This is a genomic window from Collinsella sp. CLA-AA-H302 (genome assembly GCF_040093305.1).
GTDB lineage: Bacteria > Actinomycetota > Coriobacteriia > Coriobacteriales > Coriobacteriaceae > Collinsella.
The window spans coordinates 1-57,671 of the sequence record NZ_JBBNJW010000007.1 but is presented as its reverse complement, the minus strand read 5'-3'; the positions used below and the strand labels follow the sequence as shown (position 1 = coordinate 57,671).

General features: G+C 60.3%; 46 protein-coding genes and 2 tRNA genes (1 of these 48 running past the window's edge). 9 read left to right on the top strand and 39 right to left on the bottom strand.

What is annotated here, in order from left to right:
* From AAAV21_RS06535 to AAAV21_RS06440, 20 genes are all read right to left on the bottom strand, one after another.
* Positions 1-877, bottom strand: partial view of an ABC transporter ATP-binding protein gene (locus tag AAAV21_RS06535; RefSeq protein ID WP_349108269.1) — the 5' end (the start) only. It extends 926 nt beyond the left edge of the window; only the first 877 of its 1,803 coding nucleotides appear in the window; it begins with the start codon at positions 875-877; the stop codon falls past the left edge of the window.
* Positions 878-1,002: 125 nt separating this feature from the next.
* Positions 1,003-2,358, bottom strand: coding sequence for a DNA recombination protein RmuC (rmuC, locus tag AAAV21_RS06530; RefSeq protein WP_349108268.1), 1,356 nt, complete (start codon positions 2,356-2,358; stop codon positions 1,003-1,005).
* Between the two features lie 52 nt (positions 2,359-2,410).
* A complete protein-coding gene (locus AAAV21_RS06525; protein ID WP_349108266.1) occupies positions 2,411-2,974 on the bottom strand; it encodes a hypothetical protein in 564 nt (187 codons plus the stop codon).
* Positions 2,971-3,501, bottom strand: coding sequence for a DUF6036 family nucleotidyltransferase (locus tag AAAV21_RS06520; protein ID WP_349108264.1), 531 nt, complete (start codon positions 3,499-3,501; stop codon positions 2,971-2,973). The genes AAAV21_RS06525 and AAAV21_RS06520 overlap by 4 nt, the downstream gene beginning before the upstream one ends.
* A gap of 123 nt (positions 3,502-3,624) precedes the next feature.
* On the bottom strand, positions 3,625-4,047 hold the full coding sequence (locus AAAV21_RS06515; protein ID WP_349108263.1) for a hypothetical protein: 423 nt from the start codon (positions 4,045-4,047) through the stop codon (positions 3,625-3,627).
* A 466-nt stretch (positions 4,048-4,513) separates the two neighbouring features.
* Positions 4,514-5,146, bottom strand: a complete 633-nt coding sequence (locus AAAV21_RS06510; protein ID WP_349108260.1) for a hypothetical protein — start codon at positions 5,144-5,146, stop codon at positions 4,514-4,516.
* Between the two features lie 287 nt (positions 5,147-5,433).
* Positions 5,434-5,973, bottom strand: coding sequence for a rubrerythrin (gene rbr / locus AAAV21_RS06505; RefSeq protein ID WP_349108258.1), 540 nt, complete (start codon positions 5,971-5,973; stop codon positions 5,434-5,436).
* 99 nt (positions 5,974-6,072) lie between these two features.
* Entirely contained in the window at positions 6,073-6,978 is a 906-nt protein-coding gene (locus AAAV21_RS06500; RefSeq protein ID WP_349108256.1) for an adenine glycosylase, read from the bottom strand.
* Positions 6,979-6,999: 21 nt separating this feature from the next.
* The gene (locus tag AAAV21_RS06495) at positions 7,000-7,485 is read right to left on the bottom strand and encodes an Rrf2 family transcriptional regulator (protein WP_117629049.1); all 486 of its coding nucleotides are present in this window, start codon (positions 7,483-7,485) and stop codon (positions 7,000-7,002) included.
* Positions 7,486-7,844: 359 nt separating this feature from the next.
* Positions 7,845-7,922: transfer RNA gene (locus AAAV21_RS06490), tRNA-Asp, on the bottom strand.
* A gap of 410 nt (positions 7,923-8,332) precedes the next feature.
* Complete coding sequence (locus tag AAAV21_RS06485; protein WP_055252090.1) at positions 8,333-8,800, bottom strand: YfcE family phosphodiesterase; 468 nt, start codon at positions 8,798-8,800, stop codon at positions 8,333-8,335.
* A 96-nt stretch (positions 8,801-8,896) separates the two neighbouring features.
* Positions 8,897-9,613 carry a response regulator gene (locus tag AAAV21_RS06480; RefSeq protein WP_006235156.1) on the bottom strand — a complete coding sequence of 239 codons (717 nt, stop codon included), beginning with the start codon at positions 9,611-9,613 and terminating at the stop codon, positions 8,897-8,899.
* A 72-nt stretch (positions 9,614-9,685) separates the two neighbouring features.
* Entirely contained in the window at positions 9,686-11,029 is a 1,344-nt protein-coding gene (locus tag AAAV21_RS06475) for a histidine kinase (protein WP_349108253.1), read from the bottom strand.
* Positions 11,026-12,213 (bottom strand): glycosyltransferase, encoded by a 1,188-nt coding sequence (locus AAAV21_RS06470; RefSeq protein WP_117743936.1) that lies wholly within the window; start codon positions 12,211-12,213, stop codon positions 11,026-11,028. Before AAAV21_RS06470 ends, AAAV21_RS06475 begins: the two co-directional genes overlap by 4 nt.
* 171 nt (positions 12,214-12,384) lie before the next feature.
* Positions 12,385-13,644 (bottom strand): MFS transporter, encoded by a 1,260-nt coding sequence (locus tag AAAV21_RS06465; protein ID WP_349108249.1) that lies wholly within the window; start codon positions 13,642-13,644, stop codon positions 12,385-12,387.
* Between the two features lie 219 nt (positions 13,645-13,863).
* Positions 13,864-14,808 (bottom strand): zinc dependent phospholipase C family protein, encoded by a 945-nt coding sequence (locus AAAV21_RS06460; protein WP_349108247.1) that lies wholly within the window; start codon positions 14,806-14,808, stop codon positions 13,864-13,866.
* Between the two features lie 92 nt (positions 14,809-14,900).
* A complete protein-coding gene (locus AAAV21_RS06455; protein WP_349099968.1) occupies positions 14,901-15,635 on the bottom strand; it encodes a response regulator in 735 nt (244 codons plus the stop codon).
* Between the two features lie 38 nt (positions 15,636-15,673).
* On the bottom strand, positions 15,674-17,059 hold the full coding sequence (locus tag AAAV21_RS06450; RefSeq protein ID WP_349108245.1) for a histidine kinase: 1,386 nt from the start codon (positions 17,057-17,059) through the stop codon (positions 15,674-15,676).
* 117 nt (positions 17,060-17,176) lie between these two features.
* The gene (locus AAAV21_RS06445; protein ID WP_117655955.1) at positions 17,177-18,454 is read right to left on the bottom strand and encodes an amidohydrolase family protein; all 1,278 of its coding nucleotides are present in this window, start codon (positions 18,452-18,454) and stop codon (positions 17,177-17,179) included.
* Positions 18,455-18,585: 131 nt separating this feature from the next.
* The gene (locus AAAV21_RS06440) at positions 18,586-20,037 is read right to left on the bottom strand and encodes an APC family permease (RefSeq protein ID WP_349108243.1); all 1,452 of its coding nucleotides are present in this window, start codon (positions 20,035-20,037) and stop codon (positions 18,586-18,588) included.
* 356 nt (positions 20,038-20,393) lie between these two features.
* Between AAAV21_RS06440 and AAAV21_RS06435 the strand changes: the two genes are divergently transcribed.
* The gene (locus AAAV21_RS06435; protein WP_349108241.1) at positions 20,394-21,353 is read left to right on the top strand and encodes a C39 family peptidase; all 960 of its coding nucleotides are present in this window, start codon (positions 20,394-20,396) and stop codon (positions 21,351-21,353) included.
* Between the two features lie 239 nt (positions 21,354-21,592).
* Here AAAV21_RS06435 and arcC read toward each other — a convergent pair whose 3' ends face one another.
* The 8 genes from arcC to AAAV21_RS06395 all read right to left on the bottom strand — a co-directional run bounded on the left by arcC (position 21,593) and on the right by AAAV21_RS06395 (position 33,574).
* The gene (gene arcC, locus AAAV21_RS06430; RefSeq protein ID WP_006235166.1) at positions 21,593-22,555 is read right to left on the bottom strand and encodes a carbamate kinase; all 963 of its coding nucleotides are present in this window, start codon (positions 22,553-22,555) and stop codon (positions 21,593-21,595) included.
* Positions 22,556-23,240: 685 nt separating this feature from the next.
* The gene (nifJ, locus tag AAAV21_RS06425; protein ID WP_349108239.1) at positions 23,241-26,780 is read right to left on the bottom strand and encodes a pyruvate:ferredoxin (flavodoxin) oxidoreductase; all 3,540 of its coding nucleotides are present in this window, start codon (positions 26,778-26,780) and stop codon (positions 23,241-23,243) included.
* 402 nt (positions 26,781-27,182) lie between these two features.
* A complete protein-coding gene (locus tag AAAV21_RS06420) occupies positions 27,183-28,121 on the bottom strand; it encodes an FHA domain-containing protein (protein WP_349108237.1) in 939 nt (312 codons plus the stop codon).
* A 3-nt stretch (positions 28,122-28,124) separates the two neighbouring features.
* A complete protein-coding gene (locus AAAV21_RS06415) occupies positions 28,125-29,969 on the bottom strand; it encodes a hypothetical protein (protein ID WP_349108234.1) in 1,845 nt (614 codons plus the stop codon).
* Complete coding sequence (locus tag AAAV21_RS06410; RefSeq protein ID WP_117778769.1) at positions 29,966-30,871, bottom strand: hypothetical protein; 906 nt, start codon at positions 30,869-30,871, stop codon at positions 29,966-29,968. Before AAAV21_RS06410 ends, AAAV21_RS06415 begins: the two co-directional genes overlap by 4 nt.
* A gap of 245 nt (positions 30,872-31,116) precedes the next feature.
* Entirely contained in the window at positions 31,117-31,713 is a 597-nt protein-coding gene (gene recR / locus AAAV21_RS06405) for a recombination mediator RecR (RefSeq protein ID WP_089573257.1), read from the bottom strand.
* A gap of 13 nt (positions 31,714-31,726) precedes the next feature.
* Positions 31,727-32,047, bottom strand: coding sequence for a YbaB/EbfC family nucleoid-associated protein (locus AAAV21_RS06400; protein WP_006235174.1), 321 nt, complete (start codon positions 32,045-32,047; stop codon positions 31,727-31,729).
* 120 nt (positions 32,048-32,167) lie between these two features.
* Positions 32,168-33,574, bottom strand: a complete 1,407-nt coding sequence (locus AAAV21_RS06395) for an ATP-binding protein (RefSeq protein WP_349108231.1) — start codon at positions 33,572-33,574, stop codon at positions 32,168-32,170.
* A gap of 192 nt (positions 33,575-33,766) precedes the next feature.
* On the opposite strand from AAAV21_RS06395, the gene AAAV21_RS06390 reads away from it, so the two are divergent.
* A complete protein-coding gene (locus AAAV21_RS06390) occupies positions 33,767-34,240 on the top strand; it encodes a hypothetical protein (protein ID WP_349108230.1) in 474 nt (157 codons plus the stop codon).
* Positions 34,241-34,261: 21 nt separating this feature from the next.
* Here the strand turns inward: AAAV21_RS06390 and dnaX are convergent, their stop codons facing one another.
* Complete coding sequence (gene dnaX, locus AAAV21_RS06385) at positions 34,262-36,688, bottom strand: DNA polymerase III subunit gamma/tau (protein WP_349108228.1); 2,427 nt, start codon at positions 36,686-36,688, stop codon at positions 34,262-34,264.
* A gap of 115 nt (positions 36,689-36,803) precedes the next feature.
* Between dnaX and AAAV21_RS06380 the strand changes: the two genes are divergently transcribed.
* The gene (locus tag AAAV21_RS06380) at positions 36,804-37,529 is read left to right on the top strand and encodes a hypothetical protein (RefSeq protein ID WP_349108225.1); all 726 of its coding nucleotides are present in this window, start codon (positions 36,804-36,806) and stop codon (positions 37,527-37,529) included.
* A gap of 74 nt (positions 37,530-37,603) precedes the next feature.
* Here AAAV21_RS06380 and AAAV21_RS06375 read toward each other — a convergent pair whose 3' ends face one another.
* The 5 genes from AAAV21_RS06375 to AAAV21_RS06355 all read right to left on the bottom strand — a co-directional run bounded on the left by AAAV21_RS06375 (position 37,604) and on the right by AAAV21_RS06355 (position 42,915).
* Entirely contained in the window at positions 37,604-38,263 is a 660-nt protein-coding gene (locus AAAV21_RS06375; protein ID WP_349108223.1) for a DUF5028 domain-containing protein, read from the bottom strand.
* A gap of 5 nt (positions 38,264-38,268) precedes the next feature.
* Entirely contained in the window at positions 38,269-38,913 is a 645-nt protein-coding gene (locus AAAV21_RS06370; RefSeq protein WP_349108220.1) for an ATP-binding cassette domain-containing protein, read from the bottom strand.
* Positions 38,910-39,707, bottom strand: a complete 798-nt coding sequence (locus tag AAAV21_RS06365) for a hypothetical protein (protein ID WP_349108218.1) — start codon at positions 39,705-39,707, stop codon at positions 38,910-38,912. Before AAAV21_RS06365 ends, AAAV21_RS06370 begins: the two co-directional genes overlap by 4 nt.
* A 38-nt stretch (positions 39,708-39,745) precedes the next feature.
* Positions 39,746-40,537 (bottom strand): hypothetical protein, encoded by a 792-nt coding sequence (locus AAAV21_RS06360; protein WP_349108217.1) that lies wholly within the window; start codon positions 40,535-40,537, stop codon positions 39,746-39,748.
* Positions 40,538-40,779: 242 nt separating this feature from the next.
* Entirely contained in the window at positions 40,780-42,915 is a 2,136-nt protein-coding gene (locus tag AAAV21_RS06355; RefSeq protein ID WP_349108215.1) for a helix-turn-helix transcriptional regulator, read from the bottom strand.
* Positions 42,916-43,353: 438 nt separating this feature from the next.
* Between AAAV21_RS06355 and AAAV21_RS06350 the strand changes: the two genes are divergently transcribed.
* From AAAV21_RS06350 to pknB, 6 genes are all read left to right on the top strand, one after another.
* Positions 43,354-45,207, top strand: a complete 1,854-nt coding sequence (locus tag AAAV21_RS06350; protein ID WP_349108213.1) for a serine/threonine-protein kinase — start codon at positions 43,354-43,356, stop codon at positions 45,205-45,207.
* Positions 45,204-46,214: an FhaA domain-containing protein gene (locus tag AAAV21_RS06345; protein WP_349108211.1), complete on the top strand. Its 1,011-nt coding sequence runs from the start codon at positions 45,204-45,206 to the stop codon at positions 46,212-46,214. The genes AAAV21_RS06350 and AAAV21_RS06345 overlap by 4 nt, the downstream gene beginning before the upstream one ends.
* Before the next feature lie 6 nt (positions 46,215-46,220).
* On the top strand, positions 46,221-46,637 hold the full coding sequence (locus AAAV21_RS06340) for an FHA domain-containing protein (protein ID WP_006235180.1): 417 nt from the start codon (positions 46,221-46,223) through the stop codon (positions 46,635-46,637).
* Positions 46,634-48,568, top strand: a complete 1,935-nt coding sequence (locus AAAV21_RS06335; RefSeq protein WP_349108209.1) for a Stp1/IreP family PP2C-type Ser/Thr phosphatase — start codon at positions 46,634-46,636, stop codon at positions 48,566-48,568. Before AAAV21_RS06340 ends, AAAV21_RS06335 begins: the two co-directional genes overlap by 4 nt.
* 16 nt (positions 48,569-48,584) lie before the next feature.
* Positions 48,585-51,455: an FtsW/RodA/SpoVE family cell cycle protein gene (locus AAAV21_RS06330; RefSeq protein ID WP_349108206.1), complete on the top strand. Its 2,871-nt coding sequence runs from the start codon at positions 48,585-48,587 to the stop codon at positions 51,453-51,455.
* Between the two features lie 132 nt (positions 51,456-51,587).
* Positions 51,588-53,549 (top strand): Stk1 family PASTA domain-containing Ser/Thr kinase, encoded by a 1,962-nt coding sequence (pknB, locus tag AAAV21_RS06325; protein ID WP_349108204.1) that lies wholly within the window; start codon positions 51,588-51,590, stop codon positions 53,547-53,549.
* A 280-nt stretch (positions 53,550-53,829) separates the two neighbouring features.
* On the opposite strand, the gene AAAV21_RS06320 is transcribed toward pknB, so the two are convergent.
* The 5 genes from AAAV21_RS06320 to AAAV21_RS06300 form a co-directional block, all read right to left on the bottom strand.
* A tRNA-Arg gene (locus AAAV21_RS06320) sits at positions 53,830-53,905 on the bottom strand.
* A 112-nt stretch (positions 53,906-54,017) separates the two neighbouring features.
* Complete coding sequence (locus AAAV21_RS06315) at positions 54,018-54,416, bottom strand: DUF956 family protein (RefSeq protein ID WP_349108201.1); 399 nt, start codon at positions 54,414-54,416, stop codon at positions 54,018-54,020.
* 120 nt (positions 54,417-54,536) lie between these two features.
* Complete coding sequence (locus AAAV21_RS06310) at positions 54,537-55,457, bottom strand: PTS system mannose/fructose/sorbose family transporter subunit IID (RefSeq protein WP_349108199.1); 921 nt, start codon at positions 55,455-55,457, stop codon at positions 54,537-54,539.
* Between the two features lie 16 nt (positions 55,458-55,473).
* Positions 55,474-56,292: a PTS mannose/fructose/sorbose transporter subunit IIC gene (locus AAAV21_RS06305; RefSeq protein WP_022094171.1), complete on the bottom strand. Its 819-nt coding sequence runs from the start codon at positions 56,290-56,292 to the stop codon at positions 55,474-55,476.
* A gap of 18 nt (positions 56,293-56,310) precedes the next feature.
* On the bottom strand, positions 56,311-57,300 hold the full coding sequence (locus tag AAAV21_RS06300; RefSeq protein WP_349108196.1) for a PTS sugar transporter subunit IIB: 990 nt from the start codon (positions 57,298-57,300) through the stop codon (positions 56,311-56,313).
* Positions 57,301-57,671: the final 371 nt, after the last annotated feature.

Genomic DNA, 57,671 nt, shown 5'->3' with positions numbered 1-57,671 from the left:
CGGCCGAAATGCCAAACCACGCGTTGCCGCCCGCGACGAACACACTCACCACGGCCATGGTGATGACGATAAGGCCCGAGGTCGTAAAGTTGCGTTGCATCATGGCGTGCATCGAAACCGTTTCGGCGTCGCGCGCGGCGCGGTCGGCGGTATCGAACAGGTCGCGCTCAAAGTCCTCGCGCCCGCAGGTCTTGACGGCCAGGATGTTCGTGACCGCGTCGGAAAGCACGCCCGACAGCTTGTTCTGCGCGGCGGACGTCGCGGCCGAAAGCGGCATGATGCGCTTGTACATAAGCCAGACAAACGCAATGTAGATGACCATGATGCCCACCAGGATCACGGTAAATGTGGGCACCACCGGGGCGAGCGCCGCCACCGTGCAGACAACCGAGGTGATAGTGGGGATGAGCGAATACACCGTCACGTCCACCAGGCCCGTGTAGCCACTCATGAAACGGCTCGTCTGACTCACAAGCGATCCGCCAAATCGGCTGGTGTGGAATGTCATGGACTGGTTGGAGAGCGTGTCAAAGCACAAGCGTGCCAGGTGATAGTTGCCCGCAATCTCGAGCTTGTAGACGGTGTAGTCTTGCAATTTGGAGAGGATCTGGCCTACCAGATTAACGAGCACAAGCGCCAGAATGTAAGGACCAAAGACCTCGAATACTTGTTCGCCCGCCACGGGGCCGGCCTGGACGCGGTCGACGATGAGGGCCATCACGTAGGTGTTGGCAAACGTAAGCAAAAAGATATAGCCCGCCGACGAGAATACCGAAAGAAAGACGATCAACGGCTGCGTGCGCGTGACGTCCCAAAAACGCTGCAACGTGCGGCGCACGGTGGAGCGCTTGAGCGGGCTGGTGCTTCTCTGAGACATGGGCTTCCTTTCGCGTCTGATAGGGCGAGACGCCATTGTTGCACACTAAAGCGCGCTTCAGGCAAGCACGATGCGAAAAGCACCCGCGCCCCGCGCTTGCGCCGACACCCCGCCGTCAGGCACGGCTAGTCCTTGTCTTCTTGGTCTGTGAGCAGGCCCGCGGACTCCAAGCCCAAAATCGCGTCGGCCTCCCGCGCGTCTTCCAGCGCGTCGATGTCCTTGAGCTTGCGCTCCATAACGTTGGTGCGCGTGGTGATAATGCCCTCGACCGTCTTGCCCGCGGTCTCGATCTGCTGCTGCGCGCGACGCAGCGCCGCCTGATAGCGCGGCAGCTCGGCCTTGACGGCGGAAAGCACGCGTAGCACGTCGTCGGTGCGCTTTTGCAACTTAAACGTCTGGTAGCTCATCTGCAGGCTGTTGAGGATGGCGGCCATGGTACTGGGGCCGGCAACGTTGACGTGATAGTCGCGGCCCAGGGCCTCGATAAGCCCAGGGCGACTGACGACCTCGGCGTACAGGCCCTCAAACGGCACGAACAGAATGCCAAAGTTGGTCGTCGCGGGCACGCTCAGGTACTTCTTGCAAATGTCCTTGGCCTCGCGTTTCACCATCATATCGAGCGTCTTGCGCGCTGCGGCGACGGCCTCAGCGTCACCCGACTCCTGGGCGTCGAGCAGATGCTCGTACGCATCGCCCGGGAATTTGGAGTCGATTGGCAGCAGCACGGGATCGCCCTCGTCTACCGGCAGCTTGACGGCAAACTCAACACGTTCCGAGGCGCCAGGCTTGGTGGCAACGTTTTCCAGATACTGGTCGGGCGTAAGGATGTCCGCAAGGATCGCACCCAGCTGCACCTCACCCAAAATGCCACGCGCTTTGACGTTGCCCAGCACGCGCTTAAGATCGCCCACGCCGGTGGCGATGGATTGCATATCGCCCAGGCCCTTGTACACGGCCTCGAGCTGGTCGCTCACCTGCTTAAACGATGTAGACAGGCGATCGTTGAGCGTACGGGAAAGTTTTTCGTCCACTGTCGCGCGCATCTGATCGAGCTGCACATTGTTGTCCTTGCGGATGGCGCCCAGCTGGGCATCGACCGTCTCACGCACCTTGTCCAGGCGCTGCTCGATTCCCTCGCGGTTGGCGCCGAGCTGTTGGGTCGTCTCGCGGCGCAGGTCGTCCATACGGTCGCCGGCCTGCGAGAATTCGCGCGCGATGGTCAGGTAGCGTTGCTGCTCTACGGCGGCGTCGGTCGTCTGCTGCTGCGCGATGGCGTTTGCCGTGCGTCGGGTTTCTGCCAGCGCGACGTTGAGGGCATCGAGCGTACTGTTGGCCTGCTCGAGCGCAGCCAGCATCTCCGCGCTACTGTCGCCACGCTCCCGCAACTCGGAACGCAGGCTCTTGAGCTGGAGGGCGCAAGCCACAGCAACCCCCACCGCCACCAAGGCAATCACAACAAGCGCAATATCAATAACAGACATAGACTTCAGCCCAACAAACCCAATCGAGCACCAATCAAAACCTCGATTAATCTTACCCCGCCACACGCACCGGGTGCCCGGCCCCTTCTTGGGTGCTTCTCTCCTCCGCATATTCCATAATGCGACGCGCTGTCTTTCTGCTCACCTTCGAGTCATCACCGGCTAAGTATGCGTACACGTTTCCCTTATTCAGATTCAAATCGCGGCAGAGACCGTAGCGCGTTACACCCGATTCCTCCAATGCTTTAAGTGTTCTCTTTCTCATCAGGGCGTTCACCCTTCTGTCGGCCGCTGGCTTTTCTTTCACCCCTCTATACGCACGCCAAACGTTGGCGTAACGATTGGGGAGCTTATCCTCGGAGCATAGAGATGCCAGGCTACTCGCTTGGCCATACAGAGACAAAACACCTCGATAGCCCTCTTCCATCCACGAGCCCTCGGATAAACCCAGAACGTATTCGGCCTTACCCTGCGCCAAAGCGAGCAAAAACAGAGGCTCCGCCACACGCGGCTCAACCGTTGTTGCCTGCTTTACAAGCTTCCTAAAACTCAGCGACTGCTGTCCGGACAGCTCTCGGCAATAGCCTTTCAAAAATCCCTCAAAAGTCAGATTCAACCGAGCACCTCTTTTTTGTATTGCCTGTATGCGCAGACCATCTCTTGATAACTCCGCTCTGAAGGCGACGAGGCCAACGCCTCTCCTTCATCGAATATAAGCCGCTCGAGCAGACCCCAATCAAGTCGGTCGATAAATGTTCGACTATGGAGGTCGACGATGTCGTTCGGACGATAGGCATAAAGCTTCATCACCGCCAGATCCTCCAAAGATGGCGTAAAGTACCTGATAAAATGCGCCCCAATCTCCAATGGAATCAGTCGATCTTCGTAATTGAATGGCATCTGGTTGCAATATGCCACTGCCATGCCATTCACCTCGGGGTATCGAGCTATGATCTCGCGGAGGCACCTGTCTGCCTCAAACACATCAATGTCATGTGTAACCGACCGATTCGTCACATCGTTTAGCATGAAGGCGCTTCCTCCCACCAATACAACGCTCGGCCTATCGTCTCTTGGACCTATTTCCAGCTCCGCCTCTTCGTCAATATCCAAAAGAGTCTGCTCTAAATCCTGCTTATACATAGCAAATCCTATTATTATTCATCTTCAATAATACTATTCAGTCGCACGACAGGACCCACAGGATGCAAGAATCCTACTCGTGGCGAGAATCCCTACACCCTAGAAGTCCTGATGTGGCAAACGCTAGCTCTCCCAGCCGGCGCGGATGGTTGTTATGACATCGCCTAGGCGCTGGCCGAGGGCTGACAGATGCTGGAGCACTTCACTGGGCGAGGCACCGTTGAGAATGCAGGTGAGCGCATACGAGACCAGGAAAATCGCCGCAAGTCCTAACGGAATGAGCACGATCATCGCTAACGTGCGCAGGCGCTGGCCCACGCGGCGGTGGCGCGTGCGGCGTTTGTCAAACGCAAGCTCCTGCGCATACGAATCTTGTTGTACGGAATAGTTCTCTGGCACCGATCCACCCGCAAGCGAAACCGCGGGCGCGGCATTTTGCGCAGGAGGCTGGGCGGCTACCCCTTGCATTTGCATCTCCATAAGCCGTTGCTGTTGGCGCAACATGCGCTCGGCTTGTTGCTGCGGGGTCTCAAGAAACAGATCCATGCTGGCCTCCAAAATCGGAGCATTCGACGCTTGCGCCCAGCATCCCGCATCACCATGACCGCGACAACACAATCGCCGGCAATAGCCACAAAGTTTCTTTTGCCCAAAAGCTGTCGAAAAGCTCAACAACTCCCCTACCAGCACTTTCTTTGAGCTTTTTCCGATAACAATCTTTTGGCCCTCCACCACCAAGCCAACTAACCAAAAGCTGACCAAAAGCTTGACGAAAAATGTGAAGACAGGGACCCCACATAAACAAACGTGCCGCCCCAAAAGGGCGACACACAAACTAATCTATGAGCCAAAACTCGTTGGCAAGCCCGCGCCGTCAGACCCGCGGTGCATGCCTTTGCCTCGCGCGACTCTGCGAAGCCGTGAGCGAGAGGGAAAGGGATGCGCCGCGGGCCTGACGTCCGGAGCGGCGAAGCCAGCAGTTGCCCCGCGCTCCGCAATCAGCGAAGGCAGGCTACATGCCCGCAAGGCCCCGAGAGGCGGTGGCACATATAAACGCCAGGGCCAGAATCACAAGCGAGCCGGCAATGTCTGCCAATACGCCAGCAACGCGGCGCTCAAACAGCCAGCTCTCGAAGTGCGGAGCGACATTGCGCCAGACACGCCACAACAAGATGCCTATACCGATGACGCCGGGAATATTGAGCAGCAAAATCTCGGAGCACAAGAGGCCGATCAGGTTGCCGGCGGCAAAGCCCGCATCGCCCTCGCAGTATTTGCGATAGATCATGTACAGCATGTACGCCACAAACGGCTGCAGGCACGCAGAGATAAACGCAACCACCATCGAGGGGTCCTGAGAAAAGACATCGGTGAGCTTATCCACACTCGTGGCATCCTTAGAGGCCAAAAACAGACCGATGACCACCACAGGCACCACGCCCAAGATGACCTCGACCATCGTAAACAGCTTGGCAGTCAGGTCTTCGCTCGCCGTATTCAAATGAGGCGCCCACTCAGGATGAGCATGCGCCCCAACCTTTTTCTCCTTACCGGCACGGGCAATCTTACCGCCCTCATCAACCACGCGATTAGGATCACGACGAGTCCCAGCAGCGGCCATCCGAGCCCGAGACTTCTTACCCATAAAGCACCCCACATCAGGCAGTAAATAAACAAAAACACTACCCAGTTTACCCCTAAGCGATGGTGCGGCCCCAACTGGCCCCCACACAAAAACGTGCCGCCCCAAAAAGGGGCGGCACACAAACTTTAATATCAGCTTTTCTGTAGCGAGCACGCGACGACCCGAAGCCGGGGCGCAGGGCGGGAGGCCGGATCGCCTTCCCTCAACGCGACCCTGCGGAGCCGTGAGCGGGGAGGGAAGGCGATCCGGCCTCCCGCCCTGCGCCCCGCAGCAGCCAGCGCCAAGCGCTAGTAGTTCACCACCTGCTCCTCAAAGTACGCCTTCGGGTGGTTGCACACCGGGCACACTTCAGGCGCCTCGGCACCAACGTGCAGGTGCCCGCAGTTCAGGCACTTCCACACCTTTACGCCCTCGCGCTCAAACACCTCGCCCGACTCGATGCGCTCGACGAGTTTGTTGTAGCGCTCCTCATGGGCCTTCTCGACAGCACCGACGCCACGGAACTTTGCGGCGATCTCGGCAAAGCCCTCCTCCTCGGCGGTCTTGGCGAACTCGTCGTACATCGTGGTCCACTCGTAGTTCTCGCCCGCAGCGGCATCGCGCAGGTTATCCAGCGTGCCGGGAACGGCGCCATTGTGCAGATACTTAAACCACAGCTTGGCGTGCTCGGACTCGTTGCCAGCCGTCTCGGCAAAGATATTCGAGATCTGAACGTAACCATCCTTCTTGGCCTTAGATGCGTAGTAGCGATACTTGGTATGTGCCTGAGACTCGCCGGCAAAAGCGGTCTCGAGGTTCTTCTTGGTTTGAGAGTTCTCAAAATCCATAGGTGTACTTCCCTTCAATACATGCCGCCCATAGGCTTTGAGCGGCTTTGCCTTCAGGATACCCCCTGTCGAAAATCTAAACCGTAAAATTTGAGCAATCTATACACTCAGCCAACGATCGCCCTCGGAGCGGCAGAAGCCCTCTCGCTCCAAGTCGGCCAAAATGCCCGCGGCAAGATCGTGATCGACTGGCTCGCGGCCTGCCGCCGCCTCCATCTCGTTAACGCCCGCCACGGCATCAGCAAGCGTAATCCCCGCCGGTTGGCCATCGCGCGCTGCCAGCAACATGCGCACGATATGCGCGCGCTTTTGGCGACGTGAGCCCTCAAACTTGGACTGACGACTATAACCCGCCGATCGCCTAGACGGATTGGGCAGCGTCTTCTTAAGATACGCGCCATAATCCAGCAGCGCGTAATACCACGCGCGCGGTGTGTCGGCATTGTCCTGAGGCACGGCAAAGGGGGCAATCTCGTCCGTCACCGCACCGGGAGCCGCTGGGCAGGCCGCCTGAATCAGCGGCACCAGTTCGCGATCGGGAACAGCCGGCACGTCGGGAAAGAAATGATGCAGAAAGACCGTGCGCACGTTGGTCTCCAGATACACGCCCGGAAGATCGAACGCAAACGACCGAATGCCCTGCGCCGTCGCCGGACCAATACCAGGCAGAGCGACCAAGTCACGCGTCTCGTGCGGAAACTCCCCACCCCAATCCTCTACGACCCGTTGAGCGGCCCCGTGAAGCGCCAGGGCGCGTCGGTTGTAGCCCATCCCCTGCCAAGCGTCCAAAACATCGGAAGGCGCGGCCTGGGCAAGCGCCTGCACGGTCGGAAAGCGATCGAGCCACGCCGGCATACGCGTCTCCACGCGTGGCACCTGTGTTTGCTGCAACATGACCTCGGAAAGCCAAATGATGTACGGATCGCGCGTGCGGCGCCACGGAAGGTCGCGATAACGCAGGACCCCTTCCGAACGAATCATCGAACGAAAGGGGTCCTGAATCATATCTATGCTCCTTATGCGGCGCTATTCCTCCCGGCAAGCACACGCACAGGTGGCGTACTCGGGAAACGCTTCGCGGTCGGCGAACTTGGGATCGACGGCCGGGAACTGGCGGTGAGCGACGATGTCTCCGAGCGAAACGGAATCGAGGTAGTCGCGCATCAACGCCTGAGCTCCGGCCCACAGGGGATGATAGCAGCACGTGCCCATGCGTGCACAGTCGCCATCGGGTGCGGTGCAATCATTCATAACCATAGGGCCCTGAACGGCCTCGACGACCTGACGGATAGTGACATCGTCCGGACTGACCTTGAGACGCATGCCACCGTGGACGCCACGCAGGCTCTCCACAATACCGGCCTGGACCAAACCGTGCTGAATCGAGCGGGCAAACGAATACGGAACATTGACCTCTTCGGCAGCGGTGCGAACAGAAAGCAAACGCTCCGGATCCTCGGCAAGCATCGCCAGCATACGAAGGGCGTAATCAGTCTTCCTCGATATGTCCATTTTTCCCCTTTCAAGGAATACGAACAGCTCGAACGAGCTCCGGGGCCGAGCTTGTGTCGAGACGCTAAATGACCGCTAGGACATCCAAATGGTAAATCGGATATCCACTGAGTGCCGCGCTTGGAGCGAAATGCATCAGATGCGGCCTACAGTGCAATTTAGTATAACCTAACCCCCTGTCTCGTTGAACAGGTGTTGCGCAACAAAGCTGTTGTTCAGACAGATATACTTATTAGATTTTACTTGCGTTCCCGAAGGCGCGGGGATTCTGGGCGAAGATGCACCAAGGCAATCGTTCTATCGAAACAAAGTGCATCAAACGCAAAAAGCCACGTCCGAAGACGTGGCTTTAATTGCGTTGGCGGGAAGTACGGGGCTCGAACCCGCGACCTCCGACGTGACAGGCCGGCGCTCTAACCAAACTGAGCTAACTCCCCAGGCAGACGTTCGCGTTTGTTTCCGCTCGCGTGCGCTGCGGGGATTAGTATACACAGAAGTCTGTCCGGCGCGCAACAACTTTTTTGAAAAAATTTTTGGGGCCATCCGGGAGGGTCTCCGGGGCTGGGGGCGGGGGTTAAGTTTGCTGCTCTACAGTCCTGCGCAAGACGGAAAGCACATTAAGTGCTTTCCTTTGCGTGCGGAACTCGCGACAAACTTAACCCCCGCCCCCAGCCCCGGAGACCCTCCCTGCCGTCACTTTGTTCGAGTCGTTGTTGCTCCTCGCCGCTTCCGCGGCTCGAGGTCCCCGTTCTCCTCGGCGGGGTTGTCTAAGGTTGTCGCCGAAGCTCTGCCTTTTGCTGAAAGAAAAACGGGAGATGCGATCTGCGCCCCCCCGTTTTTGTTGCGGTTAGTCCAAGTCAATAAACTTAGTGGTCAGTATCTTGCCGTCTTTGACGAGCATTCTGGCCATGGTGGGGCCTCGGGTGCCTCTGGGGTAGCTGGCGCTGCCCGGGTTGAGGACTAAGCAGCGGCCCACCTGGGCTTCTTTGGTTACGTGGGTGTGGCCGTTGATGGCTACGTCTACGGATCCCACCGGAAGGTCTTCGCGGTAGTGGGCTACGGCGAATTTAAGGCCTTCGTAGGTAAAGAGCGCCAGGCGATCTACATCGGGGCCGTAGTCGCGGTAGTAATCGTTGTTCCCCAATACGGCCCGCACAGGGGCGATGGTGCACAGGTGCTCGTAGTCCATCTCTGACGTGAGGTCGCCGGCGTGGATGATCAGGTCTGCGCCCTCAAGCTCATCCAAGAGCGCAGGCGATAAATAGCCGTGGGTGTCCGAGATGATGTCGATACGCTTGGCGCTTGCACTGTTCATGGGATCCCTTCCGCAAAAAACGATTCGGCAGATACATACAAAAAAGGCCCCACGGCTCCGCAGACGATGGGTCTACAGGGCTGCGGGGCCAGTGTGCTAGAGACTCAGAGCCTTCTTGAGCGGCACGACGCGGCGGCGCGAAACCGGCACGCGCTCGTCGACGCCCGTAATGCCCAGCTGGATGGCGCCCGAGGGCACCGTCTCAACGTCCGTGACGCACGCTAGGTTGACGATATAGCGGCGGTGAACACGGAAGAAGCCAAAGTCGCAGAGCTTGGCCTCAAACTGCGCCAGCGAGGTCGTCGACAAAAAGCGATCATCGACGGTATAGATGCAGGAGTAATCGTCCTTTGCCATGATAAAGCGGATGTCATCCACGGGAATGAGCACCTTGCGGCCGCCCTTTTCCACCGGGATACGCTCGATGGTCACTTTGCTGTCCGTAACCGGCTTGGCGCGTTGCATGACCTTCTCGATCGCGCGATCCAAGCGAGCTTCCTCGACAGGCTTCATCAGATAATCGACGGCATCGACGTCGAATGCCTCGACCGCATGGTCGCTATACGCAGTCACAAACACGATCGCCGGCGGATTTTTGAGCTTATGCAGCGCCTCGGCAAGTTGCAGACCCGAGGCACCAGGCATCGAGATATCGAGAAACACGACATCCACGCGACTTTCCATAAGCATCTCGATGGCGGAGCGGACGCTCGACGCCTCCGTGATCGTGCCGATCTTGCCCGTTTGCTCGAGCAAGAAGCGAAGCTCCGAGCGAGCCGGCGCCTCATCATCCACAATCATCGCACGCAGCATAGGGATAAAACCTTTCGTCAACTAACTACGCCAGGCATCCGTCGCATGACGTTGAGCCCGTAGCCTTTTATTTTACTCTTGAATGTCAAAGATGCTCTCTGACAAATCAAGATGAAGGAGCACTTTGGTGCCCTTGCCCGGCGCCGATTCGACACGCGTATAGGAGTGCGGCCCAAAAAAGCGATGGATGCGCTCCGAAATATTGTGCATGGCCACACCGGCGCCGCCACCCTGGGGAGAGCTGGCGTCGGGACGGGCAGAGCGCTCGTCAAACAGTCTGGCGGCGGTACCCTCATCCATGCCCACGCCATTATCGGCCACGGCAATCAAGATTGCATCCTCGCCGTCTTGGTGAACGGTCACGTCGATCCTCAGGGCGCCGTCATCGCCCATACCATGACGCACGGCGTTCTCGACAATCGGCTGGATCACGAACGCCGGCACCAGCGTATCTTCCACGTCCTCGGACACATCGAACGTCGCAAGCACGCGGTCCTCGCCAAAGCGGGCCTTCTCAAAGGTAAGGTAGCGCTTGGTCTGTGCGACCTCGCGCGCGACCGGAATAAGCGATCCCGAGTTGTCGAGCGTGGCGCGATAGAACGATGAGAACTCACGAAGCAGTTCGCGGGCCCGCAGCGGGTCGGTGCGCGTAAACGATGCAATGGTGTTCAGCGTGTTGAACAGGAAGTGCGGGTTAATCTGCGCCTGCAGCGCACGCACCTCGGCGCGCGCCGTGAGCTCCTTTTGCACCTCGAGCTCGTGGATGGCGAGCTGTGTGGACAAGATCTCGGCAAAGCCCGAGGCAAGCGCGTACTGGGTACGGTCGACGGCGCGCGGGGTCTTGTAGTAGAACTTGAGCGTGCCGACGGTGCGGTCACCCACCTTGATGGGGGCGATAATGCCGGCGGGGACTTGGTTGTGCGAGCCGTCCGAGCCCACGACATCCACCATACGGTTGAACGACTGCACGATGCCATGTTCGATAACGTAGCGTGTGGCAAGCGTGTGGATGGGAGAATCTGGCAGTAGTTTTTCCTCGAACTCTCCCGCGCAGGCAAGCACGTTGCCCTCGTCGGTGATGGCCACCGTCATGGCGCGCGTCTCGGGCAAAATGCGCTGGCACACCAAACGCGCCGACTCCTGCGTCAGACCGCCCTTAATGTCCTCGAGCATGGCCGAGGCCACCGAGAGCGTCTCCTCGGTGTACTGGGAGCGCACCGAATCGGGATTGAGCGTCAAAAAGATAAAGATGCACAGAAAGATGCACAGCAGCGCGCAGGCAATCACCGTGGCGATCGGCTCGATACCGGTCACCAAGGCAAAAATAAAGTACACCAGCACGCAAATGGCGCAGGCAACGGCAATGATGCGAAAGATTGATATTGAACTATCGCGCTGGGCGCGGCGGTCGATCATTCGGCCCCCTCCAGGATACTGATCAGTTGTGCGTCACGCCAAAGCCCGTCCATGATCTTGGGCCAAAAGCTCTGAAAACGCAGATAGCTTGCAGCGTTTTGGCGCGCATAGGCCTTTGCCTCGTCGATACCATGGCGCCAGATGCGCAGGTAGCCCTCATGCTCGCGGGTAAACACGCTGCGGACCATAGCGGTCTTGCGCACGCGGTCGTCGAGCTCGCGCGAAATCCACGGGCCCGGGTAGGGCATGAGCGATGCCGCCGTAACGGGAATGAGCTCCTTTTGATGCGCGGCGAATGTCAGCTTGGCCCGTTCGTAGTACCAACGGTATACATCCTGCATAAAGCGCGGTGAGCGCTTTTCGGACTCCGGGGGCAGATGGCGCACGGTCCACTCGTTATCGAACCACACGTCGTAGCCAAACATGCGCATGTTAAAGAGGTAATCCAAGTCCTCGCCGCGGGTGATAAACGGGTCAAAGGCCACACGCGTAAAGGCGCGGGCGTGCAGGGCCATCAGGCCGCCGCACACGTAGTTGGAACGCGAGATGCGGGTGCCCGAGAGCGCCTTTTTCATCCAACGGTTGAACTCGATGCGCTTGGTCCACCAACGATGGCAGATGCCCGCCTTGTCCGTGGGAGCCAACGGCGAGCCGTCACGATCGTAGAAATAGCCGCTCTTGACCAAAATCGGCAAGCCCTGACGCGTCTGCTGCCCCAACGCATAGGTCGCGCGCTTCATAAAGTCGGCGTCGATGACAGTCTCATCGTCATCCAAAAAGATAACCGCGTCATGCCCCAGCACCGCAGCGCAGGCCAGCCCCATGTTGCGGATGGCACCGTAGCCTCGCAGGCTCACGCACTCGCCCGAACCCTTGGGCGCGATCTGAGCAACCCGGTCTGCGATGCGCGAGGCCTGGGTGTTGGTGACAACGGTGACCTTGAGCGTGGGATGCGCGTCGACAATCTCGTGCACGCGCAGCGACACATCGGCTGTGGCAGAAACGGGACAGACCACCAAAAGGATGATGCGCGGGATGTCGCGCACCTGTTCAAGCGAGGCCAGGCAGCGGTCGAGTTCAGGATTGTCGGCGTTGAGTCGTGTCGAATGGTCATAGGTGCCAGGGGCGTTTGCGCGAGCGTCATCGCCCGCCCAATACGTTGGAATCACGACCGTGGCGTTCATGCCTTACCCTCCCTGCAACACAAAAACGGGACGCCGCCAAACACAGGCGACGCCCCGCGACCTAGCTGATTCCATCATACCCACTTGGGCAAATCATTGCTCGCAAGTCGCAATGTTTATTGCGGATAACCCCAAAAGAGTATCGCGGCGGACGCAATTACCGGCAAGTTCTTATGCGGCCTGCTCTGCCGTCTGAGACATGCGGGACAGACGGACCAGCAGCACAAAGCCCACCACCAGCAGCACGCCGATGGACAGGACGCCCAGCGAGGGGTTGCCGGTCAGCGAGGTGACGACCGACACCAAGAAGGTGCCCATAACACTTGCATAGCGGCCAAAGATATCAAAGAAGCCGTAGTACTCGTTGGACTTTTCCTTGGGAATAATGCGGCCAAAGTAGCTGCGGCTGAGCGCCTGCACGCCGCCCTGGAACAGGCCGACCATAATGGCAAGCACCCAAAACTCAAAGGCGGTCTTGAGGAAGAACGCGGCGAACAGCACAATGCCCATATAGGCGGCGACGGCCACCAAGATCATATTGAGTGTGCCCACGCGGCCGGCGAGCCTGCCGTAGATGATGGCGGACGGGAAGGCCACAAACTGCGTAACGAGCAGAGCCAGCACCAGTTGAGTCGAGTCGATACCCAAAGCCGATCCGTAGCTGGTTGCCATGGAAATGACCGTGTGCACACCGTCGATGTAGAAGAAGAACGCGATCATGTAGACCAGCACGGTCTTGTTATGGGCGATCTCACGCATGGTGTGTCCGACCTCGGAGAACACGCCGCCCACGATGTGGCCGATGGTGTCCTCGGGGCCACGCTCGCGACCATACTTTTGCTTATAGGTGCGAATGAGCGGCAGGGTAAAGATGAGCCACCAGGCACCAGTGATGACAAACGACAGACGCGTTGCCAGCATGGTGGGGACACCAAGAGCGGGGCCACCCATGATAAGCGCCAGGCAGATGATGAACGGCACGGTGGAACCGATATAGCCCCAAGCATAGCCCGAGCTGGACACGGCGTCCATGCGCTCGTCGGTGGTAATGTCGGGCAGCATGGCGTCGTAGAACGTCATAGAAGAGTTAAGGCCGATGGTGCACAGCACGTACACGGTCAAAAATGCCATGGCGGACATTGGGATAGCCTGCGCCAGGCAAAGGACCAGGCCCGTGAGGAAGAAGCCCAAGAAGAACTTGATCTTGTTGCCGGCGTAATCGGCAAGCGCGCCCAGAATGGGCATGAGCATGGCAATGACCAGCGAGGCAATCGTCTGCGCGTTGCCCCAAGCGACCACCAGGTCTGCCGAGGAAGCACCGGTATTGATGGCGTTAAAGTAGATGGGCACCACCGAGGTATTGAGCAGCACGAGGGCCGAGTTTCCCACATCGTACATGACCCAGTTACGCTCGAGCTTGGTGTATTTCATGGACAGGGACCCTTCGTATTCTCCCGATATGCAGCTAGTTCATCGTACCCCAATTGCACAGAGGCACCGGTAAGGATTCGGCAAAGGGACAGAAGCGGTCATACGGACACGCAGGGCGAAACGCCATCCCATCAACGCAGTTGCGGTGAAATAGTTCCTGCTTAGCCCCCCGGGAGCTTCATTCAGGAACTATTCCACCGCAACTTATGAGTCGGCTTGTTATTCCTCGCGGTCGAACTCTTCGTCGGCGCCGAGCACGCGACCGCTGTAATTGACGTGGTTGGTCACGGCTTCCATATCGCCGGTCTCGATAAAGCGGGCAACCGTGCACTCGTAATCGAGCAGCGCGCGGTCAAAGACCTCGGGGAAGCTCTCGTTCGAGACCTCGTCGGTAAAGGGGTTCTTCCATGCCAAGTGGCCCAGGTTGCCGGTACGCTCTGGCAGCTCGGTCGTCACGCGGTGCGCAAGGCCGTCGAGCAGCGAATAATCGTGCACCAAGCCCTCGAGCAGGGCAATCGCGCGCGTCTTGGCCGAACCGGCCGGCTCGATAGTGCGGTAGAGCAGCTGCATGTCGGCTACGGCGCCGGCGTACTCCCCCGCCGGGATGTCGATACCGTACACGCGCCCGGCGACGTAGCTCATCAGCACGCCGGCAACACGATTGATGCGGTCGGTCGTGACGATCTCGCCCGCCGGCGGATAATCCTCGACCGTTGCCCCATCGCGCTTGAGCTGCAGCATCAGCACGTCCAAGTCGCTTTCGAGCACGGCGTGAACTTGACCGCCCGAAGCCTCGAGCTCGGGGTCGGACTCAACAATGCCAAACTGCTGCTCGTAGACAAAGGGGTGGGCATTGCGGTCGAGCACATAGTGCGACAGCAGGCCCAGCGCAAACGCGCGACCCAGATTGGCATCGCGCGGCTGCAGGTGCGACACGCCGTCGCGCAGGCACGAGAACTGACGCGACATGCGCGAGCGGTGCATAACCTGAGCAAGCAGCGTGCAGTCGGAGATGCGCGGCGTGAGCATGTGGAAGAAAAACGGGTCGGGACCTTGGTTTCCCAGGATAAAGGCGATGCGCTCCTCGTCGGACGTGATAACGCCCTGCGGAAGACGGTCGATGCTTTCCTCGCCAAACAGATGATGCGTAATGAGCGCGGGCATAATGATCCTTTCGATTTCATTCGATGTCACCCATTATGCCCACCGTGCGGTCATGCCAAACCTGCGGCGGTAAACGATGGTGTGCAGCCCGCCTACGCAAGCCCCAGGTGCGCCTTGACCTCGGCGGCGCGACGGCGGGACACGGGCACCGTCGAGCTCACGCGGTCGAGCCTGAGCTCCATCAGGCCCGTGGAGCCGATCTCGACATTATGTACGTCTTCCAAATTGACCAGATAACTGCGGTGGACACGAATAAAACCCTCGGAGGCCAAGCGCCGCTCGAGCGAGGAAATCGACTCATTGATCAGGTATGTTCCCTCGGCGCAAACGGCGTTACAAAAATCGGCACGCGCCTCAAAGTAGCAGACATCCGCCACGGGAATGAACACCTTTTTGCCCCCGCGATCCACCGTCAGGCGCAAAGGCTGGCGCGGAGCATGGACGACACGGCGAGCGCCCAGGGCAGTCTCGATCTTGTCGAGTGCCTTTGACAAGCGGGCATCCTCGACCGGTTTGACGATGTAATCGACAGCATCGAGGTTATAGGCATCGGCCGCGTACTCGGCAAATGCCGTCACAAACACCACGACCGGCGGCGTCTTTAGGTTCTGCAGCGTCTCGGCAAGCTCAATTCCCGAGCGGCCGGGCATGGTAATGTCTAAAAACAGCACGTCGGGCTTGTTCGACAGAATCGACTCCACGGCTTCGGTGACATTGCCCGCCTCGGCAATCTGACCCACACGCGTATCCTTTTCCAACAGATAGCGTAGCTCAGCCCTAATCGGAGGCTCGTCATCAACCACCAAGATGTTCCAGCCTTCGGACATATGCGCTTCCCCTCTTTTTCTCTCAATCCAACCGCGTACTACACCGTCAACGGCGCCGGCTCATGCGGCTCGCCGTTCAACTCAACGATGACCTGCGTTCCCACGCCCTCCTGGGACTTCACGCGCATGCCGGAATCTTCTCCGTAAAAGAAATGGATGCGCTGAAGCACGTTGAAGAGCGCCAGGCCGCAACCTCGCTTGACGGAGCCGTCGGCGGTAATGCTCTCGGGCTCCTCTCGGCGATGCTGCTCAAACAGATGCGCGCAGACTTCTTCGCTCATCCCGATGCCGTCATCTTCGACGATGATCTCCAAGCCGTCATCGGTCTCAAAAGCCCTAACACGAATAGAAAGCGGCTCGGTCTCGCGCTGCGCATGCTTGATGCAGTTTTCGAGCAGCGGCTGCAAGATAAACGGCGGTACCAGGCTGTCGCGCACCTCAAAGTCGATGTCGACCGAGACGCGCAGACGGCCGTCGCCATACCGGGCCTGCATAAGATTGATATAACGAGTGCCCTGTTCCACCTCGTGCTCGAGCGTGGTGAGCGTATCGGAGTCAGAAAGCGTCTGACGGTAATAATTGGAAAAATCGATCAGCAGCGATCGCGCCTTGTCGGGCTCGGTTCGAACGAGCGACACGATGGTGCTGATGGTATTGAATAGAAAATGCGGGTCGACCTGCGACTGCAGGGCGCGAAGCTCCACGCGGGCCGTGAGCTCGTCCTGGCGCTCGAGCTCAAAGCTGGCGAGCTGCGTGGAAATGAGATCGGCAAAGCCCGAGGCCAACGCCGTCTGGCGCATATCGATGCTGCTCAGGCGGGGGTAATACAGCTCGAGCGTGCCCACGTAATGCCCGCGCACGGTCAGCGGCGCGACAATGCCGGCGCGCAGACGGGGAAAATAGCCGCCCGTCTCATTGGAGGCGTCGCGCGAAAATACACTCTGTTCGCCGGACTCGATCACGTTGAGCGTGGTCTTGAGCACGACCGGGGTGCCGGCAGGGCACTTTGCCGAGTCCTCGCCCCAGCTTGCCAGCACCTGTTTGCCATCGGTAAAGCAGATGGCAGAGGCGATGGTCTCGGACAGGATGATTTTAGAGGCGCCCAGGGCCGCTTCGGGCGTAAGGCCGCGCGACGTGTAGGCGAATATTTTTGATGCGATGGCGAGCGTACGGTCGGTTGCGCTCGATGTGAGGTCGTCGGGGACCACAAAGACATACGAGAAAAAGAAGCACAGCATGACCAGGCCGGCAATAACGACAACGCCCGGAACGGGATTGGGATTATCGGTTAAATCCCAGATAAGCAGCAGGATAAGCACCGGAACGACAATACCGAGCAGGATGGCCTGAACCACATGCTGGGCCGTACGAAAGACCTTGGTAGAGTTGTAGCTCTTGCCCAGAATCAGCCTGTTTAAATCCACCGTCATCCCCTCTTGTCCGTAGCACCCATAGCAATAAAGAGGGCCGCAAGCGACCCTCTCCATTGCATTATGCAATCAAAAACTGTGTTTTACATCAAGCCATCGACAAACGGTATCTTAGGCGCTGTATTTGTTAGCCTCACCAAAAGTGCCAGCCTCGACGATCCAGCCGTCCTTCATGATGACGTCCATGTTGTCGGTGTTGAGCACGTGGATGTCGGCGGCGACGTCACCGTTGACAACCAGCAGGTCGGCGCACTTGCCGGCCTCGATGGAACCGGTCTCGTCCTCGATGTGGCACATCTTGGCACCGTTGAGGGTGGCGCAGGTGATGGTCTCGACCGGAGTGAAGCCGATCTTGTCGACGAACTCGTACATCTCCTCGATGGAGCAGGTGCCGTACGGGGTGACGAAGGAGAAGGAGTCGGAGCCGATCGTCATGACGACGCCGCGCTTCTTGGCCTCGCGCAGGCAGTCGTAGTTGCGCTGCAGCTCCTTCTCGACCAGGGTGCCCTCGTACTTGTCATGCAGCTCGGGGACGTAGACGGGCGGATAGGTGGCGTACCAGGTGGGCAGGAAGGCGATCGTCGGGGTGAAGAAGGTGCCCTGCTCGGCCATGAGGTCCATGGTGCGCTCATCGATATCGAAGCCGTGAATCAGCTGCTCGCAGCCAAAGCGGACGGAATCGTAGGCGGCGGCGTGGTTGTTGTAGCAGTGACTCCACACGGGGATGCCGACCATCTTTGCCTCTTCGACCACGGCCTGGATCTCCTCGGAGCAATAGTGCTGGTCGCGACCGGAATCCCAACGCCAGATGCCGCCACCGGTTGCCCAGATCTTGATGGCATCGGGGTTCTCGCGCAGGCGACGACGGACGGCCTTGCGCAGATCCCAAGGACCATCGACCTGGTCGCCCCAGGGATGGGATTCCTTGTTGAGCTCCTGGGTGCAGTGGTGGGAGTCGCCGTGACCGGCAACGCGGCAGAAGCCCAGACCGGTGGCCAGAACGCGCGGGCCCTTAAAGACGCCCTTGTCGATGCAGTCACGGATCTGGATACCAAAGCGGCCGATCTCGCAGACGGTAGTGAGGCCGTGGGTGAGGCAGTCGTAGGCCTGCTTGACAGCGACGGCCTGCTTCTCGAGGAGCGGCTGCATGACCCAGTCTGTGTCATCGTCGGTCAGGTTGCCCGAGAAGTGCAGGTGGGTGTCGATCAGGCCGGGAAGGACGGTCTTGCCAGCGGCGTCGATAACCTCAACGCCCTCGGGAAGGTCTTGCATAGCACCGGCATACTCGATCTTGCCGTTGTCGTCGACGAGAACGAGGGAGTTCTCGACCGGCTCGGCACCGGTACCGTCGATGAGCTTGCCGCCAACGATTGCGTACTTAGTGGACATGGTTCCTCCTTATGGATCCATATAGTGGGCGAGGCCATGTTGGGTTATGGCCTCACAAAGCTACCCAAGTGGTGCCGGGTTCGGTGCGCGGAAGAGAGGGGTCCGCGCACCCGATCCGCCCCGGCTAGGCGTTATTTTTTGCGGGAATTGGTGAAGGCCATGAGGGCCAGGCCAACGGCCAGCCAGCCGATCACGATGCTCCACTCCACCATGTTGAGGGAGGCGGGAGAGAACGGGACCACGAGCAGGCCGATGATGACGGCGCAGGCAGCGACAGCGAGGCTGATGCCAAACTTGCCGCCGGGCACCTCGTAGGGACGAGGCAGGTCGGGCTCGGTGAAGCGCATGCGCAGGCAAGCGAGGGCGACCATGCCGCAGGAGAAGATGAAGGCGAGAGCCGACACGTTGGTCAGAGGGATGAGCATGTTCTTGCCCAGGAACGGACCGATGACGGTGATGACGCCCAGAACGGCGCAGGCGAGCTTGGGAGCGCCGGAGCTGGGATCGACCTCGGCGAACTTCTCGGGCAGCTGGCCCTTACGGCCCATGGCGAGCATGATGCGGCTCGTGGCGCCGTAGAAGGAGTTCATCGGGCCCATGGGTCCAAGCGTGGCGATGACGAGCATGGCCAAGTACAGGAGCATGTTGATGCCCTTGAGGCAGGCGAGTGCGGGAACCGGGCTCTTAACGAACTCATGCCAGTCGAGGATGGTGCCGAACGAGTAGATGCAGACCATGTAGAAGCCGCCGGCGGCCAGCAGGGCCAGGGAGATGATCTTACCGAACTTGTTCCAGTTGAGGCCCTCGGCTGCTTCCTCAGCCTGCTGAGGAATGGTATCGAAGCCGGCGTAGAAGAACGGGGTCAGAACCAGGACCGACACGATGCCGGCGAACAGGCTGGTGCCCTCGGTAGCGGGCTTGCCGCCGCCAGCACCGGTGACCTGGGAGAACACGGGCATGGCGTGTTCCGGCGAACCGGTGAACAGCGAAACACCCATGGCGAGCAGCATGCCGCAGAGCAGAGCCTTAGTCAGGAAGGCCTGGAGCTTGGCGGCCGAGCTGGCACCGCGGAAATTGAGGAAGATGACGTAGGCTGCAAAGCCGAGCGCGATCAGCGTCGGGAACAGGTAAACGTCGGCGCCCAGGATGGTATAGAGCTTGACGGCACGCAGCCACTCAAGACCGGGCAGGCTGCCGAACATCTCGGACACGAGGGTCGAAATGGCGATGGCCTCCCACGGGCACAGGATGCCGTTGCCCAGGGCCAGGAGCCAACCGGTGATGTAGCTCAGCGTACGGCCAAAGCTACGATCGACATACTCGACGATGCCGCCCGAGATGGGGATAGCAGCCGTGAGCTCACCGAAAACAGCTCCGACGGGCACGAGGAAGATTGCACCCAAGAGGAATGCGATCATAGCGGGAACGGGACCGCCGCCCACGACCATCCAGTCGCCGACCTGCAGAACCCAGCCAGTTCCGATGATGGCACCGAAACCGATGGTGAAGAAGTTCCAGAGCGAAAGCGTTTTCTTCATGCCGCCGTTACCTTCGACTGCAACTTCTGCGTTCTTGTCCGCCATTGTTCCCCTCCTTTCCTTATTGACGCCTCTTTGGCGTCACCCCTTGCGCGGTCCGTTTTGCCGCGCGCTTTTATTTCGTGGCTTTAAGATACGGCCTTGGCACAGCAGCGCCGCTTGTGGCTCGACCGAAGGCAGAACTGCAAAACGAGCGGCGCCGTTTTTGGGACGAACGGCGGAAGACGTCATTCGTCTTGGACGCTTTCATCTTGTCTGCTTTTGAATACCTGTTGCCGTGACGCTTGGCGCGCGGCGCGGCAACGTTCATACCATTTGTCAGGCTTTTGGCGCACATACCCATGTGTCGCGCCTCTTTTTATGTAGGATAGACAAGTTACACATGAGGCAAGGTGATTCGAATGGCATATGGATACAATGACGGCGACCAACGGCCACAAAGCGTGCGCCTTGCCGGCCGCACCACGCCAACGCCCAGAAGCACCTCCGACAACGACAACCCGCAGCGCCCCCAAGAGCAGCTCGGGGCTTCTTCGCGGCAACAAAGCCGTACCGTGCAGCAGTCAGACCGCATGAGTACGAGCACACGCCAACGCCAGACCAACACATCGCAGCCACGCCGCTACGATCGCCGTAAGACCGACTACTACGTTAAGCGCTCCTTTTCGCGACCTCAACGCGATCGCGGCAATTCCGCCCCTCGCCCCGCGTCGCACACCACAAGTCACGCGCTTCCGGCCCGCCGCCTACGCCTTGCGTTTTGCTCCATCGCCGCCTGCCTCGTCTTTGTGTTTTTGGGATCCTGTATCTCTCACGGATCAGCCGGTCTCGAGCCCACTGCCGAGGACAAGCTGCTTAAAGCTCCCGTCGCACCCGGTTACTCCTTTGCGTTCTCGACCCCACGCTCGCAGTGGCAGGCCGGCACCATGCCCCACATCTACCAAATTGACCCCGCATGGTCGGAGCTGCCCTATGCCGGTGGCACTATTCGCGAAAACGCTTGCGGTCCCACTTGCCTCACCATGGTCTATATCTTTAAGACCGGCCATACCGATAAGACGCCGGTCGATATATGCGCACTGGCCGAAGCCGGCAACTACGCCCCCACTGGTGCCACCGAGTGGTCGTTTATGACAGGCGGTGCGTGGCAGCTGGGGCTCAACGGAACACAGCTCTATAACGATCGCGAATCGATTACCCAAGCACTTCGCTCGGGTGCGCCCGTCATCGCCGCAGTGCGCCCCGGCACGTTTACCAACGTAGGCCACTATATCGTGCTCTACGGCATCGACGATGCCAACCAGATTGCGTCTACGACCCCAACTCGGCCAGCCGCAGCGCCCGCCGCTGGGGCGTCGTAGAGGTCCTCAACGAAGTCGAAGCCATGTGGGCCTACTACTAGTCATTGGCACTCATTGGGGACAGACTTAAATGAATAGTCGTTGAGAACGTTCTTGTTTGACTAGTCGTTTAAGAACGTCCCCAATGACTAGGTGAATAGCAAAAGCCCCACAGTCGGAGCGGACTGCGGGGCTCATGAAGAGAGGCTAGTTTGTGGGCGCTTTGCCTGGCGCCCACGAAAGATGCAACAGAGTAGAGACTACTCGTGGATGCGGGTACCGGAGAGACCGGCCATGGTCTCGGCGGCCTTGTCCAGGGCGCCGATGATGCAGGTGCGGCCCTTGCGGGAACGGGCGAACTTGATGGCAGCGCGGACCTTGGGCTCCATGGAACCCTTGCCGAACTGGCCCTCGTCGGCCAGGCGCTCGGCCTCGTCGGCGGTGAGGTCCTCGAGCTCCTCCTGGTTGGGCTTGCCGAAGTTGATGGCGACATGCTCAACGGCGGTCAGCAGGAACAGGACGTCGGCGTCGCAGTCCTCGGCCAGCAGCTCGCCGCCCAGGTCCTTGTCGATGACGGCGGGAACGCCCTTGTAGCAGCCCTTGTTCTCGTAGTCGCGGACGACGGGGATGCCGCCGCCACCGCAGGCGATGACGATGAACTCGTTGTCGAGCAGGTTGAGGATGGAGTCAGCCTCGACGATCTTCTTGGGGTCGGGGGAGGCGACGACGCGACGCCAGCCGCGGCCGGAATCCTCGACGAAGACCTTGGAGGGATCCTCGGCCATGAACTCCTTGGCCTGCTCCTCGGTGTAGAAGGGGCCGATCGGCTTGGTCGGGTTCTTGAACGCGGGATCGTCGGGATCGCACTCGATCTGGGTGACGACGGTGGCGGCGTGCCAACGCTTATAGCGCTTGTGCATCTCGCGGCCGATGCCCTGCTGCAGGTGATAACCGATGTAGCCCTGGGACATGGCGCCGCACTCGGGCAGCGGCATCTCGGGGGTACCGATGGCATCGTGGGCGGCGGCGAAGGCATTCTGGATCATGCCGACCTGCGGGCCGTTGCCGTGGGTGATGATAATCTCGTTGCCCTGCTCGATGAGACCGAGGAGAGCGTGGGCGGTGTTGCTCACGGCCTCGATCTGCTCGACGGGGTTGTTGCCGAGGGCGTTGCCGCCAAGGGCGACGACAATACGATCGGGCTTGCCAAGAGGCTTAGACATTGCTGGAATCCTTTCTGTAAAAGGCCTACAACCCATTAATAACCCGCGTCCGTGCGATACGCGAGTTTATTAAGGTTTATATTCTCTTTATCGCTCATTTTATTCATTTTGAAAATAGTGGAACGGTGAACGGTCGTTTTTACCCGCTCAGCGTAAAGAACCCCAGCTCACGCATATCTACGCCATTTACGTGCAACTTTATTTAAATAGAGCAGGGATTAGACCGGATTATGCAAACTATATCTTTGCTAAACACAAAACGGACAGCGCAAAATCTTACTCGCACTATACGAGATTCTATGCACTTATAAGACGAGTATGCACCCCTGCAAAAACATGGGGCTTTTCATCCAGCATAAGGAATAAAGAAGAGCTCCGAAAAGGCGCCCAACCCCAAAGCACGGGGATAGAAGGCGGCAACAGCCAAAACCTCCATCCATCCCCAAAGTGGCGCGAGGTTTCGCGGCAAAGCCGCGAAACAGCGAAAGGGACATAAGGCCCCCTCAGCCACGTCCTTCATTCAGCCACACGATCCGAGGACGTAGTCGTAGCAGGATCTGAGGGCTGACCTTCGCGGACACTCCGCAGGACGAAAGAACCCCCGCCGCACGTAGTGCGCAGCGGGGGTTCTTTCATGTCCGAGGACGTCCGCGAAGGTCAGCCCTCAGATCCTGCGGTGGGAGACCTAGGCCTCGTTGTACACCGTCTTGAGCTTCAGCAGGTGAGCGTAGCGGTCCATAGCGGCCTGCTCGTTCTCCTTGAAGAGCTCCTCGGCGCGCTCGGGGAAGGAACGCGTCAGCGAAGCGTAACGGGCCTCGTTCATCAGGAACTCCTGATAACCGCCCGCGGGCTCCTTGGAATCGAGCGAGAACTTCTTGCCGGCAGCAGCCTCGGGGTTGAAGCGGAAGAGGTTCCAGTAACCGCACTCGACAGCCTTCTTCATCTCGGCCTGGCAGTTCTGCATGCCGCCCTTCTTGATGGAGTGCATCTCGCAGGGGCTGTAGCCGATGATGAGGGACGGGCCGTCGTAGGCCTCGGCCTCGTGGATAGCCTTGAGGGTCTGAGCCGGGTTGGCGCCCATGGCAACCTGTGCCACGTAGACGTAACCGTAGCTCATGGCAATCTCGGCCAGAGACTTCTTCTTGGTCACCTTGCCGGCAGCGGCGAACTGAGCGACCTGGCCCAGGTTCGAGGCCTTGGAGGCCTGACCGCCGGTGTTGGAGTACACCTCGGTGTCGAAGACGAAGACGTTGACGTTGTGGCCGGAAGCCAGGACGTGGTCCAGGCCACCGAAGCCGATGTCGTAGGCCCAGCCGTCGCCGCCGAAGATCCAGAAGGACTTCTTGGTGAGGTAAGCCTTGTCGGCGAGGATTGCCTTGGAAGCGTCGCAGCCGCACTTCTCGAGCTCGGCAACGTAGGCAGCGGCAGCGGTCTTGGAGGCCTCGGCGTCGTTGACGGAGTCGATCCAAGCCTGGCCGGCGACCTTGAGCTCATCGGACGGACCATCGGCAGCGATGATGTCCTGGGTAGCGGTGATCAGCTTGTGCTGAACGGCCTCATAGCCAACGGCCATGCCCAGACCGTGCTCGGCATTGTCCTCGAACAGGGAGTTGTTCCACGCCGGGCCGTGACCGTCCTTGTCCTTGCAATAAGGAGCGGTGGCAGCGGGGTTGCCCCAAATGGAGGAGCAGCCGGTGGCGTTGGAAATGAACATGCGGTCGCCGGCGACCTGGGTCACCAGACGTGCATAGGCGGTCTCGGCACAGCCGGCGCAGGAGCCCGAGAACTCCAGGTAGGGCTGCTTAAACTGGCTGCCCTTGACGTTGGCCGCGATGAGCTCCTTCTTCTCGGAGACGTTCTCGACCATGTAGTCCCAAACGGGCTGCTGGTCCATCTCCTGCTCGGTGGGAACCATCTCGAGGGCGCCCTTGGGGCAGACCTTGACGCAGTTGGTGCAGCCCATGCAGTCGAGCGGGGACACAGCCATGGTGAACTTCATACCCTTGGCCTTGGGGCCCATGGCGTCGAGCGTGCGGGTAGCCTCGGGCGCGGCGGCAGCCTCGTCCTCGGTCATCGCGAACGGACGGATGGTGGCATGCGGGCACACGTAGGCGCACTGGTTGCACTGGATGCACTTGGTCTCGTCCCAGTGGGGAACGACCACGGCGACGCCGCGCTTCTCGTATGCGGAGGCGCCCAGCTCAAACTGGCCGTCGGCACAATCGACGAAGGCAGAAACAGGCAGGCTGTCGCCGTCCATGCGATCGATGGGCTCGAGCAGGTTCTTGACCTGCTGGGCGATAGCGGACTTGGTCTCCTCGGAGAGCTCGACGGGAGCGGCATCCTCGGCGGTAGCCCAGTCGGCCGGAACCTCGAACTTACGGAAGGCGGTAGCGCCGGCATCGATGGCCTTGTGGTTGGCGTCGACGATGGCCTGGCCCTTCTTCATGTAGGACTTGGTAGCCGCGTCCTTCATGTACTGCAGGGCGTCCTCGGCGGGCAGGACCTTGGCCAGCGCGAAGAAGGCGGACTGGAGCACCGTGTTGGTGCGCTTGCCCATGCCGACCTTGGCCGCCAGGTCGATAGCGTCGATCAGGTAGACGTTGACGTTGTTGTTCGCGATGTAGCGCTTGGCCACGGCGGGCATGTGCTCGGCGAACTCCTCGTCGCTCCACTGGCAGTTGACCAGGAAGGTGCCGCCCGGCTTGACGTCGCGGACCATCTTGAAGCCCTTAACGATGTAGCTGGGGTTATGGCAGGCGACAAAGTCGGCCTTGGTCACGTAGTACGGCGAACGGATCGGGGAATCACCAAAGCGCAGGTGCGAGACGGTGACACCGCCGGTCTTCTTGGAGTCGTACTGGAAGTAGGCCTGGACGTACTTGTCGGTGTGGTCGCCGATGATCTTGATCGAGTTCTTGTTGGCGCCGACGGTACCGTCGCCACCCAGACCCCAGAACTTGCACTCGATGGTACCGGGGGCTGCGGTGTTGGGCGCATCCTCGGCCTCGGGCAGGCTCAGGTTGGTCACGTCATCGACGATGCCGATGGTAAACTCGCGCTTGGGCTCGTCCTTCTTAAGCTCCTCGAAGACAGCGAACGCGGACGCGGGAGGCGTGTCCTTGCTGCCCAGGCCATAACGGCCGCCGACAACCTTGATGCCCGTCTTGCAGGCCTCGTAGAGAGCGGAGACGACGTCCTGGTAGAGCGGCTCGCCGATAGAACCCGGCTCCTTGGTACGGTCCATGACGGCGATCTTCTGGACGGTCTCGGGGAGAACGTCGACGAAGTGCTTGATGGAGAACGGACGGAACAGACGAACCTTGACCAGGCCGACCTTCTCGCCGTGAGCGTTGAGGTAGTCGATGACTTCCTCGAGCACGTCGCAGAAGGAGCCCATGCACACGACGACGCGGTCGGCATCGGGAGCGCCGTAGTAGTTGAACAGGCCGTAATCGGTGCCGAGCTTCTCGTTGATCTTCTTCATGTAGCCCTCGACGACGGCGGGAAGCTCGTCGTAGACCTTGTTGCAGGCCTCACGGTTCTGGAAGAAGATATCGCCGTTCTCGTGGCTGCCGCGGGTGTGCGGGTGCTCAGGGTTGAGCGCGTGATCGCGGAAAGCCTGGACGGCGTCCATGTCGCACATCTCGGCCAGATCCTTGTAGTCCCACATGGCGACCTTCTGGATCTCGTGGCTGGTGCGGAAGCCGTCGAAGAAGTTAAGGAACGGGGTCTTGCCCTCGATGGCGGCAAGGTGAGCCACCGGCGAGAGGTCCATGACCTCCTGGACGTTACCCTCGGCGAGCATGGCGAAGCCGGTCTGACGACAGGCCATGACGTCGGAGTGATCGCCAAAAATGTTCAGGGCGTGGGAAGCGACGCAACGCGCGGAGACGTGGAAGACGCCCGGGAGCTGCTCGCCCGCGATCTTGTACATGTTCGGGATCATCAGGAGCAGACCCTGAGAAGCCGTGTAGGTGGTGGTCAGAGCACCGGCACCCAGCGAACCGTGAACGGTACCGGCTGCACCTGCCTCGGACTCCATCTCGACGACCTTGACCGGGGTGCCGAAGATGTTCTTGCGACCCTGGGCCGCCCACTGGTCGACATGGTCGGCCATCGGGCTGGACGGCGTAATGGGATAGATTCCCGCTACCTCGGTGTACGCATACGAAACATATGCGGCCGCCTCGTTGCCGTCCATAGACTTAAACTTACGCGCCATATACCCCTCTCCTCTCATATAGGTATACAGGCCCCGGCGATTGCCGGGATATTGGCGTGATGGGATTTACGCTGTTGCTTCCAATCATCTGGCAGGCAGGCTCAGCAGCAGGTACGTGGCGTGGAGAGAAGACATGCCGAGGCGAGGGGCAACTGATGCGCCCCACAGACCCGACCGCCCGTCTTGCACATGACCGAGCGCCGCAAAGGCCGCATGCCGGATGCTCCCGGGCACGCCCCGGCGATGGGAAGCGCCCGCAACGGAAATCCGCATGCGGGTTTATTGTACCCCGCCGTCAAGTGTAATTTCGGCAAATATAGGCGGGCGGTAAAGGTTTACCTCGGGTGACTGCCGGGAGCAAAATGATCCCTTGGGGACGGAGGGACCATTTGGCGGGACTGGCTAGAGGGCACCGAAGAGGATGGCGTAGGTAGTGGATTCGCCGAGCTTGAGCTCGTCGCCGGGATTGAGTTGGGCGGAACGGCCGGGCTCGACCTGAATGCAGACGCGCGTGGCCCCGTTTACCACCACGGTTCCGTTGGTGGACGACAAGTCCTCGACGTGCCAGATATTTTGAGCATCGCACCAGATATGGGCATGGCGGGCCGAGACATCGTCGCCGACGTCGGTAATATCGCCCTCACCAGTGGCCAGCGCGCCAATCTCAACACCCTGCTCACTCGGCTGAATCCAGCGCGGGGCGCTCACGACAAAACTGTTTTGCACGCGCAGCAAGCCCAAGGGGTGCGCCGGGGCGGGTTCGCGTTCGCCCGCAGCCAGCGACATGCCAAGCGAACGCGGCGTGGATGTGCCTCCGCCACAGGTCGCGTGCGCGTAGTCGATGGCATAGTTCACCGAGGACCGCACATCCGCCGAACAACCGACGGCGACAAACAGCACCAGCACGGCCTCGGCGCGCTCGGCGGGCATGAGTTCCGCCGCCTGGGACAGGCGATCGAGCGCGTTGCGATAGAGATTTGTGTCCTGGTGACACTCTTCGAGCGCGCGTACCATCGGTTCACCTGCAGGGCCGCACACCATATTGATCACAGCCGTGGAGTCCATGGGATTGCGCTGGCGCAGGGCCAGTTGCGACATAATACGCGCAGCCGAGGTACCGTATTCGGCAAAGTAGCGCTGCTGAAGTGTGCCGACCGGTGCGCGAACGATAAAGCGGGAAACCCAAGAGCGATCGGCGGCCCGGCTCTGCGGGCTGCGGCCGTCTGCGAGCGGACGGGACGAAAGCACCAAGCCGCACAGCTCGATATGGCTCAGATGCGCCGCGCGCTTAAAGATGTCAAACATGGCCCCGCATGGGGTGAGCTCAACTTGAGATGCCATGACCTAGGCCTCCTTGGTCGTAGAAATAGAATCGGACGATACTTCGACAGGTCCGCCAAAAGTACGGGCAGCTGCGGCTCCACCGGCAAGCGGAGTCGCCATCTGGGCTTTTGTGCGTCGCGGTGCCGAAACGGGAAGTTCAAAGGCAAAGCCCATCGCAAGCAAAAACCACGTAAGCGTATAGGTTGCAACCAGAGCGGCAACAAGGCCGCCCATCACGGCGCGTTGGGAAAATACGCTACATGCAATCACAACCAGTACCGGAACCTCGCAGGCAGAAAGCGCAAGCACACCCTGCAGGAACCCCGAGCGCCGATCGCGCGCAAGTGCCCCCGCGGCAACGCCGGCCATGCCTGGCAGCGCCAGCGCCAGTGCGGCAATAACACCCGGTAGCGACCCAGACCACACGAGCGATCCCAAAGTCGCCGTCACGCGAGCGCCCGACGCCAGCAGCGCGGCCGAAACCACGACCACAGCCCAAACCACGCCACAGACGACCGTCGCGCCGACCATCAGCGCGCGACGAACCGCGCGGCCGGACGCATCCATGGGGCACGGCGTGAGCGGCTCGCCGCGGAGCGAACGACCGACATTTTGCGCATAGTGGTCACAAAACGCCGAGAGCGCCGCCTCGACCGCCGCCGGCTCGGGACGATCTTTTTGATGGCTGGACAGACAGGCCATCACCACGTCGAACAGCTGGGCATCGACAAACGCCAGCGCATCGCGTAGCTCCTCGGAATCCGGCTCAAGCCCCAGCTGCTGGGCCTGCTCGGCCGCGGCGAGCGCCACATCGGGCTCACGACGAAGCAGCTGAGTCAAATCACAACCGGTCGCATGGGCACCAATGGGATAGTCGGGCCGCGTGTCCATCTTGAGACGGTAGGGGCTCGCGATGTCGCGCGTCTTTTTGCGCGAACCCGAGGTGCCCGAAGTGCTCGGCGCGGCTTCGTATGGCGCGATGCCGGCAATGAGCTCGTAAACCGTGCTTGCCGCGGCATAGACGTCAATCGCCGGCGACATACGCAAAGCGCGCAGGTCGGGAATATCGTCGGTGAGCATCTCGGGCGGGGCATAGGCAACCGTCGCGCGACGCAGCGTGGCATAACGCTCCGTAAACGACGCCTTGCCGCCGGTACCGGCCACGGCCGACGCAGGCTCAAGCGCCAGCGACGAGCCAAAGTCGATCAGGCACAGGTCAAAGGTGCCCTCGGCAAGCTGCCGGTCAAGCGGCAGGCGCGCCGTACGCACCATAATATTAGCGGGCGAGATATCGCGATGGACAAAGCCCTCCCCCACCAGGCTCATACGGCAGAGCAGATCGAACAGGTCGCGACCCAGACGCGCCGCCACAAGCGGCGACAGGCGTCCGGCATCGTCCACGGCAAGTCGCGAACGCAAGCGGGCAAGCGTCTCGCCCTCGACCCATTCCATGACAATTGCAGGCACACCGTCGACCTCGCCCCAGCCATAGAGGCGGGGAAAGCCCTTAAGGCCCGAAAGGGCGCGATGGCATTCATATTCCTCGCGAAACGCCGCCTTGAACTTGGCGACCAGCGCCTCGTGAGTTGCATCGTCGTCAAACTCATCGCGCGTCGGCAAGATGAGCTGCTTGAGCGCCACGGCCTCGCCTTGGGCGTTGACGGCACGCGTCACGCGGCCGATACCGCCACGGCGCATGGTGGCATCGTCGGCAAACAGCATCGTAAAACGACGCAGATAGGCAGGCAGTTCGTCCTGACCGAGCGCAATGGCCGGCTCAAACCCGTCGACACGCGCCAGGCGCAGGCCGACCATGGGATCGCGACCGAGCGATTGTGGTGTGGTGGATGCAAGATCGGTCATCATAGGGCAAGCGCCGCCATGTTATTGTTGAAGTTACCGAGCGCAACGTCATCATCGCCGTAATGGCCGACCCATTGACATAGGTTGGTGTAACAGCCCCACAGATTGGCATACTGCTGATACCACTTTGACCGGGGCGAGAATGTCTGACGACCGAACTCGGCTCGAATGACAAACATCTCCCCGACCAGGCTGTCGCACGGCCTGGGATCTCCCGTAGAGTTATAGGTCGAGACCACGTCATTGGCACGAGAAACATAGCCGTCGAGCATGTTGTACTTGGTCACAAGCCAACTGTGAATGCTCTCTTCCTCAGCAGCGGAAAGGCCACCGGAGTTCGCATCGTTGTCAGTGTTGCCGCCCGTCGAGCCGCCGTTTCCAGACCCTCCGGCAGAGGAACCCGATCCAGAACCGCCGCCCGAACTCGACGAATCCGAGCCGGAGCCAGAAGTATCCGAGTTACCGGGCTTTCCGGACTGCTGGGCGTCCTGTTCCTTCTGCTGCTCGACCTTATTCACCGTTGCCGCCACGCTATTGTTGGACAACCGATCGATGATCTTGGTGTTGGTGAGCACGATGGTTTTGCCATTGGCAAGCGTGACTTCGTTGTCCGGGGCCTCGGCGCCGTCCGCGTCGTCGGTGCCAAACACAATATGCGCGACCACACTTGCCCAAGCATATCCAGTCGTGGTGCCCAGATCACTTTTGACCTCATGCCCCACGCGCGGTTCGCGTGCGGCATGTGCCTGCATCATGGACGGCACGGTCATGCCATAGGCAGAAACGCCAGCTATGACCAGCACCAGCGAGCAAGACAGCAGTGCGTACGCCCGCGGCGCCAAGCCCAGTCGGCGTCGCATGCGCACCGCGGCGCCGCGCTTTGTCTGAGTGCCACCGGGCCGCATGCGTTCTCCTCCAACAAAAACACGCCGCTCGGGAGCGGCGCATTCATTCGAATCCATATTTGAGTGTATCAGCGAACCCAAAAGGTTGCGCAACGAATGAGCAAATTAAGGATGCGAGTGGAAGCATCCATGCGATAAGCGGATACAAAGTATCTTTGTTGCACAACAAACTTATAGTCGCACGGGGAAATTATGACTGCCCCGTGCGTCGCCAGGAAAACATACGGCAGGAGCAGGCTCGCCACCTAAATCGTGCGACGGGCCTCAATGGCGCGCCCAAGCGTAAGCTCGTCGGCATACTCCAGGTCGCCGCCCACGGGCAGGCCGCTCGCCAGACGCGACACCTCAACGCCCAGCGGCTTGATAGTGCGGGCCAGGTAGCTCGCCGTGGTCTCGCCCTCAATATTGGGGTTGGTGGCGATGATGACCTCATGGATATCCTCGTGGCCCAAACGCGCCAGCAGCTCGCGGATGTGCAGCTGCTCGGGACCAATCTTGTCCATGGGGCTGATCACGCCGCCCAGCACATGGTACAGGCCATGGTAGCTGCCCGTGCGCTCGATTGCCTGGACGTCGCGCGGCTCGCCCACCACGCAAATGCGAGTAGTGTCGCGCATCGAATCCTGGCAGATGGAGCACTCGTCGGCCGTGGCGTAGTTAAAGCAACGGCTGCAAAAGTGGACCTCCTGCTTAACCTCCAGAATGGCCTCGGCCAGGCGGCGGGCCTCCTCGGCATCGGCCTCGAGCAGGTAATAGGCGATGCGCTGGGCCGACTTGGGACCAATGCCCGGCAGACGGCCCAGCTCATCGAGCAGTTTTTGCAGACTGTGATTCGCACTCATATATATGCGTGTCTTAGAACGGCATGCCCGGGATGTTGAGGCCGCCGGTGATGGCGCCCATCTGCTTGTTGGCGAGCTCGTTGACGCCGCGGACGGCCTCGTTGACGGCAGCCATGATCATGTCCTGCAGCATATCGACGTCCTCGGGATCGAGGGCATCGGGGTCAATAGTGAGGTTGACGAGCTCCATCTCGCCGTTAACGGTCACCTTGACCATGCCGCCGCCGGCAGAGGCGTCGACGGTCTGGGACTTGAGGTTCTCCTGCGCGGCGGCAAGCTGCTCCTGCATCTTGCGAGCCTGCTTCATCATCTGCTGCATGTTCATACCGGCCATGATGGCTCCTTTACGTGCGGCCGCACGCCGAGCTGCAAGGGCAGCCGGAGCACGGCGGGACTTTCAAACTCAAAAATCGTACCACGGCGCGGGGCAAGCAAGCGGGGCGGACACGCTACCTCAGTCGATATACATGTCCTTGAGCGTGACGATTCGCCAATCTTCGCGTGCCGCAAGCTTCTTTTTCGTCGCGGCACTCACGTCATGCTTGCAGAACAGCATGAAATGAGAGGCAGCGAAACCCTTTACCAGGCCTCGTTTTCTTTCAAGGTCGTCAATCTCTGCCGACTCATCAAACGACTCCCTATATTTGCACTCTCCGATCACCAGACGCTTTGACACCCGATCGGCGGCTAAAACATCGATATCATCCTGAGCCCGTTTGGCGGGATTCGTCCCCCACCACGATGACACTGCCGTTGCCGGAATTGGCAACTTGCCCTGTTTTGCCTGATCAACCAGCCACTCGGCACACAACGCCTCGAACCGATGACCTAGGTATTCGTTCAGCTGCTCTTCTGAAAGCGCATTGACAACCGCCCGGCCCAAACCGGCCTCGATATCGGACGAATATGGCATGACGAACCGGAACCAAAACGCATAGCACGACTCGGAAAGCCGGTAGATTCCGCGCTTGCTGGTCTCGATACTCTCGCCAAACGGAACAACCTTTTCGATAATCCCCACCGATTCCAGTGCCTTGAGATAGCGGGGCAACGTTGTCTGGGCAACGCCCACGCGATCTGCGATCTGCTTTGCGCGGTTTGCACCGGCGGCCACAGCCCGCAAAATCGAGTTATACATTGCCGGCTCCTGAAACTCCTGACGAATCAGGCCCTCGGGCTCGCCATAGAGAAACCCCATGGGATCGAAGTAAAGCCGGGCCAGATTCTCCTTGAGCCCCACGCTCGGATCCAGCTGTTGCAGATAGTACGGGACACCGCCAAAGCAACCGTAGAATTTAAAGGCCTCATGAGCGCTCAAGCCCGGAAGCATCTTGGCTGCATCCCTAAATCCAAGGTCGCGCACCTTGATTTGAGCCGTGCGCCGGCCAAACAGAGGGCTTTTGCGTCCCAGCACATTGCTTTCCATAAAACCCTGATTGCTGCCGCAAAGAATAAGAAAGGCGTTCGTTTCCCTGAAGGCCCGGTCGATGGCGACCTGGAAAATCGAGGGCAGCGCCTCGTTGCGCATCGCCGCATAGGGAAACTCGTCGAACACAAAGACAAACCGCTCGGTGCGCGCTCGATCGGCGACGAAGGACAGCGCGTCGGTCCAGGAAGAGAACCCGCCAATCGATGCGGGAAGATTGAAAAAGCCAGCGATAGCGCGATTAAAATCCGCAAGGTTGTCGGCATCGCTTTGCTCGAGCGCGGTAAACGAGAGCGTCCTTTTACCGCGGCAGAACTCGTTAATGAGCGTTGTCTTTCCCACGCGTCGACGACCGTACACGACGGCCATCTGAAATGAACGCTGCTCATAAAGGGATTCGAGTTTTGCAAGCTCTGCTTCGCGTCCGACAAACATTATGCACTCCAGAATTATGCAAGGTTGAATAATTCACACTTGCATAATATCTTAAGCTTGCCCTAGCAGAGCCGGGACCAGCCAATTTATGTGTACGGCTAAACGGCTAAATGCCGGGCCACCGCTCGAGGCGGCACGTATGGCAGCAGGGTATAATATGATTGTCATAGATAACAATTTGGAGGTGTCCCCATGAATGCCCCCGACGCGCTCCAAAACATCCGCTCAAAATACCCCGTTGCATATTTGGTTCTCTATCTCTTTGTCGGCTGGGCATTGCTGGTTGTCATCACCCATGCCATAGCTTTTGGAGCAGAACTGTTGGTAGCCGGCTCGGACCAGCCCGTCGTCAAATGGGAAGCGACCGATGAGCGCACCGACGGAACCCGAACCGTTTACTACAACAGTCCGTCCCTCTACCAAGAGCTAAAGATCAAGATAAAAGACTCCAAGATTGTCGATGCCGAGCTAGGCACCTATTTGACGATCGGAGCAACCGTCAACGCCGAGCAAGTCGAGCACACGGACAGCCATGCGACGTATCGTATCGACCTCAACATCCTAGGCCGACCGTCACGCATCTGCCTGCTCGAATGCGAGATACGCGGCACCACGCTACACATGTCCGAAATACAGACGCGCCCAGACATTGAGCCCTCTTCTTGAGCAGTATACCCGCCTGTACAGTTACTCCACCGGTTTGAAGATGGTGGACTGGCCGAAGACGCTGCGGATGAGGGCTTTGGCCTCGTCCTCGGTCTGCGGGATGCTCGGGGCTGCGCCCTGATGGCCGAAGGGGCTGCCCGCACCGGGGTTGGACTCCCAGGGAGCTGCAGGAGCATCCTCCTCTTTGGGGGCAGTTGCAGCGGACTTTGGCGCGGACGCCGCACCCGGCACGTCGAACGGGGGCAGATCGTCCCTGCCGGCATCGGCAGCAAAACCGCCGACCATGGCATCGTCGTAGGGAACCTGCTCGGATTCCCACGGCGCGGACTGCGCGACAGGCTGAGCCTTCGGGGCAGCCGAGCGCTCGGGCGCACGGGGTGCGGGCTCGGTCGGGAGCTTACCCGTGGCAGGAGCGCCGGCGGGGTTGTCGGAGCGTAGCCAGGGGGCTTTGCCCAGGTCAGACGACTTGGGCGCGGGCGAGACGGGCTTGGGCGCGGGTGTCGGAGCAGCCGGTTTGGGCGCCGCGGGCTTAGGCGCCGACGGGGTCGATGCCGCTACCGGCGCCGCTTGCTGCTGCGGCGCGCTGGCGCTCGAGGATACAGGGGCCGCCGAGGACACGGGCTGCGGGTCCGCAGATGCCGCAGCCCGTGCAGATGGAGAATGCTCCTCATGTTGAGGAGCCGGCGTGCCACCCCCATCCAGAACATAGTCGACGGTACGACGACCGAAGACCGCGCAGACCGTCGGCAGGACCACCGACTGCGTATCGGCGCGGCCGAGCATCTTGATGGCAAAGGTCGAGCCCGCAGGGAACGAGACGGTGAGCTTGGAGCCGTCGTCGGCCGTGGCGCGGGCGTTGAGCAAAAGCCCTGCGTAGGAAGCCTGACGCGCCTTGACACGCTCGACAACCTCGGCCCATTTGCGCTGCAGCTCTCCGGCATCCTCGACCGCGGGCGTCTCGGCAGCACCGGCGGCAGCAACCTGAGCGGCAGTGTTGGGCTGGGGCTTAGGTGCCGGCACGGCGGCAGGTGCGGGAGCCGGAGAGGCGGCGGGCTTGGGGGTCGACGCGGGCGCAGGCTGGGTCGCCGGAGCGGCAGCACCACGGTCCCAAGGCATACCGCCCTGGCGCGCGGACGTACCAGCGGGGGCAGCGGATGCCGCCGGAGCGGCAGCACGGGCGCCCGAAATGAGCGTCGGCTGCTGGGCAGCAGCGGGTACGGATGCCGCAGGCGCAGCACCAGCAGCAGCCACGCTCGCCGGCACCGCGGCATTGGCAACCATGGCCTCCAGGCGTGCCACGCGCTCGGCCAATGCCTCAATCGTTATATCAGCCTCGGGACGGGCCAGACGCGTGCAGGCAATCTCGAGCACCAGGCGCACGTCGCTCGCGCCCCTCATCTCCAGCGCGGCATCGTCGAGCACGGTCAGCACACGGGCCAGGCGGTCGGCAGGATGCTCGCCAAAGGCAGCAGCCTCGGCAGCAAGCGCCTCGGCCTGCTCGGCTCCGCCCTCAAACAGCTCGGCACGGGCACCGGCAACACAGGCAACGTACACGTCGCGCACGTGCGCCACCAGGTCGCGCGTCAGCTCCAGCAGGTCATTGCCCTCCTCGACCTGTGCACGAATCAGCCCATAGAGCTCGGCAACATCGCGCTCGGCAATGGCGCGGGCAAACTCGCCCAGAATCTGGTCCGAAACCTCGCCTAAAAGCGAGCGGGCGTCGTCCGCATGCACAGAACCGTTGCCAAAGACGCTCAGCTGCTCCAGCGTGGAGAGCGCGTCGCGCATACCGCCCTTGGCATGGCGCGCCACGATGGCCAGTGCCTCGTCGTCGTAATCGAAGCCCTCCTGCTCGCACACGTATGCCAGGCGGCGCTCGATATCCTCGTTGCCGATGCGGTGGAAATCGAAGCGCTGGCAGCGCGAGAGGATGGTCTCCAGAATCTTTTGCGGGTCGGTGGTGCACAGCACAAAGATCACATGTGCCGGCGGCTCCTCGAGCGTCTTGAGCAGCGCGTTAAACGCCGCCGTCGTGAGCATGTGGACCTCGTCGATGATATAGATCTTGTACTTGCCGCGCACCGGGGCAAAGTTGACGGAGTTGATGATCTCCTCGCGCACGTTGTCCACGCCGGTACGGCTTGCGGCATCGAGCTCGTAGACATCGGGGTGGTTGCCCTCGGCAATGAGCTCGCACTCCTCACAAGTACCGTCGGGCATGCAGCCGCTTGCACCCTCGGCGCGCGCCGCCTCGGCATTGCGGCACAGCAGCGCCTTGGCCAGAATGCGCGCCATGGTGGTCTTGCCCGTGCCACGCGGTCCGCAGAATAGGTACGCGTGAGACAGGCGCCCCTCGGTGATGGCGTGTTCGAGCGTCGAGACGATATGCTGCTGGCCCACCACGGAGTCGAAGGTGAGCGGGCGATACTTTCGGTACAACGATTCCATGGGTGCTCCCCCGGGTATACTGAGTCTTGTTGCCGCGGCGGCCATGCGGTCGCACGGCATACTGCATTCATAATAACCCGTACGGCGAGCCCGCCGCGATAGGAGTCTAAAGAGCATGGCAGACGCAGAGAGCAACCTCGTTCCCTCCGAAGCAGCCGACCAGGTCGAGGTCGCGCACGAGAAGCAAGCCGCGGCCGATGACGGCATCCTGTACCTCAACGAGTACCAGTACGAAAACGACCTGGTCACCGACTTCGCCCGCCTGGTCGCCTCGCCCAGGCGCCGCGGCTCCCTGTACGCCGCCGCCGCGATTGCCGTGCTCATCGGCATCGGCATGCTGGTGGCCGGCGGCAGCTGGATCAAGTTCGGCGTCGTCCTGATCGTGTTCGGCGCCTTTTTGGCCTGGTGGAGCAAAAACCTGCACCATACGCTCGCGCGCGACTTTATCGACGCCGTCGAGGCCGACGAGTCCATGGGCGGCCGCTACCGCCGCGTCGCCGCCAACGAGGACGGCCTGATGGTCTGGGGCAGGAGCGGCAAGTCGCAGTTCTTCCCGTTTGAAAAACTCGACCACGTACTCGACGGCGAGCGCATCTTTGTGGCCATGTTCGCCGACCAGGGCGTGACGATTCCCAAGGACACCTTTGTGCGTGGTGATGCCGAGCAGTTTGGCTCCTTCCTCAAGGCGCGCATCAACAAAAAACTCCGCATCGAGACCAAACGCAAGAAGATGAAGGCCAAGAAGGCCGCTGCCAAGGCCAAGCAGGGCGACAAGGGCGACAAAGCCCAAGACAACAAGGGCAAGCAGCGTAGGCAGAAGAAGAACAAGAAGAAGCGCTAAGACCGAGCGCCACTGCGAAGGGAATCTCATCCCGCTTCAGCGTAGGATGAGGCTCCCCCAACAGGACCTTCGAGTTACTTCACTTCAAACCTTAAGAGCCTTCTCTCTGGCAGATCGGTCATCTTCATCGTATAAGTCCCAGGAAAAGCCTTCTCAAAACGGACGGTCTCGTAACCTTCGAAATAGTCGTTGGTGTTTTGCATCATGAATGGGACGAGCAACTCGTTCTCCGCCCCAACCTGTACAGCAAACGCAGCAGAACCGCCCAGAGCCGGCATCGCCTGCGTTATCAGATCGGTATTGACCACAAAGTCATAGTTTGGCGCAGACTCCGGCACCAAATGCCAAACATACGTTTTGATTCCGCCTTCGACATTGTCCTTATTCCTGACACGCATCTTTACGGCGATAACACACGTGATGTCGGCGTCCTTCAATTTCGTTTTCGTATCCACGATGCCATATTTTGAATAATCATCATGCGCACGCTTGAGATACTCGCGCGGCGTGAGCAGCTCCGCCCCGTCTATGCAAAACGAATACCCGTCAGTCGCCACATCCTTCGACCCCAGAAACGCCCCATCCATCGAGAGCCATTCGCCCTCCGCATAGTATTTCTCAGGAATGACCGTCCGGTTCCCGTTAACGACGCTCGCCCTCATGCCCGCAAGGCCAGTGGCAGCACAGCCGAAAAGAGCAAGCACCGACCTTCTTGTCCACAGGGTCTTCTTCATCGCGCTCACGACCTTTCCCGAACTTTCACAACGGCACCGTCGCGCATGCAGTAAACCCGATCGGCCAGCTCCTCGAGCACCTCTCCGTCATGGCTGGACAGAATAACCTCGCGACCCGTTGATGCCGCCATCGCCACAACGCGCTTGAGCATTTCCACGCCCGCCTCGTCGAGGGCATTTGTTGGCTCATCGAGAACAAGTAGCTTCGGCTTTTCCATAATTGCCGCAGCTATCCCCAGACGTTGCTTCATCCCAAGCGAGTATGCTCGGAACTTCTTTTTTTCGTCTGCATCGAGCCCCACGAGCCGCAGGGCAGAGTGAATGTCCTCGGGGGTGGCAACGCCCTTGATCTGAGCGATGAGCTCCAAATTATCGTAGCCAGACAGATATCCCAAAAAGGAAGGTGCCTCGATCAACATCCCCAGACTCGGCGGGAAAGAGATGTCCGCCCCAAGCCTTTGGCCATCGATAGAGATTTCGCCTTCGGTAGGCTTGATCAATCCGCAGACCGCTCGCATGAGCATGGTCTTGCCCGAACCGTTTATCCCCTGAAGCCCAACCACGGTCCCAGGGTCAACCTCGATGGACACGTTGCGCAGGACAACGTTTTTGCCCATGCGCTTCGATACGTCCCTAACGATCACGCTCATATCTTGTCCCCCTTTTCTATAAGGTCGGCCCTTCGAAACCACACTCCGCCCAGCGATAGGCATAACGACATAATCACAATTGAAAACAAGCCACTCGAGCCAGCCGCGATTCCCTCTTTGACAATTCCGCCCCAGCGCAACAGCATCAAGGCGTTACCCAATAGCGCCCAATGTCGTGCATATGCCGAGCAGATCAGGTAGCTCATTAAAACCACAAACGAGACTGACGGCCCAAGCACAAACCCAACCGCTGCCTGCGCAAACGCAAGCGCCTCGAAAGCAAGAAAGAGTCCTACGAAAAACGGCAGCGCATCTGCCTCGGCAGCTTTGAGAAACCACGGCGCCAAATTAGCTAGCTGAAGCGACTCACCATGAATGATCGCGCTGAACGAGGAGCTCACCACCAAGCTCCAAATCACAACAGAGCAAACCACCACGAGCAGTGAAAATGCCGTTACTGCCGCCACTAAGATAAAACGCGAGACCCACCAAAGGGTTCTTGCCCGGCATCGAACAAGCGCTTGTAAACCAAGCCCGTGCAACGATTCGGTCGGATAATCGAGTGTTGTATAGAGAATAAGCAGAATGAGGAATAGCCACCCTAACGGAGGCACAAACATGACCCCGGGCCGAGGCTCAAACGGAGCAGATCCGGCAAACACGAGCGCGAGATTATCCGCAAACCCCAGGGTATCCGTCCTGACCCCATACACAGAAGACAGTCCGTAGGCGTACACCAAGTTTGCAACGGTCACTGCCGCAACCGCAATAAAAGCGATGATGTTCTTCTTCAAAACGGTCCTCAGGTCCGCGGCGACCAGCCTAAACAGCATCAGACCACCTCGCGTCTTTTTAAGAATCTCGCGGAAACCAAAGAAAAGACGAACAGCAAGATGATTTCAGCAAACCCCGCTCGAATGTCTGGCCAGTTATTTAGTGATTCCGACCTGATGCTGTTAAGAATGTTGCAGTTAAAGCCGACGCATGAAAGGACGCTAAAAATCCAGTCGTTAACAAAATGCCATGCAACCATAATCAGATATGGAACGACCATCGCCTTGATTCTGCTGCGAAACACAACCGACAGACCGGTCACGGCCATGGATAGAACCCCCAGCGCCACCGCATCGAACAGCGTATAAACCAGCACGTATAACAGAGGCCGGGAATAAAACAGACCAGAAAAATAGCTATGCAGATAGAGTCCGACGTAAGTCGATTCGTCGACTCGGGGGAGATACGCGGGAAACAGCATGGAGACAATCAGAAAGTTCACGAGTAGCGGAATAGCCGTGACCGCAAACGCAGAGAGGAAAGCAGACAGCATCTTCACGTTCACGTATGCATTTCTAGAAACACGCGTGCAGATTTGTGCCTCGTAACCGCTCAAACGCTCGGATAAGCACGACCACGACCCAGCCAGCATAGCAAGCAGCGGCAGTGCATAGAAAAACACCGACGCTAGCAACGGCGCGTTCGCGCTCACAACAATCCAGTTACCAAAGCTACTTTCACGCGTTTGGCCGAGGTATGTCTGAGACTGCAGACCAATGCCGTAGCCAAAAGATAACAGCTGCTTGCGCTCAATCTCGAGCGTCCACCACGCCTCGATGGCAGCTGCCATCGAAATTACAGTCGCCAAAATAAGGGCCAACGCAAATATTGGGTTTCCAGATATCTTGGACAACTCGTGCCGTATTAGATTTCTATTCAAGCAACATCACCCTCCCATTTGCCGGGCCGAGCAGTAACGCTCGGCCCGGCCCTAATCACAAGCGGTTAATAATGCGTCGACACACGGCAACCTTTGCATGAATAGAGAATGATGTCTGTAAACACTCGCTATTGAGTTGATCGCTCAGGCGTTTACACGTTATCTACCTGCGATAACAATGAAATAAGCTCCGCTTTATTCTTGATCTTCAACTGGCGGTAAGAAGCAGACCGCAGTGCTTGCACCGTAGATGCAGCGTAACCGACATCCTCCGCAATAGCCTTTGTCGTTGCGCCCTCCGCCGTCATCAGCAAAATTTGCGACTGAACATCAGAAAGGGAGCGAGACGTAAGCAGAGCCAGCTGACGCACGCGAGCCGTTTCGGTGGACCCGTTCGCGCGGTACTCCGAGACGGCCTTCTCGTCCTCAACCGAGCGGGCGAGCGCGATGTGCGTGACGAATATGGGCACAGACCAGCAGACGATCACCGTTGCCACGACGACATTGACAGCCGAACTATGCCCCAACAACGACGCGAGGAACAACGGCTCGAAAACTGTCAGATCCTGCACCATGTTGAGCAAGACAACCCAAACGGGAGCCATCGCCCCAAAGCAGAGCATCCATACCCCAAGCATTTTGCGCTGCGGACAGCTTCGCAGCACTATATACGTGAGCAGCATCCCCGTCAGTACCGCAAGTCCATGGATTCGCCCCCTAGCGACTGCATAGATTAAGGCAACCATGCCCATTGACACCAACGACGCGATAGCCCGGGCACGAGCACGCACCTTAAACGGACGCAGCTCAACGGCGAGCGAAGCCATAGACGCTATGCCGCAAAACAGGACCGGCGCAGCCATCAACGGATCACGTATGCACCTCCATGCCGCGATATAGACAAAAGACCATTCCACAGCAGACAGTATCGCCCACACACACGGGCTTCCGAGCCCGATCGCCCCATCCGCTCTATCCAGGTCGTCCCCACGATTCGCTTTTCCACCCGAGCAACGCAGTGACAGAAGCAGCCCGAGACCCAATGCATAGCTTGCAAGGGAAAAGGCGACAGCCCGCGAAACACCGGACCCCCAATCGCTATCCGCCATTACCAAGGGCCCCGCCGCAAGGAGGATAAAAAATAATGTGAGCAGGTATCGAAACAGCCGGCGCGTTCGAGCTGATGCCAACATATCGTCAGCATGCCGCTTCGGCAGCTCATGCCCTACAGCATCACCTTCACCCGCAAACAACGTCACGAGCTCGCGTGAACCCGCAACCGATGCCTTCCCGTATGCTCGGTGAAGCGTTGTTCGCACCGTCGATGGCTTCGTATCCGTCTCCCTGGCAATTTCCGCCGGCGTTTTTCCTTTGAGCAGCAGTCGAACAAACTGCTCTTCTCGAGGCGACAGAGAGGGAGAAAACGCCCCCGCATCGAATGGGTCGGACGTGCGGGGGATATCCGAATCGTTGTTCCGCTTCTTCCTGAGCAACGTGCATACGAAGGCAGCAATAGCGGACCCCATCGTCAGCGACGCAATGATCGCGGCATCGTTTGCGAAGTATGCCACCTCAACAGCGGGAACAAGGCCAATGGGAACTGCCACGAGCACAGAACAGGCAAACACGTCGCGCCGTTCATGGCCAAAGGCACGAGGGCGGCAAAACAGCGGGGCCACAGCCAATGCGAGATAGACCAACGGAATTAAAAGCGCAAGGCCAATTGACGCGGCCGAAACAGAGGGCATCCCCCATGGCTCGGGAACGGTTCTCCATGAAACTCGACAGCAAAACAGCAGGCAAGACAGGACGGCTATTGTTTCTGTAAAAATCGCGTTCTGCGGGCGACGAGGCTCTCTTTCGTCAGCCCACGTCGCCTCCCGCGTCAAAGGAGAGCCCGCCGTGTCCCAAATAACATATGAGAGGAGCAAGGACCCAGCAAAGCACGAGGCACACGAGACGCCATGTAACAACCAGATCGGCGCAAACACGAATGGAATAGAATCGCCGCGAGCATAGAAAACCAGGTCGGCCCATTCGGGAACCGTTGCAATAACACCAAGGAAAACACCGATAGCGCCGAGATGCCTCGGCCGTCTCATTTCTCCCCCCTTGCATAGCGCAGCACCATGAACAAACGCCGCGAGGCTTGCGCCCAGGATAATGAGCCAGGTCATTGCACCTGATGCCAGGCCGATTGAAGATGAAAACCGGTGATAAGGGGTGACCGCCATTACGACAAGCGCAATGGCGCAGGCAGATGTAACAGAACGGCGGGAAAAGAGCATATGGCCTCCATAGCGTGACATTATATCGCTCGAGCCGCTCGTTTATCTCTGCTCCCACACCAGCCGGCATCAACGATTCAGGCGAACTCCAATCCCATGCCAGATCACGGTCCAGCTTTTGTCCGCAGCCCCTTCCCCAAAGCGGGATGCGGTTTCCTTTTGGGCGCCGGTTCGGAAAGCGTATCCCGTTCCAGGGCAATATTCTGGGATGCAGTTTCCGCAGCCCACCCCATTTGGAAAGCGCATCCCATTATTTGGCTGAAAACTGGGATACGCTTTCCGGACGAATCGAAACGGGCCGAATCAATCGGGCCACCTCGCCCCGTTAACCTCGTCATCTGCTCGAGCGTGCTACACTAGCAGCATCTATGCCACCGCGAACGGCTCGGCTCCGCGCCCGCCACTCGCAAACGAACTTTAAACGCACGAGGGTTGGCCATGCCGCTTTTCTCGCAACATACCGCCCGGTTCTCGCCGGACGTTCCTTTGGAGGGCACCAGCTCTCGCGAGCTGCTCAAGCGGTACCAGCCGCTCGAGACACTTGCGACCGGCGGTTTTGGCTCCATCGAGATCTGCCGCGACACGCACCTGCGCCGCCGCGTCGCCATTAAGCGCATCCCCCTTATCAACGGCGCCGGCATGCCCGCCAGCGACATCATGGATGTTCTGCGCGAGGCGCACACCGCCGCCATGCTTCAACATCCCAATATCGTGCAGGTCATCGACTTTACGCACGACACCGCCTATGCCTACTTGGTCATGGAGTATGTCGACGGTATGTCGTTGGCCGAGTTTTTGCATCGCGTGGACGGCCACTCGCTCACCTTTGACGAGGCCGCGGCCATTGCCGATGCCCTGGGTCAGGCGCTCACCTTCGCCCACAGCAATGGCGTACTCCACCTGGACATTAAGCCCGCCAACGTGCTCATCGACCACTCGGGCAATGTAAAGCTCACCGACTTTGGCATGGCGCGACTGTCGTCCGCCGGTGGCTTTGGCGGCTCGCGCGGCGGCACCATCGGCTACATGCCGCCCGAGCAGCTCGATATCGAGACCGGCACGGTCGACGAGCGCGCCGATGTCTTTGCCCTCGCCTGTGTGATCTACGAGGGCCTGTGCGGCAGCGCTCCCTTTATGGCGGCCACGCCCGCCGACTCGCTCGACCGCATCATCGGCGGTGCCACCTATCCCAGCGAGCTGATACCACACTTTCCCCCGGGAGCCGAGGCCGCGCTCATGAGCGCGCTCTCCCCCATGCCGCAGGACCGCCCCAACAGCATCGAGGCATTTTGCGACCAACTCCTTGCCGGTCTGGGCAGCGTGCGCGAGGGCCGTCGCAGCCTGGAGCAAATGGTTGGCGAGCTTTCGGATGACGAGCAAGAGCTCGACGATATCGAGCCGTCGTACTACGAGGACGAAGCCATCGAGGTCGACCCCGCACTCGGCTGGGCGGGCACGCGCTGGAGCCATGCGCGCGACTACGCCATGCGCGCTATCTCGGCGCTAACGTGCGGCACCTTTAGCTTTTTGCTGATGCAGGCGGCCGGGGTCGCGGCGCTTCCCGGCCTGGTCATTGCGGCTATCGCGATCGGAGCGGCGGCCGGCCTGGCCCCCCAGATTGGCTCGGCCATCTCGGCTGTGGGCTTTTTGGTGCTCATGGCCAACGCCACCATGCAGGCGCAGGGCATCCTGTCGATGTTGCCCGTCGCGGTGATCTTTGCCGCCGCCATGTCCGGTTGGTGGATCGCCTGGGGTCGCACCGAGGCTGCCGCGAGCGCCGCGCTCACCTGTGCACTCGCGCTTGGCTGTCTGACCGGCAATACCTTCCTGGCAGCTGGGGTCACCGCCGGCGTCGCGTCATTTTGGCTCGGCCCGGCAAGCGCCGCCGCGGCAACGGGCATGGGCGCACTTTTTGCCCGTCTGGCCACGGTCGCGCTTTCAGCCGGAGGCGTGCTGGGACTCAGTAACGTTGCCGCAGCGCTGGGAGACCCGCTCCTTTGGGCTGCCTTTGCGCTGGTCGCGACAACTGCCGCGGCGTCATCTGCGCTGCTCAATGCCCATGCCAAGCGTGCCGATCAGGGCTCAAACCTTGCCGCCATCGCCGCCATCGCTGTCACCGGCATCGGCTGCGCAGCGGCATCCTGTCTTGCACACCATATGGAAATTGCCAGCCTTGCAGCCGCGGTCGCCGCCAAGGCGGCAGTTGCGGGAACCCTATCCTCTATAATCGTTGGGATATGCCTATATTTGCTCGGATACCAAAGAACCTATACGGAGAGTGATCTTTCGTGAACTTCCTGAACATCTTCGAGGACCACGTGGCCGGCATCTTCGGTGCCACCCGTGCCCCGTTCTCCTTTAAGAAGCTTGCCAAGCAGGCCGCTCGCGACATGGAGGATCAGACTCTGGTGATCAACGGCGTCAACACGGCGCCGGCACTCTATACCATCCTGATCGCCGCCGACGACGATCCCATGCTCGCCCCGTTCTACCCCGAGCTTTCGCGCGAGGTCCGCGAGTTTGTGAAGGCGCAGGCCGAAAAGCGGCGCTATGTCTTTGTCGGCGAGCCCCTCGTGCGCTTTATGATCGATCCGCAGCTGCGCGCCGGCAAGTTCTCGGTCTTTGCCGAGAACGTCGATGCCCCCACGCTCGGCCGCCTGTACGAAGAAGAGCGCGCCTATCAAAACGGCCTGGGCCAGAACAACTCCGCGGCAAGCCGTGCCGCCAGCGCCCCGCGCGCCGGCCAGCAGCAGTTTGCTGCCCCGCAGCAGCACCCCGCCGCCATGCCCCAGCAGCAGCCGACGCCTCGCGCCGCCGCTCCCGACCCGCTTGCCGTAGCAGACCCCTTCGCGCCTAGTGTCCCCGACCCCGCCGCCGCACCCATCCCGGTGCCGCAGACCGTCTCGCGCGACGCGCTTGCCGGCATGGGCGGAGCCGCCGCGACCGGTGCCGCCGTGGGCCTAGGCGCCGCAGCCGGCATCGCCTCCAACATGGCGAGCACTCGCGCCCCGCAGCGCCCGCTCGCCCAGCTCGTCGACGTCGTGAGCGGCGAGAGCCATAGCATCACCTCCGCACAGGTGACCATCGGTCGCGAGCGCTCAGTTTCCGACATTGCCCTGCGCGACCCCAACGTGTCGCGCCGCCACGCCCAGCTCACCTTTACGGGCTCGGATTGGTCGATCGAGGATCTCAATTCCACCAACGGCACGCTCGTCAACAACCGCCGCATTACGCGCTGCCCGCTGCGCAACGGCGATCTGCTGACGTTTGGCCTGAGCACCTTTGAATTTAGGGGATAGTCTCTTATGAACATCGATATCGTCCTTTTTGCAGGCCGCATCGTCCTGGTCGCCCTGCTCTATATCTTCCTGTTCGCCGTCATGAAGACCGGCGTGGGACTTGTGCGCGGGCAGCGTCGCGACTCGGCTATCTGGACGATCGATGTGGACAAGGGTCCGCGCGGTATCCGCGGCATCCACGTAGACATGCTCGGCCCCGTCATCGTCGGTCGCTCGCCATCTTCGGACATCTGCATCAACGAACCGTTCGTCTCGGCCTCGCATGCGCGCTTTTCGCTGCAGGGCCCGGCGCTCATCATCGAGGACCTCAACTCGCTTAACGGCACGCTCGTCAACGGCCGCCAGCTTGTGGAGCCCGCAACGCTGCGCGAGGGCGACGAAGTCCAGATTGGCGACGTGGTCATGAAGGTGAACCGTCGATGATCGACGAGGAGAACAAGTCCGCAACCATGACCGAGGCACCGGCTGCCGCCGTAGCTGCACCGGCCCACGCCGCTCCGGCGGACTCCACACCCGTGGAGCCCGAGGACACCGTGTTCTCCCTGCCTCTTTCGCATGTAACGCATGATATTTCGGATCTCGCCGATAACGAGGGCGAAGAGGATGCCGTAGCGGCGCCCATCGGCGCACATGCTGCGGAACAGCCCACAGCGCCCGAAGCAACCCCGGCGCCGGCTCACTTTGCAGAGCCCGTCGCCGCGGCAATCAACGAGAGCGCTGCGGTGTTTGCGGCACCCGAACCCGCCGCGCCGGCGTTTCCCATAGCCCCGACATCCGAGGTTGCGCCCGCGTCTACGCCGGCGCCCGAGGCGGGGCCATCCCCCGAGGACGGCCCTGCACCCAAGGCCCCGCAGCCTGCGCCCGCAAGCGAGTCCGATGCCGTGGCCGAGCCCGCCGCCCAGTCGCAAAGCACACCCGCGCCGTCGCACTTTGCGACGCCCGAGCCTATAGACGCCAGCCCGCAAGACGACGAGTCGACCGCCTGCGCGTCCGAAGAGCCCGGCTCCCCGGACACCGGCGATTCCGAATCAAACGCCGAGACCGACACCGTCTCTCCCGGTGACACAGCCGAGATCGACGTTGCCGCCGTTGAGGCCAAGCTCAAAGACCCCGGCTCGACCATGAGCTTTGAGCCCCTGACCGAGGAGCGCATCGAGACCGACTCGACCTATGATGCCGGCACCACCACGCAACTCATGTGGGGCGCCCGCTCTGACGTTGGCTGCGTACGCCCGCACAATGAGGATTCCTACCTGGTGCAGTCGCCGCTCTTTTGCGTATGCGACGGCATGGGCGGTCACGCCGCCGGCGAGGTAGCCTCTTCCATCGCCGTCGAGACTATTGCCAAGACGGCCCCGCAGTCCGCCGACGCAGCACGCCTGGCCGCAGCCGTCGAGGCAGCCAACGCCGCCGTAATCGAGGCCGCCTTGAATGGCCTGGGCAAGCCCGGCATGGGCTGCACAGCCACTTGCGCCTATATCGAAAACGACACGCTCGCCATCGCCCACGTGGGTGACTCTCGCGCCTACCTGCTCCACGAGGGCACGCTCATCCGCGTGACCCGCGACCACTCCTACGTGGAGGAGCTCGTGGACGCCGGCGAGATTACGGCAGACGAGGCTCGCGTCCACCCCAACCGCTCGGTCATCACCCGTGCGCTGGGCTCGGACCCCGCCATGTATGCCGACCACTTCACCCTGCATATCGAGGAAGGCGACCGCCTGATCCTGTGCTCCGACGGCCTTTCGAGCATGATTCCCGATAGCGATATCGAGAACATCGCCACGCAGTCCTCAACCGCGCAAATCTGCGTCGACAACCTAGTGGACGCGGCGCTTGCCGCCGGCGGCCACGACAACGTGACCGTAGTAGTCGTTGACCTGGTTGACGATGGCGTTATGCGCGAGGCGCAACGCGTGCGTCGCCGCAACATTACTATCGCCGCCATCCTGGCCCTCGTCTTTGTGCTGGCAGCTGGCATCTGGGCCTACACGGGTGTCACCGGCTCGTACTACCTGGGTACCTACCAGGGCAATGTCGCCGTCTGGCGCGGCCTGCCCGGCAAGCCGCTCGGACTCAAGCTCCACTGGCTCGAGAGCGAAACCAGCATTAAGCTGTCCGACCTGCCCGAAGACACGCAAAACCGCCTCAAGGCGGGCATTCCGCAAACAAGTGTCGACGATGCGCAGGACACGATATCCAAGTACCGCCACCAGATCGACGAGGAGCAGACCCGCCAGGTGATCGACGCGCAAACGATTCGCGACAACACCGATCAGGGATCGACCTCCGAATCAGATTCCGAGAAAACCGCCGAACAGTCCGCCGAGGCCGAAGCCTCCGAAAAGAACTAGAAAGGGAGTGCCGCTTATGAGTCGCCGCAACACCGAGCTGCTCTTGCTCATCGCCTCGGCGTTCCCCGTCATCCTGCTGTATGCGATGTACGTCCTCACCGCGGGCGCTGCCATCTCCTTTGAGACGCTCGCCGTACCGATCGGCCTCTTTGCCGCCTTTGCCGCGGCCCACATTGCCGTGCGCATCTTGGCGCCCGGTGCCGACCCCGCTATCCTGCCCATTGTCTTTGTGCTTTCGGGCATCGGCATCACGTTCGTGACGCGTCTCGCCCCCGCTCTCGCCATCTCACAGCTCATCATCCTGTTTGTCTCGGTGGCGCTGATGGTGGGAACGCTCGCGTTGGTTAAGAACCTCGACGTAGTCATGCGCTACAAGTACACCTTTGGCATTATCGGCATCATTCTGCTGATGCTGCCTATCTTTATCGGCACCACGATCTCGGGCTCCAAGCTGTGGATTCGCATCGCGGGCTTTACCATCCAGCCCGGCGAGTTCGCCAAGGTCTTTATCGTGCTGTTCCTGGCCGGGTACCTGGCCGAGAACCGCGAGTTGCTCTCCATCTCCAACCGCAAGATCCTGGGCTTTAAGATCCCTCGCCTGCGACTGCTGCTGCCGCTGTTTGCCGTGTGGGGTGTGTGCCTGCTCGTCGTCGTCTTCGAACGCGACCTGGGTTCGGCCGTGCTGTTCTACACCATCTTCTTGCTGATGCTCTACGTTGCCACAGGACGATTCTCGTATGTCGTTATCGGCCTTGCGCTCTTGGCCGTTGGAGCCGTGGGCGCCTACAAGTTCCTGTCTCACGTTCAGGTGCGTTTCCAGGTTTGGGTCGATCCGTTTAAGGACGCCCAGGGCCAGGGCTACCAGATCGTCCAGTCGCTCTTCTCGCTTGCCGATGGCGGTCTGGTCGGTGTTGGTATCGGCAACGGCATGGCCAACAACATCCCTGTCGTCGAGTCCGACTTTATCTTCTCGGCCATCGGCGAGGAAATGGGCCTTTTGGGCGGCGGCGCCGTGCTCATCCTGTTTATGCTCTTTGCCGTGCGTGGCCTCACCACGGCTGCCCGCGCTAAATCCGATCTCGCCGCCTTTAGTGCCACGGGCCTTACGGCCGCCATCAGCTTCCAGGCCTTTTTGATCGTGGGCGGCGTTACCCGCCTGATCCCGCTGACCGGCGTCACCATGCCCTTTATGAGCCAGGGCGGCTCCTCGCTGCTGGCGAGCTTTATCATCGTCGCGCTCCTGCTGCGCGCCGGTGACGAAGCGACCGGACACGAGGCCGAGCTTACCGGCACCGGCACCATGGCCGCCATCACCGATGATCAGGTCGCATCTGCCGCCGCCCCGACGGGCACGCGCTTTGCTACCTCGTCTTCCTACGGTAGCGGCAGTCATTCCGTCGGCTCGCGCATGCGCCGTCGACTGCTCGACACGCCTGAATCCGGCGTGCTCGGCCGCGTGGCGCTCGCCAACCGTCTAACCCGTGCGGTGCTCGCCTTTACGGCGCTGTTCGCCATCCTTATCGGCAACCTCACCTATGTCCAGGTCATTAAGGCCAAGGACTATCAGGACATGCCGACCAACAACCACACCATCGCCCGCTCCAAGTACATCCAGCGCGGTTCCATCATCACGTCCGACGGCGTGACGCTGGCCGAGTCGCTGCAGCAAGAGGACGGCACCTACGTACGCTCCTACCCCAACGGCAACCTGGCAGCGCACGTGGTTGGCTACGTGAGCCAGCAGTATGGCACCACCGCCATCGAGAGCGTCATGAACGACACGCTCACCGGCTCCAAGGATTACTCCAGCTGGAACAACGCCATCGCGTCGCTCGCGGGCCAGACCCAGCCGGGCAACACCGCCAAGCTCACCATTGACTCGCGTATCCAGACGGCGGCCGAGCAGGCGCTCAAGGGCTTTAAGGGCGCTGTAGTGGTCATCGACCCGCGTACCGGCGCGGTGCTCGCATGTGCCAGCTCGCCCACCTACGACAACACCAACATCGACGCCCTGCTGCAGGCGGGCGGCGGCGAGGACGGCTCTATGTACAATCGCGCCATGGACGCGCTGTACACGCCGGGCTCCACGTTTAAGGTCGTTACGCTTTCCGCGGCACTCGAGACCGGCACCGCCAGCCTTACCAGCACCTACCAGGCGCCCGGCTCCATGGACATCGGCAACGCGCCGGTCACCAACTATGCCAACGAGAGCTACGGCACCATCAGCCTGCAGCAGGCCTTTGCCGTGTCTTCCAACGTCGTCTTTGGCCAGGTGGCAAACGAAGTTGGCGCAAACACGCTCGTGCAGTTTGCCAACGCCTTTGGCTACGGCCAAAAGCTAGGCCAGGACCTGACCTCCGCGGCCTCCATCATGGCCGACCCGTCGCTCATGACCGAGTGGGAGACCGCCTGGGCCGGCGCCGGCCAGCCTGTCGGCATGGACCACACGCCCGGGCCGCAGACCACCGTCATGCAAAACGCCGTGATTGCCGCCGCCATCGCTAACAGTGGCGTGGTCATGGACCCGTACTTTGTAGCCCAGGTACTCGCCCCGGACGGAACTGTGGTCAAGACCACGCAGTCCCGCTCGCTGGGTCAGGCCGTCAGCTCCGCCACGGCCGACCAGGTCAAGCAGGCCATGCTCGCCGTCGTCCAGTCCGGTACCGGCACCGATGCCCAGGTCCCCGGCGTCAAGGTCGCCGGCAAGACCGGCTCGGCCGAGACCGGCGGCACCAACGTCAACTCGATGTTCGTTGGCTTTGCGCCTTACGATTCACCCACGGTCGCCATCTCGGTGGCCTTGGAGGATTACGACAAGCATGACGTCAAGGCCGCCAAGATCGCCGGTATCGTCCTGACCGCGGCGCTTGCCGCACAGGGAGCGTGATGCCCATGATCGAATCGGACACCCGAGGCGCGCCGCGGCCGAAGAGCTAGCGGCAACGCGCCACACGGCCCCAGCGGCCACATCGTAGGTACTACACACATCGTTGAGCGAATAGTTATGTTAGGAGCAGGAATGGAACAGAGGGTCCTCGGGGGAAGATACCTCCTCAAGGATAAGGTGGGGACAGGCGGCATGGCGACCGTCTTCCGTGCGCAGGACCAGGTCCTCGACCGCACGGTAGCCGTCAAGATCATGCTGCCGCAGTATGCTGGCGACGCAACCTTCGCCGCACGCTTTAAGCAGGAGGCCCAGGCAGCAGCCGGTCTCTCCTCCCCCTATATCGTGGGCGTCTACGATTGGGGCAAGGACGGCGACACCTATTACATCGTCATGGAGTACCTGCGCGGCACCGACCTTAAGAGCGGCATCAAGAGCCACGGTGCCCTCGACCCCAAGAAGGTCGCCCAGATCGGCTCGCAGATCAGCTCCGCGCTTTCGGTCGCCCACAAGCACGAGATCATCCACCGCGACATCAAGCCGCAGAACATCATGGTGCTGCCCGACGGCAACATCAAGGTGATGGACTTTGGCATCGCGCGCGCCAAGAACAGCCACCTCACGCAAGACAACAACGTGCTGGGAACCGCCCACTACGTCAGCCCCGAGCAGACCCGTGGTCAGGACCTCGGCCCCACCTCGGATATCTACTCGCTGGGCGTCGTGATGTACGAGTGCGCCACCGGCCGCGTTCCCTTTGACGGTGACGACGCTATCTCGGTCGCACTCAAGCAGGTCAACGAGCTGCCTATTCCGCCGAGCCAGATCAACTCCGGTGTCGACGCCGACCTTGAGCGCATCATCCTCAAGTGCATGGAGAAGGATCCGGCAAACCGCTTCCAGACCGCCGACGAGCTGCGTCAGGTGCTCAACAGCTACCTATCGGGCCGTGCCGTCAACATCTCGGAGCCCACGCGCATCATCGGTGCCCCCGGTGAGCTGGGCGCCACCAAGACCCGTGAGCTTTCCGATCAGACGCGCGCCATGGTACGTCCCGTCTCGGGCGTGAGCGGCCAGAATACCGCCCGTAGCTCGGTTTCGGGCTCCACCGGCTCCTACGAGGTCGAAAAGCCCAAATCCAACAAGAACAAGATCATCGCCGCCGTGGTGGCAGCCGTTGCCGTCATCGGTATCGTGGTGGCCTTTGCCACAGGACTCTTTGGCGGCGAGCAGGTCACCGTGCCCGATGTGCTGGGCAAGGACCAGCAGACTGCCGTCGAGCAGATCAAGGAAGCCGGCCTCGAGGTCGGCACCATCGACCAAAGCTACAACGACGATGTCGACGAGGGCAAGGTCGCCGAGCAGACGCCCAACGGCAACACCAAGAAGGCCAAGGGCACCAAGGTGAACCTGGTAATCTCCAAGGGCCCCAAGCCCTCCGAGAAGGTCGAGGTTCCCCAGCTGCTCGGCCTGACCAAAGACCAGGCAGAAGCCGCGCTGGCAAGCGTTGGCCTGAAGGGCAACGCCTCCGAGGAGGCCAACGAGGCCGATGAGGGCCAGGTCTTTGAGCAGGGCACCGAAGCCGGTAAGGAAGTCGAGAAGGGCACGACCATCTCGTACAAGGTCTCGAGCGGCCCGGATACCACGTCCGTCCCCGACCTGACCGACATGACCGAGGCTCAGGCACGCAACGCCCTCGACATGGCCGGTTTTGGCGTCGATGTGAGCTACCAGGAGAACGACTCCGTCACCGAGGGCACCGTCATTAGCTGGAACCCCAGTGGCAAGCAGAAGCCCGGCGCCACGATCACCGTCGTCATTGCCAAGAAGTCCGGCAAGGCCAGCGTTCCGGGCAACCTGTACGGCAAGAGCATCTCTGCCGCCGTCACCGCGCTCAACAACGCCGGCTTCTACAACATCGCGTTCTGCGATCAGAACGGCAACCCCGTGAGTGGCAACGAAAACGCCACCGTTACGGGCGTCTCCCCCACCGGCAAGCAGTCCACCGACAGCACGATTACGCTGACGGTCGCACTTTCTGGCTCGGGCTCGGGTTCGGGCTCGGGCACGGGCGACGATTCCGGTACGGCCAACTAGTCGCCACCCCACCGCTCATTACGGCTCTCGCCGCAAATATATTCGCTCACAAGCGCCCGCTTGCTCCCCCGGCAAGCGAGCGCTTCGTTTTTGACATGGCATGAACCGGAAGAGCCCGGCACCGTGGCGGTGTACCGGGCTCGATCAATCTATGGTGTCCCCGGGCGGATTCGAAAATTCCCCCCGCGAGGAAATTGGTGACGCGGGTGTCGACGGTTCGAATCCTGCGCTTAGACCAGAAGAGCCCGGCACCATAGCGGTACCGGGCTCGATATTCCTCTGGTGCCCCCGGGCGGATTCGAACCGTCGACACCCGCTTTAGGAGAGCGGTGCTCTATCCCCTGAGCTACGGAGGCATGTTGTACTAGTGTAGCAGATTTGCGTCACTACCATGCAGCGCATCATTGGTCATTGGGGACGTTATTTAATGACTAGTCGTTTAAGAACGTCCCCAATGACTATGTGGGGCTAGTTGCCTTTGTGGAAGAGGTTTTTGATAACGGAGGGGATGCTCTTGGCGCCCTTGGCCGTCACATCGATAAAGTCGGGCGAACGCACGAGCTTATCCTCGTCAACGTACTTACGGACCGCGCGAAGCGTCTCTTTATCGTCGCGCGTCGAAAACGTAAAGTGACCGTTATTCTTGGTGAAGATGGCAAAACGCGTAATCTTCTTGGTGCCGCGCAAAACCTCGGCGGCAATATAGTCGACCTCGTCCCACGGGATTTGAATAAAATCCTCGGGATTGCGCTCGTTATAGTACTCGAACGCCTTATTGCCCACCATAACGTTGCCGTGGCTGGTAAGCCCCATCAGGCAGGTTGCCGGCGTTGCCAGATCGACCGTGCTGTTCTGAGATTGCGCCATGCGCGCCTCGCCCTCCAAATAAAACAATCGGACCGCATCCAGTGTACCCACCGGGTGCGGTCCGTATCAATCGCTCAAAAGCCCTTGCCTAGCAATTCTCGGTCTTAAGCCGAAACGTGCTTACATGAAGCCGCAGACGCGACCGATGATGCCGACGGCGAAGAGGGCCAGGATGATGACGATCGGGCTGACCTTCTTCTTGAGGAGCTTGCAGACCAGTAGGGTCAGGCACACGGCGGCAAGGCCGGGGATGAGCTGATCGAGGTTGGCCTGAAGCGTGGTGACCTTGACCTGATCAAGGGCAGTACCGCCGATGGAGTTATACATCGTCAGTGCTTCCTTGACACCCTCAGCACCGGAGGGCAGGTTAGCCCAGTCGATAAAGGCGCCAGCAGACTGCGTGACCTTGGAGACGACCGGGGTGAAGGAGATGGACACCCAGCGCTCGACCAGGGCGCCGATGATGAACATACCCAGGATGGAAGCACCCTCGGTGACCTTGCCCATCAGACCGCCGGAGAGGTCCTTGGCGATGGAGGAGCCGACCTTGTAGCCAAACTCCTGCGTGTACCACAGGAAAGCGTAACGAATGATGTTCCACGCGAAGAAGAACAGCAGCGGACCGGCGATGCTGCCGGACAGGGCCAGGGAAGCACCCAGAGCGCCCAAGATCGGGCGAAGGGTGAACCAGAAGGCGGGGTCGCCGACGCCGGCGAGCGGGCCCATCATACCGACCTTGACGCCCTGGATGGCGACGTCGTCGATCGGAGCACCGTTGGCGCGCTCCTCCTCGAGAGCGAGGGTAACGCCAATGACGGGGGCGGAAACATAGGGGTGGGTGTTATAGAACTCCAGGTGACGCTTGAGAGCGGCAATCTGGTCATCCTTGCTGGTGTAGAGCTTCTTGATCGCAGGGATCATTGCGAAGCACCAGCCGCCGTTCTGCATACGCTCGTAGTTCCACGAGCCCTGAAGGAACTGATGACGGAAGCAAACCTTCTTACGGTCAGCCTTGGTGAGCTGAATCTTGTTCTCTGCCATATGTATCACTCCCCTCCTACTCGTAATCGTTCAGAATGTCGCCGAGCGGGTCACCGGAGCCACCGCCCATGCCGCCACCCTGCTTGGCCAGATCCTTAAGGCCAAGGTAGATGAGGGCAAGGGAGATGCCGATGAGGCCAAGGGCGATCAGCGTGAGCTGAGGGATGGCAGCAAGGACAAAGCCGAGGATGAAGAACGGCCAGGTCTCCTTGGTGGCCATCATGTTGATGACCATGGCGTAACCGACGGAAGCGACCATGCCGCCGCCGACAGCCATGCCGCCGGACAGCCAGTCGGGCATAGCGTTAAGCGCGTTGGTAACAGCCTCGGCCGGGATGATGCACAGAAGTACTGCCGGGATGGCGATACGAAGGCCCTGCATGAGGATAGCAGCGTACTGCCAGCGCTCGATGCCGGCGAAGTCGCCCTTCTCGGCGCAACCGTCCATAGCGTGAGCGATAGCGGTAGCCAGGGTACGGCAGATCATGGTCAGGAACAGGCCAGCGACCGACAGCGGGACGGCGACGGCGATAGCGGCGGTAACGGCCTTGGCCGAATCGGTGGCGCCGCCGTTGAGGGCGAGCACCATGATGATCGAAGAAGCGACCGAGGCCAGAGCGGCGTCAGGCGCGACGGCGGCGCCGACGTTAGCCCAGCCAAGGGCCATCATCTGGAGCGAACCGCCCAGGAGGATGCCCTCCTGAAGGTGACCGGTTACGAGACCGATAAGCGTGCATGCCACGAGCGGCTGATGGAACTGGAACTCATCCAGAATGCCTTCCATACCGGCAAGCAACGCGACAATCGCAACAAGCAGAATAGTGATTGCAGACATGTATCGGACCCTCCTTTACTATGCTTGAGCGGCCAGTTCGGCCTTAGCTTTCTTCAACATGGCGTCGAGATCCTCGGAGGAATCCGAAGGAACCTTGCGGACCTCGAACTTGACGCCCTTGGCCTTGAGAGCCTCGAGGGTCTTGACGTCGTCATCGCCCATGGCGACGGCGTTGGTGACAACGACCTTGCCCTTGGAGTGGGCCATGGAACCGATGTTGGCTTCCTTGATGTCGACGCCGGCCTCGATGGCCCTGAGCAGATCCTGCGGGTTCTCGAAGAGCAGCATGGCCTTGGTGTCACCAAAGCGCGTGTCCTTGACGACCTCGGCCATCTTCTTGATGGGCACGACGTTGGCATGAACTCCCGGAGGGGCTGCCTGCTCGATCATGGTCTTGCGGAGCTCGTCGTGAGCAACGCCGTCGGAAACCACGATGATGCGGTTGGGGTTGATCTGCTTGGTCCACGTGGTGGCCACCTGACCATGAAGCAGACGGGTGTCGATACGGACGTGGGCGATCTTGATGTGCCCGTCGCCGATGACCGTTCCCGGAGGGATGGCGCCTGCAGGAGCAGCGGCGGCCGCAGCCGGCTTCTTCTCCTCGGGCTCCAGAGACTCGGGCTTGACACGCACGCCAGCCTTAGCCTCAGTCACGAGATGTTTTGCGATCGCATGTGCAGTGTTCTTTGCGTCAAAGCGCTGCGAATATGCCTCGATGAGCATAGGCAGGTTGACACCGGTGACGATAGCCCAGGAATCGTGGCCCTCGATGAGCCCGCTGATCTGGTTGAACGGCGTGCCGCCCCACAGATCAACGAGGAAGAGCACCTGCTCCTGGTCCTCGAAGGAAGCGATTGCTTCCTCGACCTTGGCACGGAAGTCGTCGGGGCCCATGCTCGGCTCGAGCGAGACCACGGCAACAGACGGCTGATCGCCAAAGACCATCGAGCCCGTCTGCTTGATTCCAGCCGCCAAGTCACCATGGCTAGCAAGAACAATACTTACCATCACATAACCTCCTTTTTGTCTACGTATTTCCTACACGACAATAAAGGAGTATACCTGTTCGCCTTGTGGATTTATAGCTAAATTCGCAAACGGTTGCATTATTTGTTTAAACGTCTAAGTTTGTTACAAATTGATTACGTTGCTGATTTACAGCTCATTGCCTACTAAAACGTGATTTCCCAATTAATTTCACAGATATATACAGACACTCTGTTCATTAACGCCGCTTTTAGGTTAATCCCAATGCGCCTGCGTGCCGCTATTTTGTTTAAACAGACATAACTTGACTAATTGTATGACTTATGCTCTAGCGCAAGTAGTCGTTGGGGACGTTCTTAAACGACTAGTCAAACAAGAACGTCCCCAACGAC

Coding starts and splice junctions, on each gene's coding strand:
- rmuC (WP_349108268.1), bottom strand. CDS start 2,358: ATGTCTGTTATTGATATTGCGCTTGTTGTGATTGCCTTGGTGGCGGTG.
- AAAV21_RS06520 (WP_349108264.1), bottom strand. CDS start 3,501: ATGTATAAGCAGGATTTAGAGCAGACTCTTTTGGATATTGACGAAGAG.
- AAAV21_RS06515 (WP_349108263.1), bottom strand. CDS start 4,047: ATGGATCTGTTTCTTGAGACCCCGCAGCAACAAGCCGAGCGCATGTTG.
- AAAV21_RS06510 (WP_349108260.1), bottom strand. CDS start 5,146: ATGGGTAAGAAGTCTCGGGCTCGGATGGCCGCTGCTGGGACTCGTCGT.
- rbr (WP_349108258.1), bottom strand. CDS start 5,973: ATGGATTTTGAGAACTCTCAAACCAAGAAGAACCTCGAGACCGCTTTT.
- AAAV21_RS06500 (WP_349108256.1), bottom strand. CDS start 6,978: ATGATTCAGGACCCCTTTCGTTCGATGATTCGTTCGGAAGGGGTCCTG.
- AAAV21_RS06495 (WP_117629049.1), bottom strand. CDS start 7,485: ATGGACATATCGAGGAAGACTGATTACGCCCTTCGTATGCTGGCGATG.
- AAAV21_RS06485 (WP_055252090.1), bottom strand. CDS start 8,800: ATGAACAGTGCAAGCGCCAAGCGTATCGACATCATCTCGGACACCCAC.
- AAAV21_RS06480 (WP_006235156.1), bottom strand. CDS start 9,613: ATGCTGCGTGCGATGATTGTGGATGATGAGGCGCCGGCTCGCTCGGAG.
- AAAV21_RS06475 (WP_349108253.1), bottom strand. CDS start 11,029: ATGATCGACCGCCGCGCCCAGCGCGATAGTTCAATATCAATCTTTCGC.
- AAAV21_RS06470 (WP_117743936.1), bottom strand. CDS start 12,213: ATGAACGCCACGGTCGTGATTCCAACGTATTGGGCGGGCGATGACGCT.
- AAAV21_RS06465 (WP_349108249.1), bottom strand. CDS start 13,644: ATGAAATACACCAAGCTCGAGCGTAACTGGGTCATGTACGATGTGGGA.
- AAAV21_RS06460 (WP_349108247.1), bottom strand. CDS start 14,808: ATGCCCGCGCTCATTACGCATCATCTGTTTGGCGAGGAAAGCATCGAC.
- AAAV21_RS06455 (WP_349099968.1), bottom strand. CDS start 15,635: ATGTCCGAAGGCTGGAACATCTTGGTGGTTGATGACGAGCCTCCGATT.
- AAAV21_RS06445 (WP_117655955.1), bottom strand. CDS start 18,454: ATGTCCACTAAGTACGCAATCGTTGGCGGCAAGCTCATCGACGGTACC.
- AAAV21_RS06440 (WP_349108243.1), bottom strand. CDS start 20,037: ATGGCGGACAAGAACGCAGAAGTTGCAGTCGAAGGTAACGGCGGCATG.
- AAAV21_RS06435 (WP_349108241.1), top strand. CDS start 20,394: ATGGCATATGGATACAATGACGGCGACCAACGGCCACAAAGCGTGCGC.
- arcC (WP_006235166.1), bottom strand. CDS start 22,555: ATGTCTAAGCCTCTTGGCAAGCCCGATCGTATTGTCGTCGCCCTTGGC.
- nifJ (WP_349108239.1), bottom strand. CDS start 26,780: ATGGCGCGTAAGTTTAAGTCTATGGACGGCAACGAGGCGGCCGCATAT.
- AAAV21_RS06420 (WP_349108237.1), bottom strand. CDS start 28,121: ATGGCATCTCAAGTTGAGCTCACCCCATGCGGGGCCATGTTTGACATC.
- AAAV21_RS06415 (WP_349108234.1), bottom strand. CDS start 29,969: ATGATGACCGATCTTGCATCCACCACACCACAATCGCTCGGTCGCGAT.
- AAAV21_RS06410 (WP_117778769.1), bottom strand. CDS start 30,871: ATGCGGCCCGGTGGCACTCAGACAAAGCGCGGCGCCGCGGTGCGCATG.
- recR (WP_089573257.1), bottom strand. CDS start 31,713: ATGAGTGCGAATCACAGTCTGCAAAAACTGCTCGATGAGCTGGGCCGT.
- AAAV21_RS06400 (WP_006235174.1), bottom strand. CDS start 32,047: ATGGCCGGTATGAACATGCAGCAGATGATGAAGCAGGCTCGCAAGATG.
- AAAV21_RS06395 (WP_349108231.1), bottom strand. CDS start 33,574: ATGTTTGTCGGACGCGAAGCAGAGCTTGCAAAACTCGAATCCCTTTAT.
- AAAV21_RS06390 (WP_349108230.1), top strand. CDS start 33,767: ATGAATGCCCCCGACGCGCTCCAAAACATCCGCTCAAAATACCCCGTT.
- dnaX (WP_349108228.1), bottom strand. CDS start 36,688: ATGGAATCGTTGTACCGAAAGTATCGCCCGCTCACCTTCGACTCCGTG.
- AAAV21_RS06380 (WP_349108225.1), top strand. CDS start 36,804: ATGGCAGACGCAGAGAGCAACCTCGTTCCCTCCGAAGCAGCCGACCAG.
- AAAV21_RS06375 (WP_349108223.1), bottom strand. CDS start 38,263: ATGAAGAAGACCCTGTGGACAAGAAGGTCGGTGCTTGCTCTTTTCGGC.
- AAAV21_RS06370 (WP_349108220.1), bottom strand. CDS start 38,913: ATGAGCGTGATCGTTAGGGACGTATCGAAGCGCATGGGCAAAAACGTT.
- AAAV21_RS06360 (WP_349108217.1), bottom strand. CDS start 40,537: ATGGCAGCTGCCATCGAGGCGTGGTGGACGCTCGAGATTGAGCGCAAG.
- AAAV21_RS06355 (WP_349108215.1), bottom strand. CDS start 42,915: ATGCTCTTTTCCCGCCGTTCTGTTACATCTGCCTGCGCCATTGCGCTT.
- AAAV21_RS06350 (WP_349108213.1), top strand. CDS start 43,354: ATGCCGCTTTTCTCGCAACATACCGCCCGGTTCTCGCCGGACGTTCCT.
- AAAV21_RS06340 (WP_006235180.1), top strand. CDS start 46,221: ATGAACATCGATATCGTCCTTTTTGCAGGCCGCATCGTCCTGGTCGCC.
- AAAV21_RS06335 (WP_349108209.1), top strand. CDS start 46,634: ATGATCGACGAGGAGAACAAGTCCGCAACCATGACCGAGGCACCGGCT.
- AAAV21_RS06330 (WP_349108206.1), top strand. CDS start 48,585: ATGAGTCGCCGCAACACCGAGCTGCTCTTGCTCATCGCCTCGGCGTTC.
- pknB (WP_349108204.1), top strand. CDS start 51,588: ATGGAACAGAGGGTCCTCGGGGGAAGATACCTCCTCAAGGATAAGGTG.
- AAAV21_RS06315 (WP_349108201.1), bottom strand. CDS start 54,416: ATGGCGCAATCTCAGAACAGCACGGTCGATCTGGCAACGCCGGCAACC.
- AAAV21_RS06310 (WP_349108199.1), bottom strand. CDS start 55,457: ATGGCAGAGAACAAGATTCAGCTCACCAAGGCTGACCGTAAGAAGGTT.
- AAAV21_RS06305 (WP_022094171.1), bottom strand. CDS start 56,292: ATGTCTGCAATCACTATTCTGCTTGTTGCGATTGTCGCGTTGCTTGCC.
- AAAV21_RS06300 (WP_349108196.1), bottom strand. CDS start 57,300: ATGGTAAGTATTGTTCTTGCTAGCCATGGTGACTTGGCGGCTGGAATC.